Origin of the sequence: Kitasatospora sp. NPDC091335 (genome assembly GCF_044757205.1) — a bacterium.
Classification (GTDB): Bacteria; Actinomycetota; Actinomycetes; order Streptomycetales; family Streptomycetaceae; genus Kitasatospora.
Genome location: NZ_JBIVUM010000016.1, coordinates 56,837 through 113,002 on the forward strand (window position 1 = coordinate 56,837; position 56,166 = coordinate 113,002).

Here is a 56,166-nt window from a genome sequence, read left to right on the forward strand (position 1 = left end):
GTGCTCCCACCACGATGCCGGCGGTCAGTCCGGCGCCGCTGACCAGCTGGGAGACGACCAGGACGGCCAGCACCCGCCGCTGCTCGGGAGGTTCGGGCGGTTCGGGGGTCCGGCGGGGCTCGGTGGCGGCCCGGGCGGGAGGTGTCATCCGGTCGCCAGGGGGCGCAGCGCCGAGATCTCCGCCAGCGGCATGTCCAGCTGCTCGTGGAGGTAGCGGACGATGGTCCAGTGGGCGAGGGCGCCCTCGTCGAAGGGGCCGAACTCCCGGCAGTAGAGCGGGATCCAGCGCAGTGCCTCCTCTGCGGCGCGCGCCCGGCCGGGCTGCTCCTGGTAGGACTCGTAGGGGATGCCGCGGTGGTGGATGAAGTACCGGCCGGGCAGGCGTTCCTCGCAGAGGGCGCGGTACTCGCGGGTCTGGAGGATGAGGTAGTGCCAGACCTCGTCGATGTGCTGTTCGACGGGGAGGAAGAGGCCGGCGAGCTCCTCGCGGTGGCGCGAGACGAGGTAGAGGTAGCGCAGGCACTCGGTGACCTGGCGTTCGGCCTCGGCGGGGGTGGTGGCAGTGCGGGCGGCCGTGTGGGCCACCACCTCGGCGTGGAGGTCGTCGTCGAGCAGGGCCCTGAGCTGTCCGGCCGGGACGCGGGGCGCGGGCTGCGACGGCGTTCCGGGCCGGGGCTGGGCGGTCATCGGGGGCCTCCGTGGGTGGTCCCGGCCGCCGGACCCGAGGGCGGGGCCGGGGCGACGGTGGCGTTGGCGGTCGGGGTGGCGGGCGAGGACGGGGGCGCGGCGAGCCACGGGTACTTGCCGGAGGGGCCGATCGGCAGCTGGGCGTGGTGCTCGACGCGGCAGCGCCGTCCGGTGAGCTCGCGGACCGCGTGGGCCAGGGCGTCGGTCTCGGCCGCCCGGAGCGGGGCCCCGTCGAAGGTGGTGCAGCGCAGGACGGCTCCGTCCTCGTGCCCGTCCCCGAGGTGCAGGCGGTGGAGGAAGACGCGGGGGGTGACGGCGCTGACGGCGTCGTCGAGGTCGCCCTGGGCGACGGGGCCGCGGGGAGTGGGGAGCAACTCCTTCTCGCGGCCGCAGAAGCGGGTGATCCGGGCCGGGTCGGTGCCGCTGTCCGCGGTGCGCACGCAGTCCCCCGAGCGGTAACGGACCAGCGGCATGTACGGGTTGCGCACGCTGGTGACGATGAGGCTGTGGATGGTGCTGCCCGGGGCGACGGGGACGAGTTCGACGCTCATGTCCTCCAGGTGCGGCCGGTAGCCGCCGCCGCGGTCGCTGGAGTAGAGGTAGCCCAGCTCGGTGCTGCCGAAGAGGTCGACGATCGGGCAGTCGAAGTGTTCGCGCAGGTACCGGGCCACGTTCGCCGGGGTGTGCTCGTAGGCGTGGACGATGCTGGCCGGCCGGGGGAGGTGCTCCCACAGGCCCCAGGCCACGGCCTTGCGCACCAGGTGCGCCAGGTGGGAGGAGGAGCAGTCCAGGTGGTAGCGGCCCCCGGGGTGGGCCCGGGCCGCGTCACGGATCTCCGTGAGCATGCGCTCGACGTCCGCGCGCTGCCAGTGGCCTGGGTCCAGGGTCAGGTTGAGGTAGAAGGTGCGCTCGTCCAGCCGGCGGTCGGCCGGGGAGGGGGTGCCGGACGGCTCCTCGCCGCGTTTGCGGGCGTTGACGCGGGCGACGTGCTCGGTGGCCAGCACGGTGGTGAGCGAGACCCTCGGACAGCCCTCCGCCCAGGTGGCGGCGATGTCGGGGTGTTCGCTCCACAGCCGGTAGTAGGAGTTCAGCAGGAAGTAGGGCGGCCGGATGATCTGCATGCGGGCGTGGTTCGTGCCGGTGGAGAGCACGAACTCCGCCTCACCGGTGGCGAGCGCCGCGGCGAGGCGCGGTGTCATCCAGTTGTCGGGAAATCCCCGGGCGATCTCGGGTTTCTCCAGAATGGGGAAATGCCCCCGCTCGATCGCGGTGCGGTAGAGCGGGATGTCCCTGATCCGGTCGATCACGTCGGGGGTCGGCTGACCGTTCACTGTGTCCTCCAGTCGGCGCCCGGCACCCGGACCGCCGGAGCCCGACGGCCCGGACGACCGGGCCGGGCAGGTGGTCCGGGTGCCGGGCGGTGCGTCAGGAGATACAGCCGGACTTCGCGATGCTGATGCACCCGTCCTTGGCCACGCTGATGCAGCCGTCCTTGGCGGTGCCTCCGGAGTTGGCGGCGACCCAGCCCTTCCACGCGTCTTCCTGGATCATCTTCTTGACGAGCTGTTCCATTCGGACCTCCGAGATGTGTCGGTATTCCGGCGGCGCTGGTCGTCGCCGCCAAAACGACAGTAAAGTGATGGTCAAGGAAGTGTCAATGATGGTTAATCAGACAGCGATGAGTGGCGCGTGGCTGAGAGTTGACGGACCGACAGTCCGGCACAGAAACGGCGGATCCGATTCCGGAAAAGGCCCGCGCTGGAGCTGGCCACCGCCGCGCTGGACGGCCGGAAAGCCGAAGTGGAGCTGGTCGAGGTGGCCGACGAGGCCGAGGCCACCCGGCTGGGGATGTGCGGTTCGCCGACGATCCTGATCGACGGCACCGACCCGTTCCCGCCGCCCGGGGCGGTGCCCAGCCTGTCCTGCCGCCTCGCCGCCTGTCCCTTCTCCGCCGTCCCCACCCGGCACAGGGTCCGCCTCGGCAGCGGGGTGGAGGTGTGGTCGATGTGCGCCATCGACGCCCTGGGCATCCCGGCGATGCTCGGCCAGGACGCGGTGATCTCCTCCACCGACCCGGTGAGCGGCGACGCCGTCACGGTCACCTCGGCCGACGGCGTCCTGCGCTGGGACCCGGTGGACGCCGTGGTCTTCGTCGGGCAGCGTCCCGGAGGCGGTCCCGCGGCGGCGGCCTGCTGTGACGCGCTGAACTTCTTCACCGGTGCGGCGAACGCCGGGGCCTGGACGAGCAGGCACCCGGACGTCCCCGGCCGTACGGTCGGCCGGTCCGAGGCCGAGCGCGTCGGCCGGGAGACCTTCGGGCACCTGCTCGCGCCCTGAGCGCCGGCCGGCGGGCGCGGCGGGGCCTGCCGCCACGGCGCGGGCCGGTGCCGGTGGTGGCTCGGCCGCCTTCCGCCCGGTCGCCTTCCGCTCGGCCGGCGTCGGTCAGGATCCGGTGGGCAGGAGCGCGGCGAGTTCCCCCAGGACCCGGGCCGCCGGCGCCGGGTGGACGAGCCAGCGCAGGTGGCCGCCTTCGAGGGTCCGGACGTCGAAGGGGTTGTCGGGGGTGAGCGCGTCGGCCTCGCGGATCATGCGGTCCTGCATGGCGGGCGGAATGCTGGTGTCGGCGGCCAGACGCACGTAGGTCCGGGGAATCCGGCCCCAGGTCGTGGCCCGCGCCCGGTCGGCGGACGTGCCGGCGTCGAGGTTCTCGTCGGGCTGGAAGGTGTTCAGGAAGGTCCGGAACTCGTCATCGGTGAGGTCGGCGGCGAACGCCTGCCGGAACGCGGCGAGCGCCGTCGGGTCGGCGGTGCGGAAGTTGACCCGGAGCAGGCCGAGTTCGGCCGGGTTCCCGGCGAGCGCGGCGGCGAAGGCGGCGGGGTCGACGGTCGCCATCTCCGGCTGGGCGTAGTAGCCGCTCACGTCCAGATCGACGGGGCACCAGGCGGAGACGTAGACGATCCGGTCGACCAGCTCGGGCCGGGCGTTGGCGACGGCGGTGGCCGTGATGCCGCCCCTGCTGTGGGCGACGAGGACGGTGGGCCCGTTCCGCTTGGCCCGTTCGAGGACCTCGATCACGCGGGCGGCGTTGTCGGCGAGCGTGACCCCCTTGATGCTCCCCGGCTCCGCCGCGAGCGCTTCGAGGTTCTGGGGAGCCTGGTAGGGCGCGGGGAAGGTCGCCTCGAATCCGTGCCCCGGAAGGTCGACCGCGACGGAGCGGTGCCCGAGCAGGGCGAGTTCGGCCTGTAGCGGCGCGAACGAGAACGAGTTGGCGAAGGCCCCGTGGACGAAGACGAAGGTCGGCAGGTTCTGCATGGCCTCAGCCTCCAGCAGAACGATCTTCGGAACAAGACCGAACCGAGGAGGGATCAGCTGCGGCGGGCGGGTGCGAACAGGCCGGTCCGCGTGACGCGTCCGGGCCGCCGGGGCCGGGAGGGCCGCGGAACCCGCGTGCGTCACGCGGCAGTCGGGCCTCAGCCGCCGGTGGTGGTCCGGGCGGCTTGGGTGCGGCAGTGGGTGAGGGCGTAGGTGATGCGGCGGTCGGGGCGGGGGGTGGTGGTGAGGAGTTCGCCGGCTGTGACGAGGGTGGTCCAGTACTGGGCGGGGTTGCCGGTGCGGGGCATGGGGCGGGCGGCGGCGAGGGAGAGGTAGGCGGTGGTGAGGTTGCCGGTGGTGAACCAGCGCTGGAGGCCGTGCTGGTGGCCGGCGCGGATGCCGCCCATGGCGTCGATGGCGGTCAGGAAGTGTTCCACGACGGCGAGTTCGGTGTCCGTGAGACTCTTGGGGATGTCGAAGACGCCGAGGGCTTCGAGGACTTCGCCGGTGTCGGCTTCGGAGTTCGGGCGGGGGTCGGCGAGCAGGGCGTCGTGGCACTCGGCGAGGCGGCGGGTGGTCTCGGCGAGCGGGATGGCCAGGGCGAGGCAGACCGCTCGGGCCGAGGGCAGGGGCTTGCCGGAGCGCTTGGCGAGGAGCGCGTAGGTGGCGGCCGGGGTGGTGCCGCGGGACATGGCGTGGCGGGCGAGGGTGGCGAGGTTCAATGGGGGCTCTCAGATGGTGACGAGGGTGGGGGCGCACAGGGCCCAGACGAACTTGCCGATGCCGCCGGGACGGGTCTCGCAGCCCCAGCGGTGGGCGAGTTCGTTGACGAGGAACAGTCCGCGGCCGCGCTCGTCGTCCGGGGCGGCGATGTGGAGGGTGGGGTGGCCGGCGCCGGCGTCGTGGACTTCGAGGCGCAGGAGGCGGTCGGGGGTGAGGGTGAAGCGGATCTCGATGTGGCGGTCGTCGGGGGCGTCGGAGTGCTGGACGGCGTTGGCGAACAACTCGCCGAGGAGGAGTTCGGCGGTGTCGGCGTAGCGGTCGCCGGCGGGGAGACCGGAGAGGTAGGCCCGCAGCAAGTACCGCGCCAGGGGCGTGGATTCGGTCTCGGAGTCGAGGCGCGCGACGAACATACGGGGGCGACGGGCAGTGGGCATGGGGGTGCACCTCAGGGGGCGGAGGGGGCGTGCGAATGGGGCGCGCAGTTCACTCTGTGCATGCGGGTGACTGCGTTCCGGTAACAATGATCGGCCTGCGGAGGTACGGTGACGCCCAGATCCACGTGTTGGGCACGTGGCGCACGAGTGGGAGCATCAATGACACAGCGGAAGATCAAGCGGGGACCGACGGCCAGCTCCGCGATCATGTTCGGCGAAGAGCTCCGCTACGCGCGGGAGTCGGCGGGCTACACCCAGGAAGACCTGGGCAAGCTGATGCACCTCGACCGCACGGTGATCTCGCGGATGGAGACCGGGCGGCGGAAGCCGTCGGTCTTGGAGGTCGAGGAGCTCGAAGGGATCCTGAATGCGGGTGGCCTGCTGAGGCGGTTGTACGGCCGGGTGGACTGGAACGCCTCGATCGAGCACCCGGATTGGTTCCGGGATCACGTTGACCTGGAGGCCATCTCCATTGGGGTTCGGGTATACCAGGACGGCGTGGTGCACGGCCTTTTGCAGTGCCAGCAGTACGCGCGAGCGCTCTTCGCCACTGGCGATGCGGCCGGCAGGCCGGAGGAGATCGAGGAGCTGACCAGGGCTCGACTCAGTCGGCAGACTCGATTTCTGGCGTCCGATGGGCCGTTGTTGGTGGTCATTCTCGACGAGAGTGCCATCCGCACGGTCATTGGCGGACCCGGTGTGATGAGGAGCCAGATGGAGCACCTGCTGCGGGTGTCTCGGCTCCCGAACGTCGTTGTTCAGGTGGCCCTGTTCTCAAGTCGGCAGGCCTTCATCAACACGGCTATGGTGTTGCTGGAGCTGCCGGATGGGCAGCGTTTGGTCTACTCGGAGAGCCTTGAGCGAGGTCATCTCAGTGATGATTCCGTCAGTGTGGCCAAGCATCACCATCGCTTCGATCGGCTCCGTGGTGAATGCCTGTCAGAGAGCGAATCGCGTCGGCTGATTGTCGATGCCCTGGAGGGTTACACAGATGATGAGCAACGAGCACGCCGTAGTCGCTTGGCGGAAGAGCAGCTACAGCGGCAACAACGGCGGCGACTGCATCGAGGTAGCCCCCGGTTTCCCCGGCCTCGTTCCGGTGCGTGACTCCAAGGATCCGCTGGGCCCGGCCCTCGTTTTCCCGGCCGCCGCGTGGGAATCCTTCGTCGCGGCCGTCCGTGAGGGCGACCTCCCGGCCTAGAACTCCCAGAGGGGTTGGCTGTGTTGATCTGGCGCAAGAGCAGCTACAGCGGAAACGACGGCGGCTGCTGCGTCAAGCTCGCCGCAGCCACCTGGCGGAAGAGCAGCTACAGCGGGGATGACGGCGGGGACTGCATCGAGGTAGCCCCCGGTTTCCCCGGCCTCGTCCCGGTGCGTGACTCCAAGGATCCGCTGGGCCCGGCCCTCGTTTTCCCGGCCGCCGCGTGGGAATCCTTCGTCACGGCCGTCCGCACGGGAGACCTCCCGACGTAGCGCTCCCGGTGCCGGCGGCGCCTCCGGGGTGACCAGGGCCGTACCCGGGAGAGGGGGCCTCCGGCCGTCGCCCGGAGGTGGCCGGAACCACCCCTCCGGATGGTCTATAGTTGTCCTCATCACCCAGATGCGCGGGTGGCGGAATAGGCAGACGCGCTGGATTCAGGTTCCAGTGCCCGAAAGGGCGTGGGGGTTCAACTCCCCCCTCGCGCACAGCGAACGGCCGGTCGATCTTCGGATCGACCGGCCGTTTTGTCGTTCGCCCCGTTCGCGGGCGTGCTCGCGCTCAGGGCGGCGGTTCAGCAGGTGATGAGCAGGCTGGTCACGGTGGTGCAGGTGGCGGTGGCGGTGGCGGTGAGGGTGGAGGTGGCGTCGGGGGCCGGGTCGGCGGCGCGGACCGTGGCCGTCGCGCGGAGGGGGCCGAGTGTGACGAGGCCGGCGTGGGCGGTGAAGGTCTCGATACCGCCGCTGTTCTCGGGCGGGCAGTTGATCGAATCGGCGGCGGTCGCGGCCGGAGCGGCGGCGAGCACGGTGCCGGCGCCGATCAGCAGCGCGGCGGCGGGCAGGGCGAGAGCGCGGAACGGGTTCATGTCGGTGTCCTTGGGCGGCGGCGAGTAGGCCGTCCGTGATCATGTCGACCACGCGCCCCGGCCGACAAGAGGGCCCTCACGTTCCGGCCGAACAAGGCCACATCCCGACGGGTCGGCCGTATCGACGACCACGCGGCCGACGCCATCCCGCCGATCCGCTCGCGGCGGGGCCCGAGACGGCGCGGACCCGGCCACCCGGCCGTCCTGTCGTTCGGGACACCGGTGGTGGTGCGCCCCGGTGTGTGTACTTACGACTTTCCCCGTCGCCGTTTATCCCTCCCCCCGGCGGTGGGATCCCCCTCCCGAACGGCGAGGCCGCTCCTCGCCGAGGAACCGGAAGGGGGGCCCGCGTGAAGTGGTCCGTGCCGAGGCGGACAGCGGTCTCCATGACCGCGGCGGCGATCGCGGGTGCGGCCGTGATCCCCGGAGCCCGCGCACCCGCCGTGCCCAGGCAGCTCGGCCGGCCCGGGGGCCACTCGGTGTGCGCGTTCACCGAACAGGACTTCCGGGGTCTGCTCGCGCACATCAGGCTGCCGCGGCTCCTGATCGAGCCGCCGATCGAGAGCGCGGCCAACCACAGCCACGTCACCTGGTGCTTCTACGAGTCGCCCGCCTACGGAGGCCTCCACGTCGTCCTCGAACCGGGCCGCGGTACCGCCCGTTTCCCCTACCCCGTCCAGTCCGCCCGGCCTGCCGGAGAGGGGTGAGCGGTCCTCAGCCGCGCTCCGTGCGGCGGGCGTGGCGGAGGACCGCGAGGACGGCCGTTCCGGCGGCGGCCGCGAGGGCGAGCACCGAGGCCACGGTGACCACGTCGGCGGCGGTGACCGGCTGGGAGCGCAGCGCCTGCCAGGTCAGCAGGAGCACCAGGCCCAGGTAGGCCAGTGCGGCGGTCCACACCAGGGCGACCCGGTGGCGCTCGGGCAGCCCGCGCGGCCTGGTGACGAGCAGGAAGCCGACCAGCGGCAGCACCTGGAACGCGTGGAGGCCGACGAAGTGGGGCACCCGCAGATCGCCGCCGAGCGTGCTCCAGTCGGTGACCGGAAGCCCCGTACCGCCGTCGGCGAGCCCGACGGTGTGCGCGCCGATGACCGGCAGGCCGTGGCCCTGCGCGGCGGCGGCGCGCTGCTGGGAGGTGGGCGTCGTCATCAGGAACGCGACGGCCATGCCCAGGGCACACACCGCCAGGCCCAGGCGGAGCCCCCAGGCGAACACCGGTGGTTGCAGCCGCTGGCGCAGCACCAGGACGACGGTCGCCAGGGCCATCGTCCAGGTGGCGACGATGAAGGCGGCCATCGTCATCCACACCGCCGTCGCCGTCGCCGTACCGAAGTTGAAGTGACTGGTGGTTCCGGCCGCCGCCGCGGCGGCGATCAGGGCCATCTCGACGGTCAGGGAGACGGCGGTCACCCGGGAGACGAGCCGGACGAAACGATCGTGGCCGCGGACGAAGGTGAGCAGCCACAGCAGGGTGAGCGTGTAGATGCTGATCGAGAGCGCGAAGCGGGCCGGTTTCGCCCAGGCGGGCTGCCCGGTGATCGACCGGGAGTCGGCGACCAGGCCCACCAGGGCGATGGCGAGCATGACGCCCATCAGCACGGCCGTACCGGCCAGCGGCCGGTTCGCCGTCCACGCCTGCCGCGCCAGCGCCGAAGGCCTGCGTTCCCGCGTCATGTGCTGCCCTTCCCCGCGACCCGCGGGTGTCTTCAGGAAAACGGCCGGTCGACCTTGTGGTCGACCGGCCGTTTCGTCATCCCGGGAACCGGATGGCGGCGGCCCCGCTCCGGGGCCTCAGGCCGCCGGTGGTGCGGGGTCCGTCACTCGTTGTGCCAGGTGGCGCCCGAGCCGGTGAACCCACCGACGACGCCGGAGTCGTCGGCCCAGACGAAGAAGTCGGCGTGCGAGACACCCTCGGGGCTGACGGAGGACTCGACGGCCGCCGCGCCGGCGCCGTTCTGGTTGGCGACGAAGAAGCCCTGGCCGAAGGACGCGTCCAGGCCCTCGGTAGCCGAGGCCAGGCCGGCGCAGCCGATCACGAGCGGGACGGTAAGGGCGCCGACGGCCAGGACACGCTTGAGAGCACGCATGAGAGTCTCCTCCGTGGAGTGTGAGGTCAGGAGCGGCGGCGCTCGGTCGGTGCCGCCTGAACCAGACAGCCACGGGCCACCACCCCCCGCAAGCGCCACCGCCATCCGAACAGACCCAACGACCAGTCAGAAACACCGCGCCGACCTGCGGAAATGGCCGATCGGGTGATCACGTCGCAAGGTCGTTCGGGCGGAGCAGACCCACGGCCGACAGCACTCCCGCACCGTGCTGCGCGACGCCCTCGCCGGTGCGGTGAAGCCACCGCAGTGAAGCCACCGCAGTGAAGCCGCCGCAGTGAAGCCGCCGGGGTGAAGCCGCCGCGGTGACCGGGCCGCGCCGAGGGGGAGTGGGTGGGTGCCGTCCGGCGCTCCCCGGTACGCGGGCTTCGCTACCGGGCCGCGGACGCCGGGCCTCCGGTGCCGCCGGAGCCCCGGGCGTACACGGTGAAGGAGGTCAGGCCGGAGGGTAGTGTCCAGGCCCCGTGCGCCGCCCGGACGGACACCTTGTAGCGGTGCGGTCCTTCGTCCCGCCGGCCGGGCGCGGCCTGGGCGGCCTGGGTGGCCTGCGCGGTCGTCGTGGCCAGCACCGTGACGGTCGACGTGGTCGCCAACAGGCCTTGCCGGAAGAGTTTTTGATTGGTCGTCATCAATGCCGATGGTCTGGAATCCCGGCGGCCCCGGCGATGGCTTCCACCCGGATTCATGCGAACGAGTGGTCGCGATCCGGCCGAGTTCGAGGCGGCCCGCGACGTGCCTCCAGCGGGGCCCGTCGGTGGCCCTCCGGAGGGGTGGGCGCCGTCGGCGGTCCTCCCTCGATCGGGGGAGGACCGCTGGTCGGAAGGCCGGTGATACTGACGGACATGATCAAGGGACTGCGGCCGCTGTTGCGCGGCTCGACGTACACGGGTGTGCTGTTCGCGGCGCTCGGGGCGCTGGCGGCACTGCCGGTGGCGATGGTGGCGCTCGGGATGACGCTGGGAGTGTCGGGCCGGCCGGACGCGGTCTGGGTGGCGCTGCCGCTGTGGGCGCTGCTGCTCGCGGTGGCCGGGCTGCCGCGGGTGGTGCGCCGGGTGCTGGTGACGGGGGCACGGCGGCTGCTGGGCGTCGCGGTGCCCGGCCCGGTGAAGGGGGCCGCGACGGAGCGGTGGCGGACACCGGTGTTCGTGGTGGCGCACGTGGCGCTGGGCTGGACGGTGCTGATCGGCGGCAGCACGCTGCTGGTGATGGGAGTGGCACTACTGCCGGGACGCTGGGCGGCCGGTGAGGCGCGGATCAGCCTCTTCGGCTGGGGCACGGAGGTGACGGGCGTCTGGGCCTGGGTGGTGGCGGCGCTCAGCCTGGTGCTGGCGGCGGTGCTGTTCGCGGGGGTGTCGGGGGCGCTGCGGTGGCTGGCGCCCCGGCTGCTCGGGCCCTCCCCGGCCGAGCGGCTCGCGATGGCCGCCGAGCGGGAGCGGCTGCTGGCCGAACGCAACCGGCTGGCCCACGAGTTGCACGACTCGATCGGGCACACCCTGACCGCCGCCACCATCCAGGCGGCCGTCGCCGGCGAGGTGCTGGCCGACGATCCGGCGGCGGCCCGGGCCGCCATGCGCAGCATCGAGGAGTCCACCCGGGCCGCGCTGGAGGACCTCGACTACGTGCTCGGCGCGCTGCGCGAGGAGCAGTCGGGCACCGCGCCGACCCGCACCCTCACCGACCTGCCCGAGCTGGTCGACCGGCTGCGGCACGCGGGCGCGGTCGTGGAGCCGCGGACCACCGGGGACCTGGCGCAGGTGCAGGGCACGCTCTCCCGGGCCGCCTACCGGATCGTCCAGGAGGGCCTGACCAACGCGCTGCGGCACGGCGGGGGCGGGCCGATCGGGCTGTGGGTGGCGGCGGGGCCGGAGGCGCTGGAGCTGAGCGTGGTCAACAGCGTGGCGGGCGGCGGGGCCGGGCCGGGGTCGAGTGGGTTCCCGACCTCCGGCCACGGGCTGCCCGGCCTGGCCGAGCGGGTGCGGCTGCTGCACGGCGAGTTCGAGGCCGGCCCGTACGGCGAGGGGCAGTGGCGGCTGGCCGTCCGGCTGCCGATGCGGTGGTCGGCGTGAGCGGCCCCGGTCCCGACGCGGGCCCCGGTCCCGGCCCCGACGGGGGCGCGCCGCCCGAGGTCACCCTCCTGATCGCCGACGACGACCCGGTCACCCGCAGCGGGCTGGGCACCCTGCTGGGTGCCCAGCCGGGCATCACGGTGGTCGGGCGGGCCGCCGACGGCGTCGAGGCCGTCGAGCAGGCCCGCCTGCTGCGGCCGGACGTGGTGCTGATGGACGTGCGGATGCCGCGCCGCAACGGGATCGAGGCGACCCGCGAACTGCTGGAGCGGGACGCCGACCCGCCCAAGGTCGTGGTGATCACCACCTTCGAGAACGACGGCTACGTCACCGCCGCGCTGAGCGCCGGCGCCAGCGGCTTCGTCCTGAAGCGGCGGCCCGTCCCGCAGATCGCCGAGGCGGTGCGGGTGGCGGCGGCCGGGGAGGCGGTGCTGTTCCCCGCCGCGCTGCGCCGGATGGTCGCGGCCCGGCCGCTGGACTCCGCCGAGGCGCTGCCCCGGGCGGCGCTGACCGGGCGGGAGGAGGGGGTGCTGCGGCTGATGGCCACCGGGCTGTCCAACCCGGAGATCGCGCAGGCGCTCGCGGTGAGCCAGGAGACCGTCAAGACGCACGTCGGGAACGTGCTGAACAAGCTCGGCGCGCAGAACCGGACCCATGCGGTGGTGATCGCCTACGAGAGCGGGCTGGTGGTGCCGGGGCTGCCGGGCACGTAGGGCCTACGGCCGCGGGTCGACCGGGGTGAGGGTGCCGAGGCGGTCCTCGACGGCCTGGGCGGCGGCCAGGCACAGATCCTCCCGGAACGCCCGGCCGACGAGCTGGACGCCGGTGGGCAGGCCGCCCGCGTCGAGGCCGGTGGGCACGGCGACGGCCGGGACGCCCACGAAACTGGTCACCGAACAGAGCCGCATGGCGCCGGCGACCCGGTCCCGGCCCGCCTGGTCCCTGGACTCCAGGCCGGGTTCGACCGGCGGCTCGGTGAACACCGGCCCCAGCAGCAGCGGGTAGGCCTCCAGGAACTCCGCCCACGAGCGGCGGATGCCCATCCAGGCGCTCATCAGCCGGATCAGTCCGGCGGCGTCCGCGGGCGGGGCGATGCGCATCGTCAGCTCGATGAAGCGGTCGCCGCCCTCGCCCAGCAGCTGCCGGACGGCGGGCCAGCTCGGCGCGAACTCGGTGTTGGTGAGGCGGTAGTAGGTGTCGAGGGCCTCCTCCATGCGCGGGACGTCGGGGACCTCCCGGACGTCGTACCCGGCGTCGCGCAGTGCCTCGGCGGCCGTCTCGACGGCGTGGCGGACGGTCGGGTGGACGCCGCGGCCGCCCGGGTCGGCGACGACGGCCACCCTGACCGGGGCGGTGGGCGGCTCGCCGTACAGCGGGACGGGCACCGCGCGCGGGTCGCGCGGGTCGGTGCCCGCCAGGATCTCGTAGGCGAGCCGCAGGTCGGCGACCGTACGGGCCAACGGGCCGTCGGTGACCAGGACCTGGGAGGCCGGGCCCGGGTCGTCCGGGCCGATCAGGCGCTGGTCGGCGGGGAAGCGGCCGGTGGTCGGACTGAGGGCGGCGACCCCGCAGAAGGAGGCGGGGATGCGGACCGAGCCGCCGGAGTCGTTGCCGAGCCCGAGCGGGGCCATCCCGGCGGCGACCGCGACGCCGTCCCCGCCGCTGCTGCCGCCGGGGGTGCGCTGCGCGTTCCAGGGGTTGCGGGTGTCGCCGTACAGCTCGCTGCGGGTGTGCATCCCGGCGAGGATCAGCGTCGGCAGGTTGCTGTGGCCGACTGGGATCGCCCCGGCCGCGCGCAGCCGGGCCACCGGGACGGCGTCGTCGGTGGCGACGTGGTCGCGGAAGCGCGGGGTGCCGAAGGTGGTGGGCACGCCGGCGATCGGGGTGCACTCCTTGACGGTGAACGGCACGCCCGCGAGCGGGCCCAGCGGCTCGCCCGCGGCCCGGCGGCGGTCGGTGTCCAGGGCGGCCGCGCGGGCGCGGTCGGCGAGGAGCCGGGTGACGGCGTTCAGGTGGGGGTTGACCTCGGCGATCCGGGCCAGGTGGCTGTCCATCACGTCCAGGGCCGACACCTCGCCGGTGCGCACGGCGGCGGCGAGTTCGGTGGCGGGCCTGCTCCACAGGGGCATGAGGGTCTCCTCGGCTCGTTTCCGATGCGGTCGCATCGGAAAACGAACGATAGCCCGGAATCCGATACGCTTGCATCGGAATATCGGGGGGCGTACCGAGGAGGCCGCAGATGCCCAAGCAGGTGGACCACGAGGGCCGGCGCCGGTGGATCGCCGAGGCCGTCTGCCTGCTGGTGGACGAACACGGGCTGGAGGGCGTCACCCTGCGGGACGTCGCCGCCCGGGCGGAGGTCTCGATGGGGGCCGTCCAGCGCTGCTTCCGCACCAAGGAGGAGATGCTCCTGTTCGCCCTCGGGCACGTCGGCGAGCGGGTCACCGAGCGGGTGCGAAACCGGCTGCTGGCCGGCCCCGCGCAGTCGGCGGCCGGCCAACTCGGGCTGGTGGCGGGCGAGATGGCGCTGCTGCGCGAGGAACACCGGGCCGAGGCCAGGATCTGGCTCGCCTTCGTCGCCGGGGCCGCCGTCAACCCGGCGCTGGCGGCGACCCTGCGGAGCAGCTACGCGGCGCTGGAGGAGCTGATGGTGCGGCTGGTCACGGAGGCCGCCGGCGGGGAGGTCGTCGGCGGCTCGGTGATCGGCGGGGAGGCCGCGGGCGGGCCGGTGGTGGCGCGGACCGAGGCCCGTACGCTGCTCGCCCTCGCGGACGGGCTCACCGCGCACGTGCTGGTCGGGCACCGCAGCCCGGCGGAGGCCGAGGAGGTCCTGCACGCGCACCTGGCCGGGCTCTGGGCGCGCTGCTGACCGGTGCGGTGCCGCCGGCCGGTGCCGCGCTGCCGACCCCACGGGGGTGCCGGCGCACCGATGAGATGATCGGCGCTCAGGACCGTCGGCGGCGGGAAGGCAGGACGGGGGCACGATGGAGGGCACGATGGAGCGCCGTTTCACCGACCCCGGGGTCAGGCTGCACGAGTTCGCCGACGAGGTGCTCGTCCGCTGTCCGCGGTGCGGGGGCCGCGCCCTCGTCCTCGCGCGGCTGGGCGACCGGTGCGAGCACCGGTGGACCGGCGGCCGGGAGCACACCCGTCGGCTGCTGCGCTGCGGCTGCGGGTACGCCGTGGACGGGTTCCCGGCCCAGCGGACGTTCGGCGGGCCGGTCGACCCGTACTTCGAGCTGCCGCTCTGGCTGGACGCCGAGTGCTGCGGCGGCCGGCGGCTGTGGGCGTACAACCCCGCGCACCTGGACCTGCTGGAGGACTACGTCGCGGCCGGACTGCGGGAGCGCGGCGCCGTCCCCGGCATGACCCTGGTGGCGCGGCTGCCCGCCTGGGTGAAGTCGGCCAAGCACCGGGACGAGGTGCTGCGGACGATCCGACGGCTGCGCGCCTCGGTGCCGCCGGCCCGCCGGGCCTCCCGGCCGGCCGCCGACACCGACGCTGCCCGCTGAATCTCCGCCCGCTGGACCTCCGCCCGCTGCGGGGCGCGCCCAGGCCCGCCGCCGGGAATCCCTGTTGCCAGGCGGCGGACCGGGCGGCGAGGATTCCGTTCGTGTCCGAGACGGTGTCCGAAGCGGTATTCGAGACGGTATTCGACGGGTCCGAGCTGCGGCCCTACCCCAAGATCCCCGCCCGCGGCCGCTCCGGCGGGCCCGGCAGCCGCGAGTGGACGGCGGCGGAGAAGGTGCACGGGGCGCACTTCGCGGTGGTCTGCGAGGGCGGCGCGGTACGGGCCGCGAAACGGCGTGAACTGCTGGACGACGAAGGGCTGGACGGCTTCTTCGGGGTCAGCCGGATCTGGCCGGGACTGTCCGTCGCGGCGGCCAGGCTCGCCGCCGCGCTGCGCGGAACCCGGGGCCCCTCGGCGGTGGTGACCGTCTACGGCGAACTGGCCGGCGGCCGCTACCCGCACCCCGAGGTGCCCGCCGTCCCCGGGGTCGACCCGGTCCAGACCGGCGTCTGGTACGCCCCCGTCCTGCGCTGGCTGCCGTTCGACGCCACCGTCGAGACGCCCGAAGGCCGCTGGTGGACCGCCGACCGCGCGCTGCGCACCGCCGCCCGGGCCGCCGGGCTCACCTGCGTGCCCCTGCTCGGACACGGCCCCCTGAACTCCCTGCACGACCTGCCGGTGCGCTACCCCAGCCGGGTGCCGGCCCTGTTCGGCCTGCCCGAGCTGCCGGACAACCTCGCGGAGGGCTACGTCCTCAAGCCGGCCGGCGAGTGGCACGAGTCGGTCACGGCCCGCCCGCTCGTCAAGGTGAAGCAGCAGGCCTTCGCCGAGGACGACCGCTACGACGGCGCCCGCCCGTACCTCCCCCCGCCGGAGGGCTCGGCCGGAGTCCCGGCCTGGCTCCTCGTCCAGGCCTCGGCCCTGCTCACCCCCGCCCGGGCCGCGGCGGCGGTCAGCAAGCTCGGGCCCCGCACCCCGGCGGAGACGGTGGCGGCCGAGATCGCCCAGGACGTGGCGGAGGAACTCGCCGAGGCGCTGGGCGGCTTGGAGGCTTCCGTCCTGGCCGCACTGCGCCAGGCCCTGGAGCCGGGGGCACGGGCGCTGGCGGCCTTCGACACGGAGGACCGGCGCGGCGGCTGAGCGAGGTCGGGGCGGGGGCGGAGCGGGCCGGAACGGCTGAGCGCGGGCGCGGGCGCGGGCGCGGAGGAATTCCTCCGGAAAAAGATCCCGGCCGGTGTCGAAGCCGGGTTCCGCCGCTCCGACTGAGAGGTGACAGCGCGCCGACGGGGCGCGCGGGACGAGGGAGCAACCGGGATGAAGTACGTCGCGATGATCTACGGGAACCAGGCCAAGTGGGACTCCTTCCCGGCCGAGGCCTGGCCGGAGGCGATCGCCCGGCAGGAGGCGTTCAACACCAGGTACCGGGAGAGCGGGGAGCTGGTCGGCGCGTACGGCCTGGCGGACGCGGCGGCCGCGCAGCTGGTCCGGCGGGCGCAGGGCGTGCCGGTCGTCACCGACGGGCCGTACCTGGAGACCAAGGAGTACCTGGCCAGCTTCTACCTGCTGGACTGCGAGAGCCTGGAGCGGGCCCAGCAGATCGCGGCGGACATGCCGTTCGCCGACCGGGAGCCGGTGGAGCTGTGGCCGGTCCTGCACGAGTCCACCGCGAGCGACCTCCCGGTGGGCGGGTGAGCTCCACGGCCGGCGCCGTCGAGGGCCTGCTGCGCGAACTGGCGCCGCAGGTCCTCGGTGTGCTGGTGCGGCGGCACGGCGGGGCGTTCGACGCGTGCGAGGACGCGGTGCAGGAGGCGCTGCTGGCCGCCGCCACCCAGTGGCCGCGGGACGGTGTCCCGGCCAACCCGCGCGGCTGGCTGGTGACGGTCGCGGACCGGCGGCTGGTGGACCAGGTGCGCGGCGAGTCGGCGCGCCGCCGCCGGGAGGAGGCGCTGGCGCTCGCCACGCCGCAGTCGGCGCTGCTCGCGCCGGCGCCCGACGAGCCCGACCCGGCGGCGGACGACTCGCTCGCGCTGCTGTTCCTCTGCTGCCATCCGGCGCTGTCCGTGCCGAGCCGGATCGCGCTGACGCTGCGCGCGGTCGGCGGCCTGACCACCGCGCAGATCGCCGCCGCGTTCCTGGTGCCGGAGGCGACGATGGCGCAGCGGATCAGCCGGGCCAAGCAGACACTGCGGACGGCGGCCGGCGGACGGTTGTCGCCGCCGGAGGGGGAGAGCGGCGCCGCGCGGGCCGCCGAGGTCCGGCACGTGCTGTACCTGGTCTTCAACGAGGGCTACACGACGAGCGGCGGGGAGGAGCTGACCGCGCCGCGGCTGTCCGTGGAGGCGATCCGGCTGACCAGGCTGCTGCGGCGGCTCACCCCCGGGGACGCCGAGACGGCGGGGCTGCTCGCGCTGATGCTGCTCACCGACGCCCGCCGGGCGGCCCGTACCGGGGCGCACGGCGCGCTGGTGCCGCTGGAGGAGCAGGACCGTGGCCGCTGGGACCGGGAACTGCTGGACGAGGGGCTGGAGTTGATCGCCTCGGTGCTGCCGCGCGGGCGGGTGGGGCCGTACCAGGTGCAGGCCGCGATCGCCGCCGTGCACAGTGAGGCGGCGACGGCGCGGGAGACCGACTGGCCGCAGGTCCTGGCGCTGTACGACCTGCTGCTGCGCTTCGACGCGAACCCGGTGGTCGCCCTCAACCGGGCGGTCGCGGTCGCGATGGTGCACGGGCCCCCGGCCGGGCTCGCGCTCGTCGAGGAGCTGGCCGCGGACCGGCGCCTGGCCCGTCATCACCGGCTGCTCGCCGTCCGGGCCCACCTGCTCGACCGGCTCGGCAGCGATCCGGCGGCCGCCGCCCGGGCGTACCGGGAGGCCGCGGCCCGTACGGCCAGTGCCCCGGAGCGCCGTCATCTGACGGCGCGGGCGCGGCAGGCGGAGCGGGGGCGGACGGTGGCGCGGGCGGAGACGGAGGGGCGGGCGGAGCGGTAGGCCGGTCCGGGGGACCCGCAGGGGGCGCGCGCCGTACGGCCGCACGCCGGGTCGCTGTCGCGCAGGGGGTTCTCGGCGACCGGCTCTTATTGTACTGTCCGTCTAATAAGCGGGTGGGCGGGAACCCGCGGGAGCAGGAACCTGGAGGCAGCCATGGCGCTCACCCGGCGGACGGGGCACGGTCACACCGAAGCCGACGACGACGTCTCGAAGCGGCTGCTGGAGTCGGCCGCCGCCCTCTCCTACGACCCCTCGGCCGAGATCGACTGGGACGCCCCGCTCCCGGACGACCACTACGGCCTCAACCCGGAGTGGAGCACCCTCTACGGCACCCGGCTGTGGGACGGGATGACCGAGCGGCAGCGGGTCACGCTCACCCGGCACGAGGTCTGCTCGATCATGAACACCGGCATCTGGTTCGAGATGATCCTCCAGCAGATGGTGCTGCGCGACCAGTACCTCAGGAACCCCGCCACCGCCGAGTTCCAGTTCGCCCTCACCGAGATCGCCGACGAGTGCCGGCACTCGATCATGTTCGCCCGCGCCTGCGCGAAGATGGGCGTCCCCGCCTACCGGCCGAACAAGGTGATCGCCCAGGCCGGACGCGCCTACAAGTCCCTCGCCAAGGGCGAACTCGCCTACGGCGGCATCCTGGTGGCCGAAGAGGTGCTCGACGTCATGCAGCGCGACTGGATGCGCGGCGAGAACGTGCTGGAGATCGTCCGCGGCACCTCCCGGATCCACGTGGTCGAGGAGTCCCGGCACATGAAGTTCGCCCGGCAGGAGATCCGCGAGCGGATGCGCCACGCGAGCCCGGCCCGCCGGCGCGCCTCGGCCACCGGCATCGCCCTCGGCGCGTACGTCATCGTCAGCAGCATGGTCCACCCGGGCGTGTACAAGGCCGCCGGGCTCGACGTGCCGCGGGCGCTCGCCGAGGCCAGGGCCAACGAGCACCGCAAGGCGATGATGCGCACCAGCTCCCGGCACCTGATGGCCTTCCTCGCCGAGACCGGGCTGCTCACCGGCCGCTCGGCCGCCGTCTACCGCCGGGTGCACATGCTCTGACGGAGCGCCGGAACCCGCCGTCCCATCCCCCCACGCGCAGCGAGGACCCCACCCGGCCATGGCCTACGCGATCACCCAGACCTGCTGCAACGACGCCTCCTGCGTGTCCGTCTGCCCGGTCAACTGCATCCACCCGACCCCGGACGAGCCGGAGTTCGGCACCACCGACATGCTGTACATCGACCCGCAGGCGTGCATCGACTGCGGCGCCTGCGCGGACGCCTGCCCGGTGGACGCGGTGTTCCCGGTCGACCGGCTGCGCGGTCCCGACACCGTGTTCGGCGACCTCAACCGCGACTGGTTCCGCGACCACCCCAGCGACCACGCCTGGGGCGCGCCCAGCTTCCCGCGCAGCCTGCCCGGCGAACTCGGCACGCTGCGGATCGCCGTCGTCGGCACCGGGCCGTCCGCCGGGTACACCGCGCAGGAACTGCTGCGCGGCACCAGCGCCGAGATCACCATGATCGACCGGCTGCCGGTCACCGGCGGCCTGCTGCGGCACGGGGTCGCGCCCGACCACCAGTCCACCAAGCGGATCGCGGAGAGCTTCGCGAGCGTCTTCCACGACCCGCGGCTGCGGATGCACCTCAACGTGGAGATCGGCACGGACCTCACCCACCGGGAGCTCGCCGCGCACCACCACGCGGTGGTGTACGCGGTCGGCGCGGCGGCCGACCGCCGGCTCGGCATCCCCGGCGAGGACCTGCCCGGCAGCCTGCCCGCGACCGCCTTCGTCGGCTGGTACAACGCCGACCCGACGGTGCCCGCCGACGCGGTGGAACTGTCGGCGGAGCGGGTGGCGGTGGTCGGCAACGGCAACGTCGCGGTGGACATCGCCCGCATCCTGCTCACCGACCCGGACCGGCTCGCCGCCACCGACATCGCCGACCACGCGCTGGCCGCGCTGCGCCGCAGCCGGGTCAGGGAGGTCGTGCTGCTCGCCCGGCGCGGGCCGGAGCAGGCGGCGTGGACCAGGGCGGAGTTCCTGGCGCTGCGGCAGCTGCCGGGCGTCGAGGTGGTGGTGGAGGACCACCCGCGGGTGCGGGCGGCGATCGAGGCGGCGGAGTCCGGGCCGGGGGCGCGGAGCGGGCCGGGCACCGGGTCGGGCGCCGGGCTGCTGGCCGGGCTGCCGTTGGTGCCGTACGACGGGTCCGCGGCGCCCGGGCCCGGGCGGCGGATCGTGCTGCGCTTCCTGTCGGCGCCGGCCGGGCTGTCCGGGTACGGGCGGGTCGAGGCGCTGACCGTCGAGCGGACCACCCTGGCGGCGGACGGCCGGGCCGAGGGCACCGGGACGACGGACGTGCTGCGGGCCGGTCTCGTGGTGCGCTCCATCGGGCACCGCGGCGTGCCGCTGCCCGGGCTGCCGTTCGACGAGCGGACCGGCACGGTCGCCCACCGGGAGGGGCGGGTCGTCGACCCTGCGACCGGCCGGCCGCTGCCGGGGACGTACGTGGTGGGGTGGGCCAAGCGCGGTCCCGCCGGAGGGATCGGGGCCAACCGGGCCTGCGCGCGGGAGACCGTGGGCGCGCTGCTGGACGACGCGGCCGCCCGCGCGCTGCCCGTCCCGGAGGCGGGCCGCAGGGACTTCGAACGGCTGGTGCGGCGCCGGCGCCCGGACGCGGTCGGGCTGCGGGAGCTGCGCGCGGTGGACCGGGCCGAGCGCGAGCGGGGCGAGGCCGAGGGGCGGCCGCGGGTGAAGCTCGCCACCGTGTCCGAGCTGCTGGCGGCCGGGCGCCGGCGGTAGCGGGGCGCCGAGGGTGGCGGTTGCCGGGTGGTCCGCCGTCCGGTCCTGGACACCCGTACGAGACGTGCGCGGGAGGTCGGGTGGGCCGACTTCCCGCGCACCGGACCACTCCCGCCGGGGGTTGACGCGCGGCCCGAGCCCACCCGGGGGCCGCCGGGCACGCCGGGCACGCCCGCCGCGCCGGTCGTGACTCAGCCTGCGGAGTCCGGCTCCGGCCAGGGCTCGGAGTGGAACCCGGTGGCCGGTTCGCCGTGGAAGCCCGACGCCGGTTCGTCGTGGAGCCCGGGATAGAACTGCCGCGCCCAGCGCCGGAACAGCCCGATCGAGCGCTCCCCGGGAACGAGCCGGGGCTGCGTCAGGTACCGCTTGTGGGCCAGGACCGGGCGGTCCTGCTTGATGATCCGCACCGCGGTCCGCAACGCCGCCCAGGAGGCCGCCCGGTCGACGGCCCGCGCCGAGCCGACCCCCGGCACCGGCACCGTGGCGGTCACCGCGAAGCGCACCCTGGTCCGCCACGGCGCGACCGGCGTCGGCAGCGTCCACACCCACAAGGTGCCGCCCAGCTGCGGAAATTCGACCGGCACCCGCATCATCCCGAGCCCGGCCAGGGTCACCGGCTGCTCCAGGCTCACCGCGCCCAGAGCGGGGAACCGGGTCGTGGTGCGCTGGTGGACCGTGAGCAGCGGGCCGTCCGGCTCGGGCGGGGCGGTCTCCCGGGTGTCCAGGCCGTGCAGCACCCGCACGTGCCGGAAGTCGACGCTGTTCTCCATCACCTCCTGGGGGTGGGAGAGCACCTCGCCGCTCCACCAGGCCAGCGGCCGCACCCCGACCGCCGGCGGCAGCTCCCAGGTGGGTGCGCCGGCGTCCGGACCACCGGACGGCCCGCACCAGACGAACAGGGCGCCGTCCCGCTCGCACAGGTGCCGCCGGGCCAGCGAGGCCCGGAACCGGACGCCGTCCGGCGAGCCGGTGCACGAGCCGTCCGGGCCGAAGGCGAAGCCGTGGAACGGGCAGACCAGCTCCTCGCCGCGGACCGTCCCGCCCGCCCCGAGGTGCGCGCCCAGGTGCGGGCAGTGCGGCCCGACCGCGCGCACCGCGCCCCGGCGGGTCCGGTACAGCACCACGTCCTCGCCCATCAGCCGGGCGGTGCGCACCCGCCCCGGCGGCAGGTCCCGCACCCGGCCGACGCAGAACCAGCCACTGGGGTACGGCAACGGGGCGGAGCGCTCGTCCATGCGGAGTTCACCTCGATGGCTTGACAGCCGTGTGAACGTACCAGGCGACGTGCTCGCGCACCCCGTACATCTCCACCGTGGAACGGAGGTTGATCCATTTGGCCGGATCGCCGAAGCGTCGCACCACCTCCCACGGCAGCCGGAAGTACGCGTGCACCGCCTCGAAGGTGGGTGTGTAGTACGGCGTCGCGTCCAACGCCTCCTCCACCTCGAACCCGGCCTCGCCGAGCAGCCGCGGGAGGTTGCCGGCGTGGTAGATCACGGCGCCGGTCATCGTCATCGCCTCCAGGAAGGACTCGATCAACGCCCGTGCCCGCGGCTCCAGTTCGCCCAGCGGGCCGACGCTGATCGGTCCGAGCAGCACCAGCCGCCCGCCCGGGCGCAGCACCCGGTGGAACTCGGCCAGGGCCCGGGACGGGTCGGGGGAGTGGACGAGCGTCTCCATCGAGTACACGCCGTCGAACTCGCCGTCGCCGAAGGGGAGCCGGTGGTAGTCCCCCCACCGGAAGACCGTCCGCTCACCCATCCGGGCCCTGGCGCTCAGCCGTTTCGCCTCGGCGAGGTGGAAGTCCAGGACGTCGACCCCGGTCACCCGCAGCCCGAACCGCACCGCCATCGCCCGCGCCACCACCCCCGCCCCGCACCCGGCGTCCAGCACCCGCGCCCCCGCGGACAGCGCCAGCTTGCGCCCCAGCACGTCCTGCAACTGCCGCTGCGCCCGCCACAGCCGCCACTTGGACTGGCCGGGCTCCGTCCACCCCCAGTGCCGCGCGTTGCGCGCCACCCGGGTGTAGAACCACCGGCTTCCGAACTGCCCGTACACCCTGCGCAACCCGGTCAGGTCGAGCCCCTCAACACCCATGCCACCGGGCTACCCACGCACCGGCGCCTCCTATCGCCGACGCCCGCGGATTGCCCGATGGAAGGAATCGCCGGGTCATCCGGTCATCGGACCGGTGGCGACGACTTTCAGCCGACCGGGACGGCCGCGCGCCGCAACCTGACCGCCCGCGCGGCGTTGAACCGGCCATGGACGACAACCATCTGCCGCTCGGCCCCTGGCGTGGAGTCTCGTGGGCCGCGGACACCCCGCCGGCCCTCGACCGCCACATCCTCAGGGCACGTCACGCCGTACGGATCGGCGACCACTGGTCCGCGCTGATCGCGGCGAACGAGCTGGCCGTGCTGGCCGACCGGCCGGACGCGGCCGAGGTGCTCGGGGCACGCCGGGGCTACCTGCCGGACAGTCCGGTGAACCGGTCCTTCGCCGAGGCGCTCCGTGAACGGCCGGAGGACGCCGGGATCTTCGGGCCACCGGTCGTCCTCAGCGTGCGGAGCCTGCACTGGGAGCCCGACTGGTCGGACATCGCCGGTCCGGCCTACCGCGGTCTGGTGCACGAGGGCCTGCACGCCATCGGCATCCAGCGCGCGGTGGAGGCCCGACGGGAGACCCAGCGGGTGATCGCCCGGCTGCTCAAGCGGAACGGCAGGGGCCACCGGAAGCTGCTGGAGTACGCGCCCGAGCTGGTCACCTGGACGGCCTGCCGGGCGCTGCCGCTGGAGACGCTGCACGACGGGAGCAGGACGTCGCCGAACTGGACGAAGCTCATCAACGGCACGCTCCCGGCCGAGACCGAGCGGGTCGCGGACCTGCTGGTCGGCGGCTACGTCCGGCTGCACGGCTCGGACCGCACCTTCAAGCCGACCGCGCCCACGCTGGGCCTCTGGCTGGAACTCGTGGACGCCGTGCTCGGCGGAGCCTGATCACTCACCCCGCCAGGAGCGCTTCACCTCCGCCCAACGGGCCGCCTGGCCGTCCGTGAGGGTGCCCCGGAGCTCGGCGAGCTTGAGGAGCTGGGCCTCGGCGTCGGCGCCCAGGGGCTGGGCCTCGGCGCGGTAGTGGTCGGTGAGGAGGGCGTCGAGTTCGGGGCGGGTGAGCGCGGGGTCGAGGCGCTGGGCGAGCTTGGCCATGTTGCGGTAGGAGCCCTGGAGCAGGAAGGGGGGCTCGGTGCGGGTGCGGTCGTCCTGGGCGGCCGAGGCCAGGTAGGCGCGGTTGACGGCCAGGACGGTGGAGCGCAGGTGGAGCAGGCCGGAGAGGACGGCGGTCATCCGCTCGACCTCGGCGGCGGGCCAGGCGCCGGCCAGGGTGCCGCCGGGCAGGCCGCCGGCGCGGGCGAGCAGGGTGTCGAGGTCGGCGCGCTCGGCGGTGGCCAGCGGGGCCAGGTGGGGGGTGGCGGGCAGGGCGTTCTCGACGAAGCTGAGCGCGAAGAGGTCCTCGCGGCCGGCGACGGCGTCGCCGAGGTTCCACACGTCGGCGCGGTTGGCGAGCATGTCGGGCAGCCGGAAGAGGCGGCCGGACTCGGTGTACGGGTTGGCGGCCATCACGACGGCGAAGCGCTTGCCGCGCAGGTCCCACTCGCGGGCCTCGCCGTCCCAGACGCCGTCGATCCGGCGCTGGGCGTCGCACAGCGGGATGAAGCGCTGGAGGAACTCGGGCGAGGTGTGCTGGACGTCGTCCAGGTAGAGCAGCACGTTGTCGCCCGCGTGCAGGGCGAAGTTGAGCTTCTCGACCTCGCGCCTGGAGGTGGCGTCGGGGGCCTCGGCCGGGTCCAGCGAGGTGACCCGGTGGCCGAGCGCGGGGCCGCTGACCGAGACCAGCAGCAGGCCGAGCCGCTCGGCGAGGTACTCGACCAGGGTGGTCTTGCCGTAGCCGGGCGGGGAGACCAGCAGCAGCAGACCGCTGCGGTCGACCGGACCCGACGACTGTGCCGTGCCGAGCTGCTTGGCGAGGTTGTCGCCGACCAGCGGCAGGTACACCTGGTCGATCAGCCGGTTGCGGACGAAGCCGTTGAGCGGGGCGGGCCGGTGCTGGTCGAGCCGCAGCCGGGCGTGCTCGGCGGCCAGCAGTTCGCCGCGCAGCCGCTGGTAGGCCCGGTAGCCGGGCATCTCGACCTGCTCGAACTCGCGGACCCGGGCGAGCAGTTCGTCCAGCCGCAGGTCGAGCGCGCCGCCGGTGACCCTGGGGTGGTCGCCGAGCAGCCCGGTGATCCTGGCGCCCACGGCCCCCTCGGCCGGCCGGCGCGGCAGGGACGGGCAGAGCAGTACGGCGGCGGCCTCGGCGAGGTCCCCCGGGTCGGCGTCGGCGGCTCCCGACTCCAGCCAGGCGGCGGCGAGCCGGCGCCGTACGGGCAGCAGCTCCGGCTCCTCGGGCAGCGCCGCCAGGGCCTCGGTGAGGCCGGCCGACTCGGGGGCGGCGCGGAACTTGTCGAGCAGCGCGGCGGCGCCCGCCGAGTGGGCGAAGCTCGGCGCGGCGGCGGCCAGTTCGGCCACCAGGTAGGGGCCCGCCGGGTCCGTGCCGGGGACGAAGTCCGCCACGGCGGCCGAGAGTTCGGCGGCCAGGGCGTCCAGCGCTCCCTGCGCGGGGGCGCCGCCGAAGGCGTCCCAGGCGAGGCCGAGCGAGCGGGCCCTGGTGTGCCAGAGCAGCCGCCGGCGCTCGTCGGCGCCGTGCGCCCAGTACAGCTGCGCGGCCGCCCTGGCACCCGCCGGGTGGCGCAACAGGCCGGCCCCGGCGCCTAGTTCGAGCAGGGCGCGGAGCAGCAGCGCCGCGTCGTGGTCGTGCACGCCGCGCTGGTAGCCCTCGTCCGGCCGCTGCTCGGCCGCCCGCCGGACGTACTCCAGCAGCTCGGCGTCGCCGGAGAGCGAACCGGACAGCGCCCCCGGTTCGGCGGCCGGCAGCAGGCTCGCGGCGAGGTACTCGGCGCGGTACAGCCGGGGGGTCTCCGAGGGCAGCGGGCGGTCCCAGTAGCGCTCGGTCGCCGCGAAGGCCGGGTCGGTGACGGGGGAGCGGTAGTCGGTGCCGGTGAGGGTGAAGGCGGGGCGCCCGCGCCAGGGGACCAGGGCGAGTTCGGGCCGCTGGGTGGTGACGGCGAACAGGTGCCGGCCCAGCCGCAGGGTGCCGGGGCCGTCGCCGGCGAGTTCGGCGCGGTCGCGCAGGGCCCGGTGGGCGCGGGAGCGGGCGGCGCGCAGCCGGCCGGTCAGCTCCTCGGCCCTGACCCGGTCGCCGATCCCGGTCAACTGCCCGGCCAGGTCGCGGAGTTTGACGGCGGTCGGGTCGGCGGCCAGGGCGGCGTCGATCTCGGCGGCGGTGTCCAGCGCGGCCAGCCGCCGGTGCAGGGTGTCGAGGATGCGGTCGGCGGAGGCGGCCAGCCGGTCGGCGCGCCGGGCCCGCTCCTCCAGCAGGTGCTGGCGGCGGGCGGTGAGCGCGTCGTGGATCTCGGTGCGCCGGGCGGTGAGCTGCTCGCCGAGGGCCGGGTCGGCGTCGGCGAAGCGGGTCTCCAGCTGCTCGATCCGCAGCAGCAGCCGGCCGAGCTGCTCGTCGCAGGCCTCGGGGGTGTCGGCGGCGGCGAGCGCGGCGGTGGTGGCCTGGCCGAGCAGGGCGGTCTCGGCGGCGAACTCGGCGGCGGCCTCGTGGGTGCGCAGCTCCCGGCGGCGCACGGTCAGGGCGGTCCTGGCCCGGTTGAGCAGTCCGAGCACGTCGGCGAGCCGGTCGAGGATCGCGGTGCGGGTGGTGGCGTCGGCCAGGTCGAGGGTGCCGACCAGCTCCGAGACGGTCTGCAACGCCTCGCTCTGGGCGCCGAGTTCGAGGCCCAGCGGCTCGGCCTCGGCGGCGGTGGCGATGCCGGCGCAGTGTTCGGCCAGTTCGCCGGCCCGCTGCCGGTGCGGTTCGAAGGCGGCCGGCTCGGCGAGCTGCCCGACGGCCCGGTCGGCGGCCTCGGCCAGGCCCTCGGCGAGGTGGGCGGCGAGCGCGTCGATCCGCTCCGGGTCGGCGCGCGGCAGGTCGCGCAGCGCCTCGACGCGGCCCTGGGCGCGGCGCAGCCCGGCCAGCCGGTCGACCCACTCGGCGGCGTCGGCCAGGGTCTCGCCGCGGGCGGTGCGCAGCAGGCTCTCGACGTGTTCGGCGGCCTCGTCGGTCCGCCGGGCGGCGTGCGCGGTGAGCTGGGCGACGGCCTCGTACTCGGCGACGACCTGCCGGGTGGTGTCGCGGATCCCGGCGAGCGGTGCGGCGAGGTCGCCGAGGCCGCTCTGGCCGAGCCAGTGGTGCCGGTCGGCGGTGCGGGTGCAGGCGGCGAGGACGGCCTGGTGGCCGGCCGGGGTGTCGGCGCCGGCCGCGGCCAGCCGGGCCAGGGCCAGGCAGTCGGCCAGGCCGCGGACCAGGTCGGCGTTGCCGATCCGGGCCAGCGGCCCGCTGCCGGGCGGCTGTTCGGCGGCGAAGCGCTCGCTGGTGAACGGGGTCCGCCAGAGCTGGACGGGGTGCAGCCGGGTGGGTCCGTCCTCGGCCGGGCGCAGCGCGATCAGGGTGCCGTCCGGGAGCAGCGCGTAGCCCTGGCAGGGCAGCGGGGCGGCGGCCTCCTGGCGGACGCTGTTGTACGGCTGGAGCAGGGCGCGGCCGTCGGCGGGGGAGCGGAACTCGTAGAGCACGTCCTCGCCGTTGGGCGACAGGACGGTGCGCTCGTACACCAGGCCGTCGACCGGCTGGTCGAAGGTGCGCACGGTGCCGTCCACCAGGACGCAGCCGCCGGGGAAGGCGACGCCCTGGTCGGCGGGCAGCCGCAGGCAGGCCTGGCCGAGCGCGTCGATCCGGGTGACCGCGCCGGTGGGCAGGTGGACCACCAGGTGTCGTTCGGTCTCCTCCTGGTACGGGCGCACGCGCACCAGCAGCAGGGGGCCGATCCGGGTGTGGGCGATCCGGGCGTCGGCGAGGGTCTGGAGGGCCTCGGCGAGCGGTTCGCGGTGCAGCTCCCGGCCGTCCGGGGCGGCGATGGTCAGCCGGCCGCCGTCGACGCCGATCAGCAGTTCGCCGGCCAGGCCGGCGCGGGGCGGCCGGCCGGGGCCGGCGGGCAGCTGGTCGTCCCTGGTGAGCGCGGTCCAGGGCAGCTGCCGGCCGTCGGCGGGGGTGTGGTCGCGTTCGCCGCGCCCGTCCAGGTAGCCGGCCGGGGCGTCGTCGTCCAGGCGCCAGCGCAGCACCCGGACGTCGGCGGCGGCCGGGCCGGTGCGGAAGACGGCGAGCAGCCTGCCGTCCACCGGGCGCAGCCGTTCCAGCCTGGCGTCGCGGAAGTAGCGCCGCAGGTCGCCGAGGTCCTGGCGCAGCCGGGGGTCGTCCAGCAGGGTGCCCTCGGCGGGGGCGGGGGAGAGGTCGGGGTGGTGCAGGCCGAGGACGTCGGTGAAGTCCTCGGCGTCGTCGGCCGGTCCGGCCGTACGGGTGCCGAGCAGCAGCATCCCGCCGACGGCGGTGAGGTCCTGCGGCAGGCAGGCCCGGGCGGTGGTGAGCCGCCCGGTGCCGGCCAGCCGCAGCTCCCCGCCGCCGAACTCGGCGACCCGGCGGGCGTTCAACGCCTGCGCCCGGTCGGCGAGTTCGGCGGCGGCTCGGGCGAGCCGGTCGCGCAGGACCTCGTAGGTGCCGGCGTCGGGCCTGGCGTCGAGGGCGTCCACGGTCACGGTTGCTTCCTCGGGTGTTCGGCGGGTCGTTGCGGGGAGCCTGGTGCTACTTGGAGCCGTTGACCGCGGCGTGGCCGTTGGCCAGCGCCCCGATCGGGGTCTCCGCGATGCCCAGCTGCCGTGCCGAGTCGAGCAGTTGGCGCAGCGGGCCGGTCTGGTCCGCGGCCCCCGAGCCGATCAGCTTCATCAGCAGCGCGGACACGGTCAGATTCTGCACGTCCGCCGTGGAGACCGACGAGAGCACCTTGGTGAGGTCCTCGGTGAAGTCGGCCCGGCCGTCCAGCCAGGGCCCGGCCAGGGTCTGCGCGGTCTGCGAGTGGCCGACGAAGGCGTCCAGGCTCTTGCCGGCCGACACCGCCTGCACCAGCTTCTCGAAGAACACCGAGTCCCCGCCGACGATGTCGATCTTCGCCTTCTCCAGCCCGGCCGCGACCAGCGCCGCCTGGGACTCGGCGATCTGCCGCTGGGTGTCCAGCCCGGCCAGCCGGACGTCCTTCTCGGCGGCCAGCCGCAGGCGGTACTCCTCGTGCCCGCGCGAGGCCTCGTCCAGCTTGGCCATCGCCGCGGCCTTCTCGGTCAGGCCCTCGGCCTCGGCCTTCAGCTTGCCGCCGATCTCCAGCGCGGTGGCCTTGGCCTTCTCGGCCTGCACCAGCGCCTCGGCGCGGCCGACCTTCTCCACCGCCGCGGCCTCCTGCTCGCGGACCTGGACCCGGGCCAGGCCCTCGGCCGCGGCCTCCGCCCGGACGCCCTCGGCCATCCGGATCTTGGCGACCGCGTCCAGCTCGGCGGCCTGCTGCCTGGCCTCGGCCAGCACCAGCGCCTCGCGGGCCCGGAACGCGGCGGCCTGCTCGGCGGCCTCGGCGGCCTTGATGTCCTTGACGAGCCGCTCCTGCGCCTCGGCCTCGGCCTGGATGACGACGGCCTTGCGGACGCGCTCGGCCTCCTCGACGGCGCGCAGGGTCTTGACGGCCTCCTCCTGCTCGGCGACGGTGCGGTCCACCGCGACCCGCTCGCGGACCACGTCGGCGACCTCGCGCTTGGCGGACTCGACCTCCTTCGCCTTGGCGATGGTGGCGAGTTCGGTCTCCCGCTCGCGGCCGACGACCTCCAGCAGGCGGTCCTTCTCGATCCGCTCGTTCTCCACCGCGATCACCCGCTCGCGGTTCTTCTGCGCCACCGCGACCTCGCGGGCCTGGTTCTCCCGCTGCACCCCGAGCAGTTCCTCGGTGCGCAGGAAGGCGGTCTGGGCGTTGAGCCGCTCCTCCTCCTGCACCCGGGCGATCACCGCGTCCTCCTTGGCCCGCAGGGTCTCGATCTCGCGGCGCTGGCGGATCTCCGCGTCGGCCTGCCGGCGCTCCAGCTCCAGGACGGCCTCCCGGGCGTCCACGTTCTGCCGGGTGATCTCCTTCTCCTCGGTGCGCTGGTACTCGTTGGTGCGCACGTGCTCGATCGCGGTCAGCTCGGTGATCTTGCGGATGCCCTGGGCGTCCAGGATGTTGTCGGAGTCCAGCTGGCTCATCGGGGTCTGTTCCAGGTGGTCGATGGCCGCGTCCTCAAGGGTGTAGCCGTTGAGGTCGGTGCCGATGACCGCGATGATCTGGTCCCGGAACTCGTGCCGGTGGGTGTACAGGTCGGTGAAGTCCAGCTGCTTGCCGACGGTCTTGAGCGCCTCGGCGAACTTGACGGCGAAGAACTCCTGGATCGCCTGCGGGTCGCTGGCCCTGGCGGTGCCGATCGACTGCGCGACCTTGATGACGTCCTCGACGGTCTTGTTGACCCGGACGAAGAACGAGATCCGGATGTCCGCGCGGATGTTGTCCCGGCAGATCAGACCGTCCCGGCCGGCCCGGTGGATCTCCACCGTCTTCGCGGTGATGTCCATCAACTCGGCCTTGTGGAGGACGGGGAGGACGATCGCGCCGGTGAAGGTCACGTCCACCTTCTTCGTCCGGGAGACGATCAGTGCCTTGCCCTGCTCGACCTTCTGGAACAGGCGGCCCACGAACAGGAGCAGGGCGAGCACGATGAGCAGCACGACGGCGACGAGCACGCCGAAACCCACGGCGATGGTGTCCATCACGGAGTCCTTTGACGAGATGGCGAGACAGTGCGAAGGGAATTGCGGTGAAGGTGAGGTGAGGTGGATCGGCGACGGGCCGGGATCAGGTGAGACCGGACGGCGGGTCGAAGGGCGCCACCAGGAAGTGCTCGCCCTCGGGGTCGTAGTCGAAGATCAGGGCGGTCCGTCCGGCCGTCAGGCCCGGTTCGGGCTCCGCCGTGCGGACCTGGACGATCGCGGTGGACCCGTCCTCCGCGGTGACCTCGGCCTGTCCGAAGCCGGCCGTCACCCGGCCGGTGCGGATCACGCAGACCCGGCCGACGAAGTCCCCCCGGGTGGCCGGCCGGGTCTGCGGGAACAGCCGCGACAGCGGCCGGACGAGCACCCGGGTGCCCGCCCAGGAGGCGACCAGCGCGACGGCGAACACGCCGCCGCGCGCCGGTGCCCCCGAGGTGAGGACGGTGCCGGCCAGGCTGACGAACCAGGCGATCGCGACCAGCAGCGACACCGCCACCGTCACGGGCACCCCGCCCAGCCCCAGCGCGTCCAGCACGTTCGTGTGGTGGCCGGCTCCGTGCCGGCCGGACCCCGCGTCGGCACCGTGCCCCCCGGCACCGTGCCCCGCGTGTCCGGCGTCTCCCGGGAGTCCGACGTGTCCCCCATGTCCGGCACCCGGGTGGTGCCCCGCGTGCCCGGCGTCCAGGTGGTGCCCGCCGTCGTGCCCCCCGTGCACGGCGCCGGGCACCAGGCCCCCGAGCAGCATCAGCAGCCAGTAGCCGACCACCACCACCAGCGCGAAGCTGAACAGCGCCGTCGGAAAGGCCAGCGCGGCCGTGAAGAAACCCCCCGTTCCGGCCACGTTTCCCCCCGCCCCTCCTCCGGCGCCGCACTTCGGCGTCGGGAAGATCATGGCAGCCGGGGCGCGCCTCGCACATTGCCAGGATCCGGCAATCTTTACGCCCCTTTGACACCCTGCTACGTGCGGCCCGGGTGACACTGCAACAACCGGGCAACAGGCCGGTCGCCGGACGGTCCCGGAGGTTTCGGCCGACGGCCGGGCCGTACAGGATCCGGCAACGGCCGGTCGTGGACGGACGGTTCGGCCGGCGGCCGGTCACGGCCGGGTGCCGTAGCGGGTTCCGGGCGGCCGCGCCAGAGGGGCGTTCCGGCCACCGCCGGCTCCGCCCGGCCGCAGCCGGAGCTAGAGCGGCTGTTCCGGCCAGTTCAGCAGCCGGGCCCCCATGGCCGCCGTCTCCAGGGTGAAGCGCTGGAGCGCGTCCGCAGGGTCGTACCCGGTGAGCGCCTTGATCCGCTCCAGCCGGTAGCTCAGGGTGCGCACGCTCAGCCCCAGCCGGCGCGCCGCCTCCGCGTTCACGTACGCGGCCTCCGCCTGCACCGCGATGGTGTCCAGCAGCGGACGGGCGCCGCCGCGCGCCTCGGTCAGCGGGCCGAGCACGGTGCGCACCAGGTCGGCCATGGCCGCCCGGTCGCGCATCAGCACCGGGAAGACCAGCAGTTCCTCGGCCTTCAGCTGCTGGGCCGACAGGTTCAGCCGGTGCGCGTAGTCCAGCGCGTCCAGCGCCTCCTCGTAGCTGCGCGGCACCCCGCTCGGCCCCGAGTGCCGACGGCCGGTGGCCACCCGGCGCACCGGGAGGTAGCCGGGGCCGGGGCGCAGCGTCAGCTCGGCGAAGGCCTCCAGCACGGCCCGCTCGGAGTCCGGCGCGATGCACACCAGCCGGCCGTCCTTGCTGGCCAGCAGCACGTCCCGCTCGCCGAACCGCCCGGCCAGCTCCCGCTCCACCCGGTGCACCAGCGGATGCACGTCCGCGAACGGCTCGTCGCCCACCGCGACCGCCACCGTGTACGCGCCCGCCAGCCGGAGCCCGAACCGGTCGGCGCGCTCGACGAGCTTCCCGAGGTCGCCGCGGCCGAACAGCAGGTCGTCGATGAACTCCCGCCTGGCCGCCTCCTCCTGACGGACCGCCAGACGCTGTGCCCGCTCGTGGCCCTCGCCCAGCGCGGCCAGGGCGGCGTCGGTGGCGGCCAGCACCGCGTCGCCCGTCCGGCGCAGCTCGGTGACGCTGGTCGCGGCGGTCGTCCCCGGCAGGGTCTGCCAGGCCCGCCGGGCCGCGGCCAGGCAGTGCGACACCACCTCGCGCAGCCCGTACCCGGCCTCCGCGCAGAGTTCGCCGAGCCTGCGCAGGCGCTCCAGCTCCTCGCGGCGCAGCAGCCGTCCGGTGCGGGAGACGTCGGCGAGCAGGGCGAGGTAGGCCTCGGCCAGCTCGGTGGGTATGTCGTCGATCTCCTCGGTCACCGTGTCCTGCCAACCCCCGTGCGGCCTGCTGATCCGGCGCCGAACCTATCAGGGCCGGTCCGGCCGGGGCCGCTGTGACCGCTGTGGCTACCGGTCGCGGAAGTGCAGGACGAAGCGCGCGCTGCTGCCGTCGATCCGCCGCCGCACGTACAGCGCGGGCGCGCCGTCCGGGGTGCAGCTGACCCCCTCGCGCACCAGCAGCGCGGTGCCCGGCGGGACGCCCAGCAGCTCGGCGTCCGCGAGGTCCGCGCCGACGGCGCCGAAGGCCCGCCAGTCGTACTCCAGCTCCACCCCGGCGGCCCGCGCCAGGTCCGGCACCAGGTTGCCGGGGCGGCCGGGCCGGACCAGCTCCGCCGGCAGCGGGCCGAACGGCACCCAGTAGCTGCACACCGCCCGGGCCCGCCCGCCCAGCCGGATCACCGAGTCCACCCGGGACAGCTCCGCCGGCGTGCGGCCCAGCCGGCGGGCCGCCTCCGCGTCCTGTGCCGAGCCGGTGACGGGCGGGGCGGCGACCACGTACTCGCCGTCGGTGCGCTCCTCGTTCGGCAGCGCGCCGTACACGCTGCCGAGGTCGGTGCGCTGGCTGCGCGGGTCCACGGCGATCGACACCCGGACGGCGGGCGGGCGGACGAAGGTGCCCACGCCGCGGCGGATCTCCACCACGGCCGCCCGCTCCAGCTCCGCCACCGCCTGCCGTACGGTCAGCCGGTTCACGCCGAACTCGGCGCTCAGCTCGGGCTCGCTCGGCAGCCGGGCGCCGGCGGGGTAGGTGCCGTCGTCGACGCGCTCCTGGAGTCGGCGGGCCAGGCGGCGGTACACCGGAGTGCTCGGGGGGTTCGCGGAATTGGTCGCCACGGGCCCGATCCTACGAAGCCCGGCCGGTCCGCCCGGGTCACGTGCCGCCCGTCCCGGTCACGTGCCGCCCGTCCCGCCCGCACCGTCCGAGTCGCCGTGGCCCGCCGACGGGGGTGGGATGGAGGGATGCACCGGCCGAGGCTTGCCCGGCGGCCCCGCGACGGGTTAGACATCTGGACATCTAGATGTCTCCGCCCCTCCGGACGTCCCTGCCCCGTCCCGGGTGCGGCTCCACCGAAAGGCCTCCGCATGTCCCTGGTCAACTTCCGCGACGCCGCCGCCCTCGGCGACCCCGAGGGCCGCCGGGTCCGCCCCGGGGTGCTGTACCGCTCCGCCCAGCCGTTCCCGGCCGCCGACGAGGCCACCGTCCGCCAGCTGCGCGGCTGCGACATCCGCACCATCGTGGACCTGCGCGACCCGCGCGAGACCGACCCCGACGACTGGGCCGCCGCCGAGGCCGCCGGGATAGCCGTCGTCGCGGCCCCGGTGAACCCCGCCACCGACGCCCTCACCGCGCGGATGAGCACCATGGCCACCGCCGCCGACCTCGGCGACTTCTACGTGCTGCTGGCCGAGTCCGCGCCCGAGGCGCTGGCCGCCGCCGTCGAGGCCACCGTCCGCCCCGGCGCCGTCCTGCTGCACTGCGCCGCCGGCAAGGACCGCACCGGCCTGCTGACCGCCCTGCTGCTCGACCTCCTCGGCGCCCCCGCCGACCGCATCGTGGCGGACTACGCCCGCACCACCGACGCCCTCCCGCAGATCTTCGCCGGCCTCGCCGAGCGCCACCGCACCGCGCTCAACGACCACACCACCTCCCGCGTCACCGACTCCCGGGGGCGCAGCCTCACCATCCCCGCGCCCCTCCTGGAGGCCCCGGCCGAGGCCATGTCGGTCTTCCTGGACCGGGTCCGCACCCACCACGGCGGCGCGGCCTCCTTCCTCCCCGGCTGCGGCGTCCCGGTGGCCACCCTCGGTGCCTTCCGCGCCAAGGCGGCCGTGGCCTGACCGGCGCCCGGCTCCTGCCCCGGGGCCCGGCGCCTGGAAACCGCCGTACCGGTTTATCCCGTTGCATCCTGCGGCCCCGCCCTGGCAGCGTGCCCGGTCGAAGGGGGGTGCCGCGAGATGACCGCACTGCGCGAGATCCGCGCCGACCACGACGACCGGACGATCGTGCTCTACCAGGCCTACCCGCCGGCCGTCGCCGACGCGGCCCTGGCGGCGGGCCGGTTCACGGCGCCGTTCGGCTTCCACCGGATGACCTGGATCAAGCCCTCGTTCCGCTGGCTGATGCACCGCAGCAACTGGGCGAGCAAGCCCGGCCAGACCAGGGTCCTGGCGGTCCGGATCACCCGCGAGGGCTGGGAGGAGGCGCTCGCCCGCGCCGTCCTGACCACCGCGCACCCGGACGAGCCGGCCAGCGCCGAGGTCCACGTGCAGTGGGACCCGGAGCGGTCGCTGCGCGGGGCGGCGCTGAACCACTACAGCATCCAGGTGGGCATCGGCCGGTCGCTGATCCGCGGCTACGCCGAGGAGTGGGTCACCGGGCTCACCGACCTCACCCCGAGGGTGCACCGGATCGCCGCGCTGGTCCGCGGCGGGCAGGCGGCGAAGGCCCAGCGGCTGCTGCCGCCCGAGCGCCCGTACCTGCCGCCCGCCGCGACCGCGCGGCGCCTCGGCCTGGGCTGAGGGGGGCGGCGGAGCCGAGGAGACCGACCCGAGGAGACGGAGGCAGAGGCGGTGGATCAGACGTCCCGCCGCCGCACCACGGCCACCGTCACCACCACCGCGGCCACGCCCCACACCCCCATGGTGATCCACGAGTCCAGCACGCTCGGCGCGTACTTCCCCATGGTGGTCGTGGAGGCGGGGTTGATGGTGAGCCGCTGCACGGTGGCCGTCGGCAGGTGGGTGCCGATCTCCTTGAGCCAGCGGTAGCGGTCCCCGCCGAACATCATCGGCAGGACGAACAGCAGCAGCACCAGCGACACGATCGAGGCGGTGGCGTGGCGCAGCAGCGCGCCCAGCGCCATTCCGACCAGCGCGCAGACCGGCACGATCGCCGCGTAGCCGAGCACGGCCCGCAGGCAGCCCTCGTCGGCGAGGGAGAGCCCGACGTGCCGGGAGGCCAGCATCGCGTTGACGGCGAGGAAGGAGCCCGCCGAGACCACCAGCCCGGCGAGCGCGGTGATCCCGCCGATCAGCACCACCTTGGCCGCGATCACGCCCCGCCGGTCCGGCACGGCGGCGAAGGTGGTGCGGATCAGGCCGGTGGTGTACTCGCCGAACACGGTGATCGCCCCGAGGCTGCCGGCCGCGACCGCCATCAGGTCGCCCGCGATGCTGCCGAGCCCGTGGAACAACGGGTCGTACGTGTACGGGGGTTGGCCGGGCATCCGGGCCGGCGGGTGGTCGATGTACGTCAGGTCGGTGTGGACGGCGTTCACGTTGACGGCGATCGCCACCAGCGAGGCCAGCGCCAGCACCCAGTAGGTGGAGCGCAGCGAGCGCAGTTTGATCCACTCGGCGGCGAGCAGGTCGAGGAACCGGGGCGCGGGCTCGGCGGATCCGGGGGTCGTGGTGCTCAACGGGCCTCTCCAGCCTGGTACTCGACACTGCCGGCGGTCAGGGACATGAACGCCGACTCCAGCGACGACGTCCGGGTGGTCAGCTCGTGCAGCACCAGGCCGTGCCGCAGCGCGAGTTCGCCGACCCGCTCGGCCGCGAGCCCGGTGACGATTCCGGACCGCGGCCCGGCAGGCCGCACGTCGGCCCCCTCGGCGCGCAGGACCTCGGCCAGTGCGGGGAGTTCGGGAGCCCGTACGGCCACCGAGGAGACCGCGTTACGGGCCGAGAACTCGGTCAGGCTCTCGTCGGCGATCAGCCGGCCGCGCCCGATCACCACCAGGTGGTCGGCGGTGTGCTCCATCTCGGCCATCATGTGGCTGGAGACGAACACCGTGCGTCCCTCGTCGGCGAGCCGCCGGAACAGCCCGCGCAGCCAGCGCACGCCCTCCGGGTCCAGCCCGTTCAGCGGCTCGTCGAACAGCAGCACCGGCGGGTCGCCGAGCAGCGCGCCCGCGATGCCCAGCCGCTGCCGCATGCCCAGCGAGTAGCCGCCGATCCGGCGTCCGGCGGCCCCACCGAGGCCGACCTCCGCCAGCACCTCGTCCACCCGCCCGAGCGGGATGCGGTTGCCGCGGGCCAGCGCCGCCAGGTGCGCCCGGCCGGTGCGCCCGCCGTGCACGTCGCCCGCGTCCAGCAGGGCGCCGACGTGCCGCAGACCGCGCGGCCGGCTCGCGAAGGGCACCCCGGCCACCGTGACGGTGCCCCCGGTGGGGGTGTCCAGGCCCAGGATCATCCGCAGCGTGGTGGACTTCCCGGCGCCGTTGGGGCCCAGGAAGCCGGTCACGGCGCCGGGCCGGACGGTGAAGGTCAGCCGGTCGACGGCCGTGGTGGCGCCGTACCGCTTGGTCAGTCGCTCGATCTCGATCACGGGGCCAACGGTGCCGGTCGGAGCCGGTCCCCGGCATCGGGCGGCGGGCCACAACCACGGGCCGCCGCACTGGCCCCCGGGATTACGCCCCCGGGCCGATGTGCCGCCCGGAGGCCCGCCGCTACCATCGCGCCATGATCACCGAACCCCGCCCGCCGCTGCTCAGGCGCCTGCCCGCGGGCGTGTGGGTGGGGGCGCTCTGGACGGCGCTGGTCGCCTTCCGCTTCCTCACCCGCGAGGACGAGCTGCGCCACCTGCTCTCCTACCAGGGCAACCTGGAGGACATGCCGCTGACGGTCACCGCGGTGGTCACCACCCTGGTCGCGGCGCTGCTGGTCCGGCTGCCGCTGGCCGCCGTCGCGGTGGCGCTCGCGGGCGGCGTCTTCGCGCTCGGGACGGTGCGGGTCCCGGAGACCGCGCCGCTCCAGTTCCTGATCGCCGACGGGGTGGTCGGCTACTGCGCGGCCACCCGCTCCCGCCGCGTCTCGCTGAGCGCCCTGGCGCTGCCGCTCGCCACCCTCGTCGGGCTGTTCCTCCACGGCGTCGTCAACGGCTACCCCGTCAACCCGCTCGCCTACACGGGCCTCGCCGCGACCGTGCTGATCGCCTGGCTGGTCGGCAACACCGTGCACCAGAGCCGCGCCCACACCGAGGCGCTGCGCGGCCGGGCCGCCGAACAGGCCGTCACCGCCGAACGGCTGCGGATCGCCCGCGAGCTGCACGACATGGTGGCCCACAACATCGGCATCATCGCGATCCAGGCCGGCATGGGCAGCCGGGTCATGGACACCCAGCCCGCCGAGACCAGGGGCGCCCTGGAGGCCATCGAGGCCACCAGCAGGGAGACCCTGGCCGGGCTGCGCCGGATGCTCGGCGCGCTGCGGCAGGGCGAGGGGGAGCCCGCGCCGCTCGAAGCGGTGCCCGGGCTCGGCGAGTTGGACCGGTTGGTGCGGAGGGCGGCGGGCGCCGGGGTCGACGTGGCGCTCACCCGGCGCGGCGCGGTCCGGCCGCTGCCGCCCGAGGTGGACCTGGCCGCCTACCGGATCGTCCAGGAGGCGGTCACCAACGTGGTCAAGCACTCCGGCACCCGGGACTGCCACGTCACCGTCGTCTACGGCCCGCGGGAGCTCGACCTCACCGTGGCCGACCGGGGCACCGGGGCGGCGGCCGGCACCACCGGCACCACCGGTACCCCAGGCACCGGCTACGGCCTGGCCGGCATGCGCGAGCGGGTCGCCCTGCTGCACGGCGAGTTCGGTGCGGGGCCGCGCCCCGGAGGCGGCTTCCTCGTCGCCGCCCGGCTGCCGCTGCCCGACGGCGCTCCCGAGGACGCCCCCGTTCAGGCCCCCGTTCAGGCCCCTGTCCGGGCCTCCGTCCAGACCCCCGTGGAGGTGGGACCGTGACCCGTGTCGTCCTGGTCGACGACCAGCCGCTCATCCGCACCGGCCTGCGCGTGCTGATCGCCGACGCCCCCGACCTGGAGGTGGTCGGCGAGGCCGGCGACGGCGCCGAGGCCGTCGACCTGGTCACCCGGCTGCGCCCCGACGTCGCCGTGATGGACATCCGGATGCCGGGCACGGACGGCATCGAGGCCACCCGCCGGATCACCGCCGACCCCGGCCTGCCCACCCACGTCCTCGTCCTCACCACCTTCGACGACGACGACTACGTGTACGGCGCGCTGCGCGCCGGGGCGAGCGGCTTCCTGGTCAAGGACCTCGCCCTGGAGACCATCCTGGACGGCATCCGGGTGGTCGCCGCCGGGGACGCCCTGCTGGCCCCCGGCGTCACCCGCCGGCTGATCGGCGAGTTCGCCGCCCGGCCGCAGGGAACGGCCCGGCCCCGCAGGCCCGTCGCCGAGGCCGTCACCGGGCGCGAGCGCGAGGTGCTCACCCTGGTCGGCCGGGGTCTGTCCAACGCCGAGATCGCCGCGGAGCTGACCATCAGCGTGGCCACCGCCAAGGCCCACGTCGCCCGGCTGTTCACCAAGCTCGACGCCCGCGACCGGGTCCACCTGGTCATCCAGGCCTACGAGTTCGGGCTGGTCGCGCCGTAGGCCCGGTGGGCGTGCGCCGCCGCCGCGCCGGGCCCGGTCAGGACCCCGCGACCTCGCCGATGCGCATGATCCGGCCGTGGGAGTCCAGCACCACGTCGTAGGCGTTGCCGTGGCAGCCGTCCGGGGCGGCGGCCGGCTCGCGGTCGGCCAGGCAGTCGTCGAGGTGGGCGATCAGCTCGTGGAGCGGGACGGGCCTGACCGGGTCGCCGTGCGGCTCGTCGATCAGGGTCGCCGCCACGCCCGCCGTCGCGAAGCCGTAGCGGGCGGGGGCGCCGGTGGGCTCGTAGCCGGCCGGGCCGCAGCCGAAGCGGGCGGGCCGGGCGGTGAGTCCGTCCGGGGCGGCGGAGAGGACGAGGAGCACCTCGTGGCCGGGGAGCCCGGTGGGGGTGGCGCACTCGGGCCCGGCGAAGGGCCGGGCAGAGGGCTCGGCCGGCTGGTCCGCGGACGGGTCGGGAGACGGATCGGCGGAAGGGTCCGCGGACGGCCCGGAGGCGGCCGGGGTGACGGCCGACGGGCCGGCCCCGGGGGAGTAGGGCCCGGCCTCCTCTTCCTCCTCGTAGAACAGGCCGTCGTCCTCGTCCAGCAGGTCGTCCGCGCCCTCGTCGGCCAGGGCGGCGGCGGAGGCGGCGGCCACCGTGGGAGCGGAGTCGGCGGGCGTACAGCCTGCGAGGACGGCTGCGCTGCCGCAGGCCAGCAGGGCGGCGGCGAGGAGGACACGGGACGGGGCCATGGCACAAGTCTCCCCGGACGGGGGCGGATGTCGGTACCCGCTTGACACGACCGGGGCCGGTGGTGCGGTTCCCGCCGGAGGCGTGCGCGACCGCGCTTCCCTCCCCGCCGGACGTGCGGATCCGGCGGGGGAGAGCATGGGGTGAGCCTGCGTCAGGCGGCCACCGGCCGGTCCGTCTCGTACGCCTCGCGCAGCCGGTCCTGCGCCTGGGTGCCCACCGCGAGGTGGTCGAGCCCGAGCAGCGCCGCGCCGAGCACCGGCGGCGCGACGACGACGCGCGGCTCGGCCAGCGGCGCGGCCTCGGCGAGCCGGGCCGTCACGTTGTCCAGCAGCAGCGGCTGCCGGGAGGCGAGCACGCCGCCGCCCAGCACCACCGGGGCCGGGGCGTCCAGCAGCTCCAGGCGGCCGAGCGCCACCACCGCGAGCCGGACGATCTCGTCGGCCTGGCGGTCGATCAGCTCCAGGGCCACCTCGTCGCCCTCGACGGCGACCGCGAACAGCACCCGGACGATCTCGTGCAGCCGCACGCTCGGCAGGTGCCCGAGGTGGACGGCCTCGGCGACGGCGCCGGCGCTCGGCAGCCCGAAGTGCTCGGCGATGGCCCGGGCGAGCCCGGTCGGCCCGCCGCGCCCGTCCTCCGCGCGGACGGCGTGCCACATGCTGGTGACGGCGAGGCCCGAGCCGCCGCCCCAGTCGCCGGTGAGCTCGCCGAGGGCGGGGAAGCGGGCGGTGCGGCCGTCCGGCAGCAGGCCGACGCAGTTGATCCCGGCGCCGCAGACCACCGCGACCCCGAGCGGGCCGTCGGTGCCGGCCCGCAGCAGGCCGAAGGTGTCGTTGGCGACGGTGTTGCTGACCCCCCACGGGTGGGACTCCAGCGCCTCGCGCAGCGCCAGCTCCTCGACCGGCAGGTCGGCGTTGGCCAGGCAGGCGCTGACGTGGCTGGTGAGCACGCCGTTCCAGGACGGGTGGCCGGCCTCGGCGGCGGCCTGCTCGACCAGCGGGGCGAGGCCGGCCACGGCCGCCGCGCCGCCGATCTTCTGGGGTTCGAAGCCGCCGCCGCGGGCGGTGCCGAGGACGGTGCCGTCGGCGCCGATCAGGGCGACGTCGGTCTTGGAGTTTCCCGCGTCGATGGCGAGGACGCCTGGCAGGAGGGGTTCGGGCTGGTGGGTCATCAGGTCCCCGCGGCTCGTACGTGGCCCGGGCCGTGGTCGTCGGCCGGGTGCCCGGCCGGGGTCGCGGCCGGGGAGCCCGGCCGAACGGTCTCCGGCCGGGGGTGGACGGTCTCCTCGCGGTGCCCGCCCGGCGGCCGGAGGAACCGGGCGGGCGGGCACCACGGGCCGGGTCAGGCCCAGGCGAGGTGCTCGCGGTTGTGGGCGAGCAGCCGGTCCGTGAGCTGGTCGGCGAGTTCTATCTGGCCGACCAGCGGGTGGGCGAGCAGGGCGTCGAAGACCCGGTCGCGGCCGCCGTGCAGGGCGGCGTCGAGGGCGAGGTGCTCGTACGAGGTGACGGCGGCGATCAGCCCCGAGTACAGCGGCTCGACGGGCCGCTGCGGCAGCGGGCGCACGCCCCGGGCGTCCACCTCCGCCGGGACCTCGATGACGGCGTCGTCCGGCAGGAAGGGCAGCACGCCGTCGTTGCGGGTGTTCACCACCTGGACGGAGGTGCCGCCACCGGTCCCGAGCAGCGCCGCGATCAGCTGGACGGCCGCCTCCGAGTAGAAGGCGCCGCCGCGCTTGCCGAGCAGCTCGGGCTTGGTGTCCAGGGCCGGGTCGGCGTACAGCTCCAGCAGCTGCCGCTCGATCTCGGCCACCTGCGCGGCCCGGGAGCCCTGCTCCCTCAGCTCGGCCACCACCGCGTCGTGCTGGTAGAAGTACCGCAGGTAGTAGGAGGGCACCACGCCGAGGCGCCGGACGACGGCCTGCGGCAGGTGCAGGTCGTCGGCGATCTCCTTGCCGTGCGAGGACAGCAGCTCCGGGAGCACCTCGCGCCCGGTCGTGGCCCCCGGGGCGTCCAGCAGGGTGACCCCGCGCTCCCAGGTCAGGTGGTTGAGCCCGACGTGGTCGAGCCGGACCAGCTCCGGGGCGACGTCCAGGTGAGCGGCGAACTTGCGCTGGAAGCCGATCGCGACGTTGCACAGTCCGACGGCCTTGTGGCCGGCGTCCTGCAGGGCCCGGGTGACGATGCCGACCGGGTTGGTGAAGTCCACGATCCAGGCGTCCGGGTTGGTCCGGCGCACCTGTTCGGCGATGTCCAGCACCACGGGGACGGTGCGCAGCGCCTTGGCGAGCCCGCCGGCTCCGGTGGTCTCCTGCCCGACGCAGCCGCACTCCAGCGGCCAGGTCTCGTCCTGGTTGCGGGCCGCCTGCCCGCCGACGCGCAGCTGGAGCAGCACGGCGTCGGCGTCCGCGACGCCCGCCACCAGGTCCGTGGTCACCGTGACGACGGCGGAGTGGCCCTGCTTGGCGAAGATCCGCCGGGCGAGGCCGCCGATCAGCTCCAGGCGCTCGGCGGCCGGGTCGATCAGCACCAGTTCGCCGATCGGCAGGCTGTCCCGCAGCCGGGCGAAGCCGTCGATCAGCTCCGGGGTGTACGTCGAGCCACCGCCGACGATTGCCAACTTCAGTGCGGACATCAGCCCTTGACCCCTGTCAGTGTCACGCCTTCGATGAAGGCCTTCTGAGCGAAGAAGAAGAGGACGATCACCGGCGCCATCACCAGCAGGGTGGCGGCCATGGTGAGGTTCCAGTTGGTGTGGTGGGCGGCCTTGAAGGACTCCAGCCCGTAACTGAGGGTCCAGGCCTCGTGGTTGTTGCTGGCGTAGATCTGCGGGCCGAAGTAGTCGTTCCAGCAGTAGAAGAACTGGAACAGCGCGACCGCCGCGATGGCCGGCTTGGCCATCGGCAGGACCACCCGCAGCAGGGTGCGCAGGTCGCCGCAGCCGTCGATCCTGGCGGCCTCGATGTACTCCTTGGGGATGGTCATCAGGAACTGGCGCAGCAGGAAGATGGAGAACGCGTCGCCGAAGGCCATCGGGATGATCAGCGGCCAGAGCGAGCCGTCCATGCCCATCTGCTTGGACCAGAACAGGAACATCGGGATGACGGTGACCTGCGGGGGCAGCATCATCATCGCGATGACCCCCATCAGCGCCAGGTTGCGGCCGCGGAAGCGGAACTTGGCGAGCGCGTAGGCCACCGGGAGGCTGGAGACCACGGTCAGCGCGGTGCCGGCCAGGGCGTACAGCAGGGTGTTGCGCCACCAGGTCAGGAAGCCGGGGGTGTCCCAGACCTTGCCGTAGTTGCTCCAGTTCCAGTCGGTCGGCCAGTAGTCGGTGGTGAGCGCCTGCCCGTCCGACATCACCGAGGTGAGGAAGACGAAGACGAAGGGCAGCAGGAAGAACAGCGCGGCGGCGATGGCCACCGTGTGCACGGCCACCCACTGGAGGAACGCGCGGCGCCGGGCGGCCCGGGCGGCGGGGCCGCCGGACCGGGAGGGGACGGCGGTGGCCGGCCCCTTGGTGAGCGTGGTGCCAAGGGTCATGATCGGGTCCTCCCGGGCCGCTAGTCGTCGCTCGCCATGAAGCCGGAGCGGCGGCGGAGCAGGATCGAGGTGACGGCCATCGAGATGACGAACAGCACCAGGGCGACGACGCAGGCCGCGCCGTAGTTGTAACTCTGGAAGCCGAGCTTGTAGACCATCTGCGGCAGGGTCCAGGTGGAGCCGCCCGGGTAGCCGGGCTCGAACGGCTGCCCGGAGCCGCCCGCGATGCCGCTGGCGACCTTCCCGGCGACGATCGCCTGGGTGTAGTACTGCATGGTCTGGATCACCCCGGTGACCACCGCGAACATGATGATCGGCGAGATGTTCGGCAGCGTGACGTACCGGAACCGCTGGAACGGGCCGGCCCCGTCCAGCTGGGCCGCCTCGTACTGCTCCCTGGGGACGTCCAGCAGCGAGGCCATGAAGATGACCATCAGGTCGCCGATGCCCCACATCGCGAGCAGGGTGAGCGCGGGCTTGGACCAGTCCTCGGAGGCGAACCAGCCGGGCTCCGGCAGGCCGAGCTCGCCGAGCAGGTGGTTGACCGGGCCGGTGCCGGGGTTGAACAGGAAGGCGAAGGCCACGGTGGCGGCCACCGGCGGGGCCAGGTACGGCAGGTAGAAGGCGGTGCGGAAGAAGCCGGCCCCGGTCTTGACCTTGGTGATGAGCATCCCGATGCCCAGGCCGAAGGCGACCCGCAGGCTCACCATGACGATGACCAGCCACAGGGTGTTGCGCAGGCCCTGCCAGAAGGTCGGCAGGTGGTTGAAGACGTAGTCCCAGTTCTTCAGGCCGCTGAAGGTCGGCGTGCCGAAGCCGTTGTACGTGGTGAAGGAGAAGTAGGCGGTGGAGACCAGCGGGTAGACGAAGAAGACGCTGAACCCGACCAGCCAGGGGGAGAGGAAGGCGAGGGTGCGGGCCGCCTCCCGGCGGCGCTTGCGGCGCAGCAACTGCTGCGCGGCGGGCGCCGCCGGGCCGGTCGGTCCCGCGTCGGCCTTGTCGCCTTTTCCCTTGCGGGTGCCGAACGCGAGTGACATGGGAGCTCCGTGGACCGTTCCCGGCCTACTTGGCCTGGGCGATGTCGGTGTCGATCTGCTTGGCCGTGGCGGCCAGGCCCGCCTGGAGGTCGGCCTGCTTGCCGGACTCGTAGTCGTAGCCGAGGTTCTGCAGGGTGGTGATGTAGCTGCCGCCGTTGACCGCCGGCGGGGTGGTGCCGGAGTGCGCGTTCTTGGCGACGTTCAGGAAGGTCTTGAAGTTCTCGTCGGCGACCAGCTTCGGCGAGTCGAGCGCGGCGAGGGTGCTCGGCACGTTGTGGATCGCGTTGGCGAAGCCGACCACCGCGTCGGTGTCCGTGGTCAGGTACTTGACGAACTCCCAGGCGGCGGCCTGCTTCTTGCTGCTGCTGGCGATGCCGACGATGGTGCCGGTCTGGTAGCCGCGGCCGTAGGTGTCGGCCTGGTCGTCCGGGACGGGGAAGGCGGCGGTGCCCCACTCGAAGTCGGGCTTGTTGTCGGCGAGGGAGGCGGTGCGCCACTCGCCGTCGAGGATCATCGCGAGCTGGCCGGTGTGGAAGGGGTTCTTGGCGCTGAACTCCTCGCCGAAGGTGGCGCGGTACTTCTCCAGCTTGTCGAAGCCGCCGAGCTGGTCGACCAGGCCCTTCTGCCACTTGAACATCGCGGCGACCTTCGGGTCGGTGGCGATGGCCGACTTGCCGTCGGAGCCGAAGTAGCCGGGGCCGTACTGGCCGAGGTAGTGCTCGGTGGTGGACTCGTAGCCGTGGTAGAGCGGCATGAAGCCCAGCTGCTTGTACGAGTCGCCGTCGGCGACGGTGAGCTTGGCGGCGGCCTCGGCGAACTCGCTGAAGGTCTTCGGGGGGTGGGCTATGCCGGCGTCGGCGAAGGCCTTCTTGTTGTAGTACAGGCCGTAGGCGTCGCCGAGCAGCGGCAGCGAGCACTGGTTGCCCTGGAACTGCGTGTAGTCGAGCATCGTGGCCGGGAAGGTCTTGGCCGGGTCGATGCCGCTCTTCTGGAGCATCGGCTTGAGGTCGACGAAGGCCTTGGTCGAGCAGAACATGCCGACGTTGTTGGTGGTGAAGGAGGAGACCACGTCCGGCGCGTTGTCGCCGCCGGCCCGCAGCGCCTGGTTGACCTTGTCGTCGGCGAGGCTGTCCACGGCCTTGACGTGGATGTTGGGGTGGGCCTTCTCGAAGGCGGCGATGTTGGCGTTGATCGCCTTGATCTCGTTCTCCTGGCTCCAGCCGTGCCAGAAGGTGATGGTGACGTCCTTGCCGCCGGCCGAGTCGTCGGTGCCGCCCGAGTCGCTGGAACCGGTGCAGGCGGAGGCGAGCAGGGCCAGGACGGCGCTGCCGGCGAGGGCGGCGATGGTGCGGCGGCCTCTGCGGGAGGTGGTGGCGTGCACTTCTGGATCCTCCTGGGGGTGCGCGGGCAGGCCTCATTGCCTCGGATCCCGCGTTTGGGGGTTGGGGAGAGGTGGGTGCAGGTGAACGAGGTGACAGGGGGAGCGTCAGTGGGTGGAGAAGACCGCCTCGCGGGCGTCGGACAGGGCACGTTGCAGGGCGCCGAGCAGGACCGGTGAGCCCGGCAGGGCGCTGCTGCGGACCTCCGGTCTGGCGATGGAGACCCGGGCCAGTTCGTCCTCGACGAGCGCGCGCAGGCGTTCGCCGCCGGCGCTCGGCACCACGCCGGAGAGGACCACCAGCTGGGGGTCGACGACGGCGACGATCACGGCCAGCCCGACGGCGAGCCGCCCGGCCAGCTCGGTGAGGAAGGAGTCGCCGGCGCCCGGGGTGGTCAGCGCCTTGGCGATGGACTCCTGGGCGGTGGCCGCGCCGAGCCCGTGCTCCCTGGCCAGGGCCCGGACGGCGGGGGTGCCGACCAGGGCCTGGAACCCGCCGAACTTGCGGCGGCGGGCGTCCCACTCGACCGGCGAGTCGGGCAGCGGCATGTAGCCGACCTCCCCGGCGCCGCCGGTGAAGCCGCGGTGCAGCCGCCCGGCGATCACGATCGCCGCGCCGACCCCCGCCCCGGCCCAGAGCAGGACGAAGTCCTCGAAGCCGGCCGCGGCGCCCGAGGAGCGCTCGGCGACGGCGGCCAGGTTCACGTCGTTCTCGATCGACACCGGCGCGCCGATCGCCGCGGTCAGCTCCTCGACCAGTCGCGGCGAGTGCCAGCCGGGCAGGTGGGAGGCGTAACGGAGCCTGCCGGTGACCGGGTCGGGGGCGCCGCCGAGCCCGATCGCGGCGGTGCGCAGGGAGCCTTCGGGGATTCCGGCGGCCCGGACCGCGGCGGCCACCGCGGCGGCGACGGCGGGGACCGTCCCGGCGGCGGGCAGGCCCTTGGTGGGCACGCTGTGCTCGGCCAGGGTGCTGCCGGTGATGTCGGCGACGGCGACCCGGATCTCGCTGTTGGTGACGTCCAGCCCGGCGACGTACCCGGCAGCCGGATTCACCTGGTACAGCCGGGCGTTGGGGCCGGGTCCGCCGGCCGTGGTGCCGACCGGCACGACCAGCCCGGCGGCCTCCAGCCGGGCCAGCAGCTGGGAGGCGGTGGGCTTGGACAGCCCGGTGAGGGTGCCGATCTGGGTGCGCGAGAGCGGACCGTTCTCCAGCAGCAGTTCGAGGGCGGCGCGGTCGTTGATGGCGCGCAGCAGGCTGGGGGTGCCGGCGAGGGGGGCCTTGGCGGTGCTCTTGGTCATGCCCGGAATCCTCCTCTTTCGGCTGGTCGGGAAAGTCCGCAGGTGGCCCCCGTGCGGGGAGCGGGCGGCCCTCGGGCGAACCGTGATGAACTGTTAGGAAACTTTCCAGTCGCTTGGGAAGGACCGTAAGGGCCGTGTCAGCGGGGTGTCAATGGCCGGTGGAGCGGAGGATGCCGAAGCGTTACCGGACAGCACGGAGCCCCGCCCCCACCGGTTATCCGCACGGTGGTGGGAACGGGGCTCTCGTCCGCGGAAGGGGCTCCTCGGTGGGAGGTGCCGCGCGGGGCTACGGCTTCGCCGAGTCCTCCGACGCCCGCGCCGGGACCGGCTCGGCCACCCGGTCGGCCGACGCGGCCGGGGCGAGCTGCTCGGCGGCCGGCACCGGAGAGGGCGCGATCACCACCCCGGTCGCCCCGGCCGCCACCGCGGGGACCTCCTCCTTGACCTTGATCCCGGCCCGGTCGAAGGCCGCCTTCAGCCGCTGGCGCAGCCCCCGGGAGACGGAGGCCGCCTTGCCCGGGGCCGTCCTGGCCTCGACCCGCAGCACCACCGAGTCGGGGGCGACCGACTCCACGCCCAGGATCGACACCGGCGCCCAGACCAGCTCGTCGTACGGGGCCTCCTTGGCCATCAGCTCGGCCGTCGCCAGGATCAGCTCCTCGACCCGGAGCAGGTCCTCCTTGTACCCGACCTGCACGTCCACCGAGGCGGTCGCCCAGCCCTGGCTCATGTTGGCGATCCGCTTCACCTCACCGTTGCGGATGTACCAGATCTCGCCGTTCGCGCCGCGCAGCTTGGTCACCCGCAGACCGACCTCCAGCACCGTGCCGGAGGCCACCCCGGTGTCGATCTCGTCGCCGACGCCGTACTGGTCCTCCATGATCATGAAGACCCCGGAGAGGAAGTCGGTGACCAGGTTGCGGGCGCCGAAACCGATCGCCACACCGGCCACACCGGCGCTCGCCAGCAGCGGCGCCAGGTTCACCCCCAGCGCGGACAGCACCATCAGCGCCGCCGTGCCCAGGATGGTGAAGGAGGCCACGCTGCGCAGCACCGAGCCGATCGCCTCCGAGCGCTGCTGGCGCCGCTCCGTGTTCACCACCCCGGTGTTGGCCAGCAGCCCGCCCAGCCGGCTCTCCTCCTGGTGCTCGGAGGTGCGCGCCATCCGCCCTATCAGCTGGGTGATGAGCTTGCGCACCACGGCCCGCAGCACCAGCGCCAGCACGATGATGAAGACGATCCGCAGCCCGGAGGCCAGCCAGCCCTGCCAGTGGGTGTCGAACCAGCTGGCGGCCTGCCGGGTGGTGTCCGAGACCTCCTGCGCGCTGGTCGGTATCCGCAGGTCGAGGTCGGGCAGCTGCGCGGTGGGGCTTGGGGCCGGGGTCGGGTTGGCGAGCGTCGAGGACGCGTCGGACGGACCGGTGGCACCGGAGCTGAACACGTGCGGACCTTCCTGGCAGGGTGTGTGTCGGGCCCGCACCGCCGGCAAGCGGCCCGCGGACCGTGCGCCTCAGCCTATCCGCTGCCGTCTGCCCGCCCCGACGCGCCGGAACCTCCCCTGAGCGTGCCCGAGGGCGCACAGTGCGTCCCGAACGCCCCGTCAACGCCCCCGTACGCTCCCCCCGCTCCCGGCCTCCCGGGCCGTCCCCGCCGGTCGGGGCACTGCTCCGGACGGCCGATCGGTCCCCCGGGAGGGCCACCGGGGCGGCCCGCACCGCCACCCGGGTGCAACCCGACCTTCCCCGGGCATACCGGTTATGACAGAGACCACACCCGGAGTTCACGTCAGGTCCGTTACACAGGAGTGGTGGCGCCGTACAAAGGCCTAAGGCGACACTGGGGAGATCGCGCACGAGTGGCGCGATACAACCGCTCGTCCCGGCGCGAGCCACGCGCCGCAGGCGTCCAAGGAGGCATCCGTGCCGCATGTCCTGGTCCTCAACGCGTCCTACGAGCCACTCGGCGTCGTATCGATGCGCCGCGCACTCATCCTGGTCCTCAACCACAAGGCGGTCAGCCTGGAGGACTCGGAAGTCACTCTGCACAGCGCCACCAGCGCCCTTCCGGCGCCGTCCGTCGTCCGTCTGACCCGCTTCGTACGGGTCCCGTTCTGCGGGCCCGTCCCGCTCACCCGCCGGGCGCTGTTCGCCCGCGACCACGGCCGCTGCGTCTACTGCGGGGCCGCCGCCACCAGCGTCGACCACGTCATCCCGCGCAGCCGTGGCGGCCAGCACCGGTGGGACAACGTGGTCGCGGCCTGTCGCCGCTGCAACCACACCAAGGCCGACCGCCACCTCACCGAACTCGGCTGGCGGATGAAACGACCACCCGCGCCGCCAAGCGGCCTGGCCTGGCGCATCATCGGCACCGGGATCAAGGACCCGCGCTGGCGGCCCTACCTGGAACCCTACGGCGGCGGCGACCAGCTGCGCGCCCCGCAGTGGGGCGAGTACGAGCACCACGACCGCACCGAGCAGCCGGTCCACCCGGTCCCGCTCGGCCGGGCGCACGCCGCCCACCCCGCCCCCGTCCGCCGCGGCGAGCAGCCCGAACCGCTCTCCGCCTGACCACCGCTCCACAAGGGCCCGCCCGTCACACCGTCGGTACGCGCCTCATGGGCCGCCGCGCCCCCCGCACCGGGGAGCCGGCGGCCCGCCGCGTTCCACGCGCCAGTCCCTCCCCGGGCCGCCCGAGGCCGCTACGGCTTGGCCGCGGCCCCGCCCGTCGCCGGGGGCACCGCGGGGGCGCCCGGCGCCCCGCCCGGCTGAGCGGGCCGGCCGTCCGGCGGCTGCGGCTGGACCGGTGGCTGGACCGGCGGGGTCACGGCGTACAGCTCGACGCCCCACAGCGAGTAGCCGTACTTGGTCGCCCGCGCCACGCCCTGCACCCGGACGAACCGGACCCCGGGCGCGTCGAAGCGCACCGTCTCGTCGCCGCCCTTGCCGCTGTCCACGGTCGCCGCGTCCGTCCAGGAGTTCCCGTCCGCCGAGACCTGGATCCGGTACGAGGCGGCGTGCGCGGCCTGCCAGTGCAGCACCGCCGCGCCCAGCCTGGTCGCCTGCGGCAGCTCCAGCCGCACCCAGGCGTCGTCCTTGGCCGGCGAGGACCAGCGGGTCTTCGGATCGCCGTCGGCGACCGCCGAGGCGGGGAAGTCCGCCGTCTCGTCGCCCGAGGAGGTGGCCTTCGCGCCGACCGCCAGGTCGGGACCGCCGGTGGGCGGCACCACGTGCACCTGGAGCACCTGCCGGACGGTGGTGGTACCGGCCACGAACTGCACCGGCACCTGGTACGTCCCGGACGGCGTCTCCGCGGTGGCGCTCACCAGCAGCGGCACACCCACCCGGCCGCCGCGCGGCACGCTCACCTGTCCCGCCGGGGCCACGGTCAGGCCCTTGGCGGTGGCCGGCACCTCGGTGCGCAGCTCGCCGGCGGTGCCCTCGGGCCGGCCGGCCTCCACGGTGGCCTGGGTCGTCACCGGCGCGGTGGCGCCGGTGACCACGTCCAGGGCCGGGTCGGAGAGGCTGAGCCTGGCCGCCGGAACGTCCGCGTACCAGGGGATCACCTGGTTGACCACCGGTGGGTCGCCGCCGGGCTTCCAGGTCAGCCGGAACGCGTCGGCGGGCAGTCCGCCGGCCGGCAGCTCGTTGTAGCCGGGCTGCACGGTGCCGATGTCCGCCCAGGTGCCGTCGGCCCGGCGCACCGCGACGGTGGCGCCGGCGCGCACGTTCGGGTCGGTCAGCACGGTGAGCCGGTCCAGCGGACGGGGCGCGCCGAGTTCGACGGTGAGCGGCTCGTCCAGCGCGGTGGGCGCCTTGGCGGCCCGGTACGCGGTGTCCGGGTTGCCGTCCAGCACGGCGGCGGAGGAGGAGCCGGGCGCCGCGTCGGGACCGCCGCTGACGCTGGCCGGGGACTCGTCCGGCGCGGTGACGGTGAACTCGCGCACCGCGACGGCGGTCTTCTGCGCGGCGGTGGCCCGCAGCCGCACCGCCCGTACCACCGTGCCCGGCGGGAGCTGGGCACTGACCGTCTTCTGGTTCTTCACGGTCGCGAGCTGCTTCCAGCCGCCCTCGCCGGTGGTGTACTCCAGCACGCCGTCGCGGATGTAGTCGTCCACGGCGGTCCTGGCGTCGGGGCCGTCGCCCCAGCCGCCCATCAGCACGGTCACGCCGCTGACCGGGCGGCCCGCGCCGAGGTCCAGGCCGACCGCGTCGCCGGGCTGCGGGGGAGCGGAGCTCCAGTAGAAGGTGTCGGCCACGCCGTCGCCCATCAGCGCGGGCAGGTGGTCCTGCGCGGTGCCCATGGTGGTGGTCGGGGTGACCCCTCCGGCGGCCACGCCCGACCAGTTGTCGGCGGCGCGCACGGCCCGCTCCAGGAACGGGCCGAGCACCCCGGCGCCGACCGTGGCCGGGGCCTGGGCCAGCTGCTCGCGCAGCCCGTTGAGCTCGACCCTGGCCTTCCACGCCGCCGTGCCGTCGCCGCCGTGCTGGGCCAGCAGCATGTCGAGGGCGGCCCGGCCGGCCAGCCCGTAGTCGCGCAGCGGGCCCAGCCAGGGCGCGGCCTCGCCGGCCAGCTGGGCGGTGGCCGGGGTGCCGGCCAGGGTCTGCCGGGCGGTGGCCATCGCGTCGAAGGCGCCCCGCAGCGGGGCGGCGGCCTCGATCAGCCTGGCGAGGTCGGGGGTGGCGCCCGAGGTGGGCTCGGCGGCCGCCCAGAACCGGTCGAGCAGCGGCGTCAGATAGCCCGACTCCTGCTTGGACAGCGGCGAGGAGGTGCTGTTCCCGGCCAGCGCGGTGACGGCGGACAGGGCCGACCCCGCGGGCGTCGCGCCGGCGCCGGTCGGCCCGGCCAGCGAGCGCACGGCGGCCTGCCAGGAGTCGTCCGGCTTGTACCCGGCCGGGTTCCAGGCGAAGTCCCCGGCGGTGGCGAGGGCGATCCGGGAGGCCACCGGCTGCTGCATCGCGCCGGTCAGCAGGGCCGCCGAGCGGGTCGCCACCTCGGGGTCGCGCCCGGTGTAGGCGCCGAGGAAGAGCCGGTCCGGGCTGGCGTCGTTGACCGGGTAGTTGTCCATGGTGAGCAGCGGGCGCCCGTACAGCCCGGCGGTGTCCGAGGCCTGGGCGCCGGTGATCCTCTCCGGGATCGCCCCGACCCCGCTCCAGGCCACCTGGACGCCCTCCGGCAGCGCCGCCGCCAGCGCCTTGCGGTACGGGGTGGCGCCCTGCTGGTGGGACTCGGTGGGGAGGACGGACAGCGGCGCCAGGCCCGGGTTCCTCGCGATCAGCCGGTCCTGCACCTTCCTCACCAGCGCGGCCTGCGCCTTGGCGGCCGCGGCCGGCCCGGTGCCGTACTCGTCGCGGTCGTCGCCGCAGTGCCACTCGTCGTAGCTGACGTCCAGGAACTGCAACTGGAAGGCGGTGAAGCCGAGCCCGCGCAGCCCGTCCAGCTTCTTCACCAGCGCGTCGACATCCTTGCCCGAGCTGAAGCAGAAGGACTGCCCGGGGTCGATCGCGTAGCCGAGCGTGACGTGGTTGGCGCGCGCCCGGAAGCCCAGCTCGCGCAGCTCCTCCGCCCGGGCGGCCGGGTAGGCGGTGCGCCAGCGGGAGAGCCGGTACGGGTCGTCACCGGGGGCGTAGAGGTAGAAGTTCTGCTTGGAACGGCCGAGGAAGTCGACCTGCTCCAGCCGCTGCTGCGCGGTCCACGGGGTGCCGTAGAAGGCCTCCGCGGTGCCGCGCACCGGCGCACCGGACGGCCAGTCCCGCAGCGTGACTCCGGGCAGGCCGAGCCCGGCCGCGCCCGGCGCCTGCCCCTGCCCGGCCGGCACGGCGGCGAGCAGCTGGCGCAGGCTCTGCGCGGCGTAGAAGGTGCCGGTGGCGTCCACGCCGGCCAGCACCACGGCGCCGTACGTCCCGCCGCCCTGGGCGGGCAGCTGACCGATCGACAGCAGGTACCCGCCGGCCGGCATGCCCGCGGTGGTGGGCGCGGCCTCCGCCGTGCCGCCGGCCGCGACCGCCAGTCGGCGCAGCACCCGGCCGGTCTCGCCGTCGGCGCCCTCGCCGGGCCCGCCGACGTACACCACCAGCGCGCCTGCGGCCGGCGTCCCGCCGTCCGGCCGCGGCGTCACCTCGCCGGCGCCGGCGACCTCCAGCACCTCGTGGACGGCCCGCACGGCGCCGAGGTCCGCCTTCTCCGCGGTCACCAGCGTCACCGCGGACGGCACCGTGACGGGCTTGCCCGCCACCGTCTGCTCCTGCGGCCTCGGGAACACCTTCGGGTCGGTCACGCTGCCCAGCGGCGTCTGCGGCGCGGTGCTCACCACACCCGGCGCCGAGCCGGCCGCGTACGCCACCGAGGGCACCGCCCCGGCCAGCAGCCCGCCGACCACCGCCGCGGCCGCGACCCCGGCCGCGATCTGCAGCGTCCGCCGCCCCGGCCGCCCCGCGGCACGCCCCGCGCGCTCCTCCCGCACCGACGCCATCAGCGGCTCCGTCCCCTTGAGATCGGCGATCAGCCGGTCCGCCGTCCGCGGCGCCAGCTGACGGCACGTCCGCGCGGTGGCCCGCCGCGCCGCCATCGCCGCGGGGTGCAGCAGCACCTCCCGCAACGCCGGACTCTGCTCCAACTGCGACCGAAGCCGCCGCCCGGCCACAACGGACACACGGGCTTGCACAGGAGCCTCCTCGCCAGGCCACGACCACATCTCCGCAACCCCACCAGCTGGCCAACCCGGTGTCAACGTGACCGACCGCTACGGCCGTTTTGCCGGATTGGATCGCATGTCAGGCCGGCCCCTGCCATGGCGGGCGCCACCGTCCGGAGGGGGCCGGACGGGGTGTCGGCGCCGGTCGGAACCGGTCCACCGCGGCGCCCTCCGGGCCGACGGCCCGCGCTTGTGCCGCGCCGGTCCGGCAGAAGCCGAAGGCCCGCGCGCTCCGCACCGACGCGCCCGGGCCCTGCCCGCCCGAGCGCCGGCCCGCGGCCGATCGACCGGGCACCGTCGTGTCGCTCTGGGTGATCGAGGTGTCACCCGGGTAGGACTGTGGTCGTCCCGACCAGGCGTTGCCGAGACATCGCAGGAGCCGCGAGTGGCCGCTTACCACGACAGTGACGGAGCCGAGCAGGTACCGGCGCAGGATGCCCCGCCGCCGCCCGCCGAACTGGTGGCGCTGGCGCGGGCGTACGGGGTGGACACCCGGCACCCGGGGCCGGGCGGGCAGGCGGTGGGGGCGCGGACGCTGGTCGCGGTACTGGCGGCGATGGGGGTCGCGGCCGGGACCCGGCAGGAGGCACGGGAGGCGCTGGAGCGCCACCGGGCCGGGCAGCGGTCCCGGCTGCTGCCGCCCTGCGTGGTGGTCCGTCAGGGGCGGCGCACCGCGCTGGACGTGCCGGCCGACGCCCGGCTGCGGGTCGAACTGGAGGACGGGGGCGGCTGGGAGCTGCCGAGGGGGCACTCGCACTGGCTGCCGGGGGACCTGCCGCTGGGGCGGCACGTGCTCACGGCGGAGAGCGAGGGGCGCGGGGCCCGGGCCGCGCTGATCGTCGCCCCCGAGCGGCTGCCGCGGCTTCCGGGCCGCAGCTGGGGGTTCCTGGCCCAGCTGTACTCGGTGCTGTCCGAGCGCTCCTGGGGCATGGGTGACCTCGGCGACCTGGGCGAGCTGGCCCGGTGGGCGGGCACCGGCCTCGGCGCGGGCTTCGTGCAGATCAACCCGCTGCACGCGGGGGTGCCCACGAGCCCCTCGGACCCCTCCCCGTACCGCCCGTCCTCGCGCCGCTTCGCCGACCCGGTGCACCTGCGGATCGAGGACGTCCCCGAGTACGGGTACCTCGCCGGCGGGCAGCGCGACCGGGCCGAGGAGCTGACCCGCCGCGCCGCCCGGCTGCGCGAGGAGGTCCTCGGCCACGACGCCCTGATCGACCGGGACGCCGTCTGGCAGCTCAAGCGCGAGGCCCTGGAACTGCTGCACGAGGTGCCGCGCGGCCCCGGCCGGCAGGCCGCGTACGAGGCGTACCGGCGCCGGGAGGGCGAGTGGCTGCGCCGGTACGCCCTGTGGAACGCCCTCGCCGAGGAGCACGGCCCGGACCGGCACCACTGGCCGAAGGGCCTGCGTCACCCGGACGGCCCACAGGTCGAGCAGGCGGAGAAGGCCCTCGGGGACCGGGTCGAGTTCCACCGCTGGCTCGCCTGGCAGGTCGACCAGCAGCTCGCCCACGCCCAGCGGGCGGCCCGCGAGGCCGGGATGGCGGTCGGCCTGATCCACGACCTGGCCGTCGGCGTCCACCCGGACGGCGCCGACGCCTGGGCCCTCCAGGACGTGCTGGCCGACGGCATCTCGGTCGGCGCCCCGCCGGACGCCTTCAACGCCCACGGCCAGGACTGGGGCCTGCCGCCCTGGCGCCCGGACGCGCTCGCCGAGGCCGGCTACGCCCCGTACGCGGAGCTGCTGCGGGCCACCGCCCGGCACGCCGGGGCGGTGCGGATCGACCACGTGATGGGCCTGTTCCGGCTCTGGTGGGTGCCGGCGGGCCACCAGCCGACCGAGGGCGCGTACGTGCGCTACGACGCCGAGGCGATGCTCGGGGTCCTGGCGCTGGAGGCGCACCGGGCCGGGACGCCGGTGATCGGCGAGGACCTGGGCACGGTCGAGCCGGGCGTGCGGGAGGAACTGGCGGCCCGCGGGGTGCTCGGCACCTCCGTCCTCTGGTTCGAGCGGGACTGGCAGGGCGACGGCGCGATCCTCGCCCCGGACCGCTGGCGGCCCGGCTGCCTGGCCACCCTCACCACCCACGACCTGCCCAGCACCGCGGCCAGGCTCTCCGGCGAGCACGTCGAGCTGCGGCACCGGCTGGGCCTGCTGGCCAGGCCGCTGGGGGAGGAGCAGGAGGAGGCGGCGACGGAGCTGGCCGACTGGCGGGCCGAGCTGGCCGGGCTGGGCCTGCTCCGGCCGGGCGAGCCGCTGACGGCGTCCGTGCTGTACCGCTTCCTGCGGGCG

The 56,166-nt window shown here is 74.6% G+C and carries 49 protein-coding genes, 1 tRNA gene and 2 pseudogenes (2 of these 52 only partly in view); 22 read left to right on the plus strand and 30 right to left on the minus strand.

Translation table 11 applies throughout. The features are described from left to right. The 4 genes from ACIQOW_RS28900 to ACIQOW_RS28915 form a co-directional block, all read right to left on the minus strand. Positions 1-148 carry the beginning of an MFS transporter gene (locus ACIQOW_RS28900; protein WP_401089798.1) on the minus strand. It extends 1,208 nt beyond the left edge of the window, so only the first 148 of its 1,356 coding nucleotides appear in the window; the start codon lies at positions 146-148; its stop codon lies off the left edge, out of view. Then, positions 145-687, minus strand: coding sequence for a hypothetical protein (locus ACIQOW_RS28905; protein WP_401089800.1), 543 nt, complete (start codon positions 685-687; stop codon positions 145-147). The genes ACIQOW_RS28900 and ACIQOW_RS28905 overlap by 4 nt, the downstream gene beginning before the upstream one ends. Then, positions 684-2,018, minus strand: coding sequence for a hypothetical protein (locus ACIQOW_RS28910; RefSeq protein WP_401089802.1), 1,335 nt, complete (start codon positions 2,016-2,018; stop codon positions 684-686). The genes ACIQOW_RS28905 and ACIQOW_RS28910 overlap by 4 nt, the downstream gene beginning before the upstream one ends. 94 nt (positions 2,019-2,112) lie before the next feature. Next, positions 2,113-2,259, minus strand: coding sequence for a hypothetical protein (locus ACIQOW_RS28915; RefSeq protein WP_401089804.1), 147 nt, complete (start codon positions 2,257-2,259; stop codon positions 2,113-2,115). A 228-nt stretch (positions 2,260-2,487) separates the two neighbouring features. On the opposite strand from ACIQOW_RS28915, the gene ACIQOW_RS28920 reads away from it, so the two are divergent. Beyond that, complete coding sequence (locus tag ACIQOW_RS28920; protein WP_401089806.1) at positions 2,488-3,024, plus strand: alkylmercury lyase family protein; 537 nt, start codon at positions 2,488-2,490, stop codon at positions 3,022-3,024. A 105-nt stretch (positions 3,025-3,129) separates the two neighbouring features. Here ACIQOW_RS28920 and ACIQOW_RS28925 read toward each other — a convergent pair whose 3' ends face one another. The 3 genes from ACIQOW_RS28925 to ACIQOW_RS28935 all read right to left on the minus strand — a co-directional run bounded on the left by ACIQOW_RS28925 (position 3,130) and on the right by ACIQOW_RS28935 (position 5,156). Then, a complete protein-coding gene (locus ACIQOW_RS28925) occupies positions 3,130-3,999 on the minus strand; it encodes an alpha/beta hydrolase (RefSeq protein ID WP_401089808.1) in 870 nt (289 codons plus the stop codon). A 158-nt stretch (positions 4,000-4,157) separates the two neighbouring features. After that, on the minus strand, positions 4,158-4,721 hold the full coding sequence (locus ACIQOW_RS28930; RefSeq protein WP_401089810.1) for a hypothetical protein: 564 nt from the start codon (positions 4,719-4,721) through the stop codon (positions 4,158-4,160). A gap of 9 nt (positions 4,722-4,730) precedes the next feature. After that, the gene (locus tag ACIQOW_RS28935; protein ID WP_401089811.1) at positions 4,731-5,156 is read right to left on the minus strand and encodes an ATP-binding protein; all 426 of its coding nucleotides are present in this window, start codon (positions 5,154-5,156) and stop codon (positions 4,731-4,733) included. A gap of 207 nt (positions 5,157-5,363) precedes the next feature. Here ACIQOW_RS28935 and ACIQOW_RS28940 point away from each other — a divergent pair. The 4 genes and pseudogenes from ACIQOW_RS28940 to ACIQOW_RS28955 all read left to right on the plus strand — a co-directional run. Next, positions 5,364-6,110, plus strand: a pseudogene (locus tag ACIQOW_RS28940) (Scr1 family TA system antitoxin-like transcriptional regulator); the annotation flags it as partial. A 16-nt stretch (positions 6,111-6,126) separates the two neighbouring features. Then, positions 6,127-6,357 carry a DUF397 domain-containing protein gene (locus tag ACIQOW_RS28945; RefSeq protein WP_401089813.1) on the plus strand — a complete coding sequence of 77 codons (231 nt, stop codon included), beginning with the start codon at positions 6,127-6,129 and terminating at the stop codon, positions 6,355-6,357. Positions 6,358-6,371: 14 nt separating this feature from the next. Then, positions 6,372-6,629: a DUF397 domain-containing protein gene (locus ACIQOW_RS28950; RefSeq protein WP_401089815.1), complete on the plus strand. Its 258-nt coding sequence runs from the start codon at positions 6,372-6,374 to the stop codon at positions 6,627-6,629. 129 nt (positions 6,630-6,758) lie between these two features. Beyond that, positions 6,759-6,842 (plus strand) — tRNA-Leu (locus ACIQOW_RS28955). 86 nt (positions 6,843-6,928) lie between these two features. Here the strand turns inward: ACIQOW_RS28955 and ACIQOW_RS28960 are convergent. After that, the gene (locus ACIQOW_RS28960; RefSeq protein WP_401089817.1) at positions 6,929-7,219 is read right to left on the minus strand and encodes a hypothetical protein; all 291 of its coding nucleotides are present in this window, start codon (positions 7,217-7,219) and stop codon (positions 6,929-6,931) included. 386 nt (positions 7,220-7,605) lie between these two features. Between ACIQOW_RS28960 and ACIQOW_RS28965 the strand changes: the two genes are divergently transcribed. Next, entirely contained in the window at positions 7,606-7,926 is a 321-nt protein-coding gene (locus ACIQOW_RS28965) for a peptidase inhibitor family I36 protein (protein ID WP_401089819.1), read from the plus strand. Positions 7,927-7,933: 7 nt separating this feature from the next. Here the strand turns inward: ACIQOW_RS28965 and ACIQOW_RS28970 are convergent, their stop codons facing one another. The 3 genes from ACIQOW_RS28970 to ACIQOW_RS28980 all read right to left on the minus strand — a co-directional run bounded on the left by ACIQOW_RS28970 (position 7,934) and on the right by ACIQOW_RS28980 (position 9,950). After that, positions 7,934-8,890, minus strand: coding sequence for a hypothetical protein (locus ACIQOW_RS28970; RefSeq protein WP_401089821.1), 957 nt, complete (start codon positions 8,888-8,890; stop codon positions 7,934-7,936). A 143-nt stretch (positions 8,891-9,033) separates the two neighbouring features. Further along, positions 9,034-9,303, minus strand: coding sequence for a hypothetical protein (locus ACIQOW_RS28975; protein WP_401089823.1), 270 nt, complete (start codon positions 9,301-9,303; stop codon positions 9,034-9,036). 389 nt (positions 9,304-9,692) lie between these two features. Then, entirely contained in the window at positions 9,693-9,950 is a 258-nt protein-coding gene (locus ACIQOW_RS28980; RefSeq protein WP_401089825.1) for a hypothetical protein, read from the minus strand. Positions 9,951-10,163: 213 nt separating this feature from the next. On the opposite strand from ACIQOW_RS28980, the gene ACIQOW_RS28985 reads away from it, so the two are divergent. Beyond that, positions 10,164-11,387, plus strand: a complete 1,224-nt coding sequence (locus tag ACIQOW_RS28985) for a histidine kinase (protein ID WP_401089827.1) — start codon at positions 10,164-10,166, stop codon at positions 11,385-11,387. Continuing rightward, positions 11,384-12,100, plus strand: coding sequence for a response regulator (locus ACIQOW_RS28990; RefSeq protein ID WP_401089829.1), 717 nt, complete (start codon positions 11,384-11,386; stop codon positions 12,098-12,100). The genes ACIQOW_RS28985 and ACIQOW_RS28990 overlap by 4 nt, the downstream gene beginning before the upstream one ends. A gap of 3 nt (positions 12,101-12,103) precedes the next feature. On the opposite strand, the gene ACIQOW_RS28995 is transcribed toward ACIQOW_RS28990, so the two are convergent. Further along, the gene (locus ACIQOW_RS28995; protein ID WP_401089830.1) at positions 12,104-13,516 is read right to left on the minus strand and encodes an amidase; all 1,413 of its coding nucleotides are present in this window, start codon (positions 13,514-13,516) and stop codon (positions 12,104-12,106) included. A 110-nt stretch (positions 13,517-13,626) separates the two neighbouring features. On the opposite strand from ACIQOW_RS28995, the gene ACIQOW_RS29000 reads away from it, so the two are divergent. The 7 genes from ACIQOW_RS29000 (at position 13,627) to ACIQOW_RS29030 (ending at position 20,694) form a co-directional block, all read left to right on the plus strand. Then, positions 13,627-14,256, plus strand: a complete 630-nt coding sequence (locus ACIQOW_RS29000; RefSeq protein ID WP_401089832.1) for a TetR/AcrR family transcriptional regulator — start codon at positions 13,627-13,629, stop codon at positions 14,254-14,256. Between the two features lie 127 nt (positions 14,257-14,383). Beyond that, the gene (locus ACIQOW_RS29005) at positions 14,384-14,899 is read left to right on the plus strand and encodes a hypothetical protein (RefSeq protein WP_401089834.1); all 516 of its coding nucleotides are present in this window, start codon (positions 14,384-14,386) and stop codon (positions 14,897-14,899) included. Between the two features lie 101 nt (positions 14,900-15,000). Further along, positions 15,001-16,038 carry an RNA ligase family protein gene (locus tag ACIQOW_RS29010; protein WP_401089836.1) on the plus strand — a complete coding sequence of 346 codons (1,038 nt, stop codon included), beginning with the start codon at positions 15,001-15,003 and terminating at the stop codon, positions 16,036-16,038. A 174-nt stretch (positions 16,039-16,212) separates the two neighbouring features. Beyond that, positions 16,213-16,590, plus strand: a complete 378-nt coding sequence (locus ACIQOW_RS29015; protein ID WP_401089838.1) for a YciI family protein — start codon at positions 16,213-16,215, stop codon at positions 16,588-16,590. Then, complete coding sequence (locus ACIQOW_RS29020; protein ID WP_401089840.1) at positions 16,587-17,885, plus strand: RNA polymerase sigma factor; 1,299 nt, start codon at positions 16,587-16,589, stop codon at positions 17,883-17,885. The genes ACIQOW_RS29015 and ACIQOW_RS29020 overlap by 4 nt, the downstream gene beginning before the upstream one ends. A gap of 153 nt (positions 17,886-18,038) precedes the next feature. Continuing rightward, positions 18,039-18,950, plus strand: coding sequence for a diiron oxygenase (locus ACIQOW_RS29025; protein WP_401089842.1), 912 nt, complete (start codon positions 18,039-18,041; stop codon positions 18,948-18,950). Positions 18,951-19,008: 58 nt separating this feature from the next. Continuing rightward, complete coding sequence (locus tag ACIQOW_RS29030; protein WP_401089843.1) at positions 19,009-20,694, plus strand: 4Fe-4S binding protein; 1,686 nt, start codon at positions 19,009-19,011, stop codon at positions 20,692-20,694. Between the two features lie 191 nt (positions 20,695-20,885). On the opposite strand, the gene ACIQOW_RS29035 is transcribed toward ACIQOW_RS29030, so the two are convergent. Both ACIQOW_RS29035 and ACIQOW_RS29040 read right to left on the minus strand, forming a co-directional pair. Then, the gene (locus ACIQOW_RS29035) at positions 20,886-21,929 is read right to left on the minus strand and encodes an aromatic ring-hydroxylating dioxygenase subunit alpha (RefSeq protein WP_401089845.1); all 1,044 of its coding nucleotides are present in this window, start codon (positions 21,927-21,929) and stop codon (positions 20,886-20,888) included. Positions 21,930-21,936: 7 nt separating this feature from the next. Continuing rightward, positions 21,937-22,791, minus strand: a complete 855-nt coding sequence (locus ACIQOW_RS29040) for a methyltransferase domain-containing protein (RefSeq protein ID WP_401089847.1) — start codon at positions 22,789-22,791, stop codon at positions 21,937-21,939. Between the two features lie 167 nt (positions 22,792-22,958). On the opposite strand from ACIQOW_RS29040, the gene ACIQOW_RS29045 reads away from it, so the two are divergent. Then, positions 22,959-23,693, plus strand: coding sequence for a hypothetical protein (locus tag ACIQOW_RS29045; protein ID WP_401089849.1), 735 nt, complete (start codon positions 22,959-22,961; stop codon positions 23,691-23,693). Here the strand turns inward: ACIQOW_RS29045 and ACIQOW_RS29050 are convergent, their stop codons facing one another. From ACIQOW_RS29050 to ACIQOW_RS29070, 5 genes are all read right to left on the minus strand, one after another. Further along, complete coding sequence (locus tag ACIQOW_RS29050) at positions 23,694-28,424, minus strand: DNA repair ATPase (RefSeq protein WP_401089850.1); 4,731 nt, start codon at positions 28,422-28,424, stop codon at positions 23,694-23,696. A gap of 46 nt (positions 28,425-28,470) precedes the next feature. Beyond that, positions 28,471-30,501 carry a flotillin family protein gene (locus ACIQOW_RS29055; protein WP_401089852.1) on the minus strand — a complete coding sequence of 677 codons (2,031 nt, stop codon included), beginning with the start codon at positions 30,499-30,501 and terminating at the stop codon, positions 28,471-28,473. A gap of 85 nt (positions 30,502-30,586) precedes the next feature. Continuing rightward, on the minus strand, positions 30,587-31,342 hold the full coding sequence (locus tag ACIQOW_RS29060) for a hypothetical protein (RefSeq protein WP_401089854.1): 756 nt from the start codon (positions 31,340-31,342) through the stop codon (positions 30,587-30,589). A 342-nt stretch (positions 31,343-31,684) separates the two neighbouring features. Then, positions 31,685-32,797, minus strand: a complete 1,113-nt coding sequence (locus ACIQOW_RS29065; RefSeq protein WP_401089855.1) for a PucR family transcriptional regulator — start codon at positions 32,795-32,797, stop codon at positions 31,685-31,687. Between the two features lie 87 nt (positions 32,798-32,884). After that, on the minus strand, positions 32,885-33,652 hold the full coding sequence (locus ACIQOW_RS29070) for a GntR family transcriptional regulator (RefSeq protein ID WP_401089857.1): 768 nt from the start codon (positions 33,650-33,652) through the stop codon (positions 32,885-32,887). A 249-nt stretch (positions 33,653-33,901) separates the two neighbouring features. On the opposite strand from ACIQOW_RS29070, the gene ACIQOW_RS29075 reads away from it, so the two are divergent. Continuing rightward, positions 33,902-34,657 carry a tyrosine-protein phosphatase gene (locus ACIQOW_RS29075; protein WP_401089860.1) on the plus strand — a complete coding sequence of 252 codons (756 nt, stop codon included), beginning with the start codon at positions 33,902-33,904 and terminating at the stop codon, positions 34,655-34,657. A gap of 117 nt (positions 34,658-34,774) precedes the next feature. After that, entirely contained in the window at positions 34,775-35,338 is a 564-nt protein-coding gene (locus tag ACIQOW_RS29080) for a DUF4291 domain-containing protein (RefSeq protein ID WP_401089862.1), read from the plus strand. A 56-nt stretch (positions 35,339-35,394) separates the two neighbouring features. Here the strand turns inward: ACIQOW_RS29080 and ACIQOW_RS29085 are convergent, their stop codons facing one another. Continuing rightward, the gene (locus ACIQOW_RS29085) at positions 35,395-36,237 is read right to left on the minus strand and encodes an ABC transporter permease (protein ID WP_401089863.1); all 843 of its coding nucleotides are present in this window, start codon (positions 36,235-36,237) and stop codon (positions 35,395-35,397) included. After that, positions 36,234-37,145 (minus strand): ABC transporter ATP-binding protein, encoded by a 912-nt coding sequence (locus ACIQOW_RS29090; RefSeq protein ID WP_401089865.1) that lies wholly within the window; start codon positions 37,143-37,145, stop codon positions 36,234-36,236. Before ACIQOW_RS29090 ends, ACIQOW_RS29085 begins: the two co-directional genes overlap by 4 nt. Before the next feature lie 134 nt (positions 37,146-37,279). On the opposite strand from ACIQOW_RS29090, the gene ACIQOW_RS29095 reads away from it, so the two are divergent. After that, positions 37,280-38,548 (plus strand): sensor histidine kinase, encoded by a 1,269-nt coding sequence (locus tag ACIQOW_RS29095; RefSeq protein WP_401089867.1) that lies wholly within the window; start codon positions 37,280-37,282, stop codon positions 38,546-38,548. Next, positions 38,545-39,201 carry a response regulator gene (locus ACIQOW_RS29100; RefSeq protein ID WP_401089869.1) on the plus strand — a complete coding sequence of 219 codons (657 nt, stop codon included), beginning with the start codon at positions 38,545-38,547 and terminating at the stop codon, positions 39,199-39,201. The genes ACIQOW_RS29095 and ACIQOW_RS29100 overlap by 4 nt, the downstream gene beginning before the upstream one ends. A gap of 37 nt (positions 39,202-39,238) precedes the next feature. On the opposite strand, the gene ACIQOW_RS29105 is transcribed toward ACIQOW_RS29100, so the two are convergent. From ACIQOW_RS29105 to ACIQOW_RS29140, 8 genes are all read right to left on the minus strand, one after another. Further along, positions 39,239-39,931 carry a hypothetical protein gene (locus tag ACIQOW_RS29105; RefSeq protein ID WP_401089871.1) on the minus strand — a complete coding sequence of 231 codons (693 nt, stop codon included), beginning with the start codon at positions 39,929-39,931 and terminating at the stop codon, positions 39,239-39,241. A 152-nt stretch (positions 39,932-40,083) separates the two neighbouring features. Further along, entirely contained in the window at positions 40,084-41,103 is a 1,020-nt protein-coding gene (locus tag ACIQOW_RS29110; protein ID WP_401089873.1) for an N-acetylglucosamine kinase, read from the minus strand. A gap of 170 nt (positions 41,104-41,273) precedes the next feature. Next, positions 41,274-42,554: a 6-phospho-beta-glucosidase gene (locus tag ACIQOW_RS29115; protein WP_401090014.1), complete on the minus strand. Its 1,281-nt coding sequence runs from the start codon at positions 42,552-42,554 to the stop codon at positions 41,274-41,276. 8 nt (positions 42,555-42,562) lie between these two features. Continuing rightward, positions 42,563-43,471, minus strand: coding sequence for a carbohydrate ABC transporter permease (locus tag ACIQOW_RS29120; RefSeq protein WP_401089874.1), 909 nt, complete (start codon positions 43,469-43,471; stop codon positions 42,563-42,565). Positions 43,472-43,491: 20 nt separating this feature from the next. After that, positions 43,492-44,508: a carbohydrate ABC transporter permease gene (locus ACIQOW_RS29125; RefSeq protein WP_401089876.1), complete on the minus strand. Its 1,017-nt coding sequence runs from the start codon at positions 44,506-44,508 to the stop codon at positions 43,492-43,494. Positions 44,509-44,533: 25 nt separating this feature from the next. Continuing rightward, positions 44,534-45,889 carry an ABC transporter substrate-binding protein gene (locus ACIQOW_RS29130; RefSeq protein WP_401089877.1) on the minus strand — a complete coding sequence of 452 codons (1,356 nt, stop codon included), beginning with the start codon at positions 45,887-45,889 and terminating at the stop codon, positions 44,534-44,536. Between the two features lie 105 nt (positions 45,890-45,994). Continuing rightward, a complete protein-coding gene (locus ACIQOW_RS29135; RefSeq protein WP_401089879.1) occupies positions 45,995-47,185 on the minus strand; it encodes an ROK family transcriptional regulator in 1,191 nt (396 codons plus the stop codon). Positions 47,186-47,471: 286 nt separating this feature from the next. After that, a complete protein-coding gene (locus ACIQOW_RS29140) occupies positions 47,472-48,626 on the minus strand; it encodes a mechanosensitive ion channel family protein (RefSeq protein WP_401089881.1) in 1,155 nt (384 codons plus the stop codon). Positions 48,627-49,104: 478 nt separating this feature from the next. Here ACIQOW_RS29140 and ACIQOW_RS29145 point away from each other — a divergent pair. Beyond that, positions 49,105-49,608 (plus strand): annotated as a pseudogene (locus tag ACIQOW_RS29145) (HNH endonuclease); the annotation flags it as partial. 275 nt (positions 49,609-49,883) lie between these two features. Here the strand turns inward: ACIQOW_RS29145 and ACIQOW_RS29150 are convergent. Then, positions 49,884-53,798, minus strand: a complete 3,915-nt coding sequence (locus ACIQOW_RS29150; RefSeq protein ID WP_401089883.1) for a beta-N-acetylglucosaminidase domain-containing protein — start codon at positions 53,796-53,798, stop codon at positions 49,884-49,886. A 463-nt stretch (positions 53,799-54,261) separates the two neighbouring features. On the opposite strand from ACIQOW_RS29150, the gene malQ reads away from it, so the two are divergent. Next, positions 54,262-56,166, plus strand: partial view of a 4-alpha-glucanotransferase gene (malQ, locus tag ACIQOW_RS29155; RefSeq protein WP_401089884.1) — the 5' portion only. Its footprint extends 219 nt past the window's final position; only the first 1,905 of its 2,124 coding nucleotides appear in the window; it begins with the start codon at positions 54,262-54,264; its stop codon lies off the right edge, out of view.

Excerpts from the sequence above, each read along its gene's own strand:
- ACIQOW_RS29075 (WP_401089860.1), top strand. The coding sequence starts at position 33,902 with ATGTCCCTGGTCAACTTCCGCGACGCCGCCGCCCTCGGCGACCCCGAG.
- ACIQOW_RS28970 (WP_401089821.1), bottom strand. The coding sequence starts at position 8,890 with ATGACGCGGGAACGCAGGCCTTCGGCGCTGGCGCGGCAGGCGTGGACG.
- ACIQOW_RS28960 (WP_401089817.1), bottom strand. The coding sequence starts at position 7,219 with ATGAACCCGTTCCGCGCTCTCGCCCTGCCCGCCGCCGCGCTGCTGATC.
- ACIQOW_RS28985 (WP_401089827.1), top strand. The coding sequence starts at position 10,164 with ATGATCAAGGGACTGCGGCCGCTGTTGCGCGGCTCGACGTACACGGGT.
- ACIQOW_RS29095 (WP_401089867.1), top strand. The coding sequence starts at position 37,280 with ATGATCACCGAACCCCGCCCGCCGCTGCTCAGGCGCCTGCCCGCGGGC.
- ACIQOW_RS28915 (WP_401089804.1), bottom strand. The coding sequence starts at position 2,259 with ATGGAACAGCTCGTCAAGAAGATGATCCAGGAAGACGCGTGGAAGGGC.
- ACIQOW_RS29040 (WP_401089847.1), bottom strand. The coding sequence starts at position 22,791 with ATGGGTGTTGAGGGGCTCGACCTGACCGGGTTGCGCAGGGTGTACGGG.
- ACIQOW_RS29135 (WP_401089879.1), bottom strand. The coding sequence starts at position 47,185 with ATGACCAAGAGCACCGCCAAGGCCCCCCTCGCCGGCACCCCCAGCCTG.
- ACIQOW_RS28995 (WP_401089830.1), bottom strand. The coding sequence starts at position 13,516 with ATGCCCCTGTGGAGCAGGCCCGCCACCGAACTCGCCGCCGCCGTGCGC.
- ACIQOW_RS29015 (WP_401089838.1), top strand. The coding sequence starts at position 16,213 with ATGAAGTACGTCGCGATGATCTACGGGAACCAGGCCAAGTGGGACTCC.
- ACIQOW_RS28975 (WP_401089823.1), bottom strand. The coding sequence starts at position 9,303 with ATGCGTGCTCTCAAGCGTGTCCTGGCCGTCGGCGCCCTTACCGTCCCG.
- ACIQOW_RS29110 (WP_401089873.1), bottom strand. The coding sequence starts at position 41,103 with ATGACCCACCAGCCCGAACCCCTCCTGCCAGGCGTCCTCGCCATCGAC.
- ACIQOW_RS29025 (WP_401089842.1), top strand. The coding sequence starts at position 18,039 with ATGGCGCTCACCCGGCGGACGGGGCACGGTCACACCGAAGCCGACGAC.
- ACIQOW_RS29045 (WP_401089849.1), top strand. The coding sequence starts at position 22,959 with ATGGACGACAACCATCTGCCGCTCGGCCCCTGGCGTGGAGTCTCGTGG.
- ACIQOW_RS29105 (WP_401089871.1), bottom strand. The coding sequence starts at position 39,931 with ATGGCCCCGTCCCGTGTCCTCCTCGCCGCCGCCCTGCTGGCCTGCGGC.
- ACIQOW_RS28945 (WP_401089813.1), top strand. The coding sequence starts at position 6,127 with ATGCCCTGGAGGGTTACACAGATGATGAGCAACGAGCACGCCGTAGTC.
- ACIQOW_RS28935 (WP_401089811.1), bottom strand. The coding sequence starts at position 5,156 with ATGCCCACTGCCCGTCGCCCCCGTATGTTCGTCGCGCGCCTCGACTCC.
- ACIQOW_RS29035 (WP_401089845.1), bottom strand. The coding sequence starts at position 21,929 with ATGGACGAGCGCTCCGCCCCGTTGCCGTACCCCAGTGGCTGGTTCTGC.
- ACIQOW_RS29080 (WP_401089862.1), top strand. The coding sequence starts at position 34,775 with ATGACCGCACTGCGCGAGATCCGCGCCGACCACGACGACCGGACGATC.
- ACIQOW_RS29125 (WP_401089876.1), bottom strand. The coding sequence starts at position 44,508 with ATGTCACTCGCGTTCGGCACCCGCAAGGGAAAAGGCGACAAGGCCGAC.
- ACIQOW_RS29120 (WP_401089874.1), bottom strand. The coding sequence starts at position 43,471 with ATGACCCTTGGCACCACGCTCACCAAGGGGCCGGCCACCGCCGTCCCC.
- ACIQOW_RS28965 (WP_401089819.1), top strand. The coding sequence starts at position 7,606 with ATGACCGCGGCGGCGATCGCGGGTGCGGCCGTGATCCCCGGAGCCCGC.
- ACIQOW_RS29030 (WP_401089843.1), top strand. The coding sequence starts at position 19,009 with ATGGCCTACGCGATCACCCAGACCTGCTGCAACGACGCCTCCTGCGTG.
- ACIQOW_RS28905 (WP_401089800.1), bottom strand. The coding sequence starts at position 687 with ATGACCGCCCAGCCCCGGCCCGGAACGCCGTCGCAGCCCGCGCCCCGC.
- ACIQOW_RS29005 (WP_401089834.1), top strand. The coding sequence starts at position 14,384 with ATGGAGCGCCGTTTCACCGACCCCGGGGTCAGGCTGCACGAGTTCGCC.
- ACIQOW_RS28925 (WP_401089808.1), bottom strand. The coding sequence starts at position 3,999 with ATGCAGAACCTGCCGACCTTCGTCTTCGTCCACGGGGCCTTCGCCAAC.
- ACIQOW_RS29055 (WP_401089852.1), bottom strand. The coding sequence starts at position 30,501 with ATGGACACCATCGCCGTGGGTTTCGGCGTGCTCGTCGCCGTCGTGCTG.
- ACIQOW_RS29000 (WP_401089832.1), top strand. The coding sequence starts at position 13,627 with ATGCCCAAGCAGGTGGACCACGAGGGCCGGCGCCGGTGGATCGCCGAG.
- ACIQOW_RS28980 (WP_401089825.1), bottom strand. The coding sequence starts at position 9,950 with ATGACGACCAATCAAAAACTCTTCCGGCAAGGCCTGTTGGCGACCACG.